60 protein-coding genes (2 of these 60 only partly in view) are annotated in these 57,028 nt (G+C 41.8%); 45 read left to right on the top strand and 15 right to left on the bottom strand.

Features of this window, described 5'->3' with window-relative positions; all coding sequences use genetic code 11:
- The 4 genes from gndA to ACFOSV_RS05240 all read left to right on the top strand — a co-directional run.
- Positions 1-935, top strand: partial view of an NADP-dependent phosphogluconate dehydrogenase gene (gene gndA, locus ACFOSV_RS05225; RefSeq protein WP_377904104.1) — the 3' portion only. The gene continues 481 nt to the left of window position 1, outside the view; 935 of the gene's 1,416 nt are visible here — the last part of the coding sequence; its start codon lies beyond the left edge, outside the window; it ends in the stop codon at positions 933-935.
- Positions 936-1,060: 125 nt separating this feature from the next.
- On the top strand, positions 1,061-1,327 hold the full coding sequence (locus tag ACFOSV_RS05230) for a tyrosine-type recombinase/integrase (RefSeq protein ID WP_377905298.1): 267 nt from the start codon (positions 1,061-1,063) through the stop codon (positions 1,325-1,327).
- 128 nt (positions 1,328-1,455) lie between these two features.
- Complete coding sequence (locus ACFOSV_RS05235) at positions 1,456-1,890, top strand: hypothetical protein (RefSeq protein WP_377904106.1); 435 nt, start codon at positions 1,456-1,458, stop codon at positions 1,888-1,890.
- Positions 1,891-2,058: 168 nt separating this feature from the next.
- Positions 2,059-2,562 carry a hypothetical protein gene (locus ACFOSV_RS05240; protein ID WP_377904108.1) on the top strand — a complete coding sequence of 168 codons (504 nt, stop codon included), beginning with the start codon at positions 2,059-2,061 and terminating at the stop codon, positions 2,560-2,562.
- 40 nt (positions 2,563-2,602) lie between these two features.
- Here ACFOSV_RS05240 and ACFOSV_RS05245 read toward each other — a convergent pair whose 3' ends face one another.
- On the bottom strand, positions 2,603-2,947 hold the full coding sequence (locus tag ACFOSV_RS05245) for a hypothetical protein (RefSeq protein ID WP_377904110.1): 345 nt from the start codon (positions 2,945-2,947) through the stop codon (positions 2,603-2,605).
- 210 nt (positions 2,948-3,157) lie between these two features.
- Here ACFOSV_RS05245 and ACFOSV_RS05250 point away from each other — a divergent pair, with 210 nt between their 5' ends.
- The gene (locus tag ACFOSV_RS05250) at positions 3,158-3,916 is read left to right on the top strand and encodes a hypothetical protein (protein ID WP_377904112.1); all 759 of its coding nucleotides are present in this window, start codon (positions 3,158-3,160) and stop codon (positions 3,914-3,916) included.
- Positions 3,917-3,956: 40 nt separating this feature from the next.
- Here the strand turns inward: ACFOSV_RS05250 and ACFOSV_RS05255 are convergent, their stop codons facing one another.
- Positions 3,957-4,085 (bottom strand): hypothetical protein, encoded by a 129-nt coding sequence (locus tag ACFOSV_RS05255; protein ID WP_377904114.1) that lies wholly within the window; start codon positions 4,083-4,085, stop codon positions 3,957-3,959.
- Positions 4,086-4,116: 31 nt separating this feature from the next.
- Between ACFOSV_RS05255 and ACFOSV_RS05260 the strand changes: the two genes are divergently transcribed.
- Positions 4,117-4,881, top strand: a complete 765-nt coding sequence (locus ACFOSV_RS05260; protein WP_377904115.1) for a DUF6090 family protein — start codon at positions 4,117-4,119, stop codon at positions 4,879-4,881.
- An 83-nt stretch (positions 4,882-4,964) separates the two neighbouring features.
- Here ACFOSV_RS05260 and ACFOSV_RS05265 read toward each other — a convergent pair whose 3' ends face one another.
- Positions 4,965-5,099 carry a hypothetical protein gene (locus ACFOSV_RS05265; protein ID WP_377904116.1) on the bottom strand — a complete coding sequence of 45 codons (135 nt, stop codon included), beginning with the start codon at positions 5,097-5,099 and terminating at the stop codon, positions 4,965-4,967.
- Positions 5,100-5,366: 267 nt separating this feature from the next.
- Between ACFOSV_RS05265 and ACFOSV_RS05270 the strand changes: the two genes are divergently transcribed.
- The 13 genes from ACFOSV_RS05270 (at position 5,367) to ACFOSV_RS05330 (ending at position 18,733) form a co-directional block, all read left to right on the top strand.
- Positions 5,367-6,620: an alpha/beta hydrolase-fold protein gene (locus ACFOSV_RS05270; RefSeq protein ID WP_377904118.1), complete on the top strand. Its 1,254-nt coding sequence runs from the start codon at positions 5,367-5,369 to the stop codon at positions 6,618-6,620.
- A 154-nt stretch (positions 6,621-6,774) separates the two neighbouring features.
- Positions 6,775-7,518 carry a DUF6090 family protein gene (locus tag ACFOSV_RS05275; RefSeq protein ID WP_377904120.1) on the top strand — a complete coding sequence of 248 codons (744 nt, stop codon included), beginning with the start codon at positions 6,775-6,777 and terminating at the stop codon, positions 7,516-7,518.
- A 325-nt stretch (positions 7,519-7,843) separates the two neighbouring features.
- Positions 7,844-9,700 (top strand): DUF3604 domain-containing protein, encoded by a 1,857-nt coding sequence (locus ACFOSV_RS05280; RefSeq protein ID WP_377904122.1) that lies wholly within the window; start codon positions 7,844-7,846, stop codon positions 9,698-9,700.
- Positions 9,701-9,705: 5 nt separating this feature from the next.
- A complete protein-coding gene (locus ACFOSV_RS05285; protein ID WP_377904124.1) occupies positions 9,706-10,566 on the top strand; it encodes a peptidyl-prolyl cis-trans isomerase in 861 nt (286 codons plus the stop codon).
- Positions 10,563-11,549: a HupE/UreJ family protein gene (locus ACFOSV_RS05290; RefSeq protein ID WP_377904126.1), complete on the top strand. Its 987-nt coding sequence runs from the start codon at positions 10,563-10,565 to the stop codon at positions 11,547-11,549. Before ACFOSV_RS05285 ends, ACFOSV_RS05290 begins: the two co-directional genes overlap by 4 nt.
- A gap of 151 nt (positions 11,550-11,700) precedes the next feature.
- On the top strand, positions 11,701-12,435 hold the full coding sequence (locus ACFOSV_RS05295; RefSeq protein WP_377904128.1) for a DUF6090 family protein: 735 nt from the start codon (positions 11,701-11,703) through the stop codon (positions 12,433-12,435).
- A gap of 32 nt (positions 12,436-12,467) precedes the next feature.
- Entirely contained in the window at positions 12,468-13,115 is a 648-nt protein-coding gene (locus tag ACFOSV_RS05300; RefSeq protein ID WP_377904130.1) for a DUF6090 family protein, read from the top strand.
- A 123-nt stretch (positions 13,116-13,238) separates the two neighbouring features.
- A complete protein-coding gene (locus ACFOSV_RS05305) occupies positions 13,239-13,901 on the top strand; it encodes a DUF6090 family protein (protein ID WP_377904132.1) in 663 nt (220 codons plus the stop codon).
- A gap of 114 nt (positions 13,902-14,015) precedes the next feature.
- A complete protein-coding gene (locus ACFOSV_RS05310) occupies positions 14,016-14,948 on the top strand; it encodes an aldo/keto reductase (RefSeq protein WP_377904134.1) in 933 nt (310 codons plus the stop codon).
- Positions 14,949-14,959: 11 nt separating this feature from the next.
- Positions 14,960-15,985 (top strand): zinc-binding alcohol dehydrogenase family protein, encoded by a 1,026-nt coding sequence (locus ACFOSV_RS05315; protein ID WP_377904136.1) that lies wholly within the window; start codon positions 14,960-14,962, stop codon positions 15,983-15,985.
- A 3-nt stretch (positions 15,986-15,988) separates the two neighbouring features.
- Positions 15,989-16,807: a TIM barrel protein gene (locus ACFOSV_RS05320; RefSeq protein WP_377904138.1), complete on the top strand. Its 819-nt coding sequence runs from the start codon at positions 15,989-15,991 to the stop codon at positions 16,805-16,807.
- 10 nt (positions 16,808-16,817) lie between these two features.
- Entirely contained in the window at positions 16,818-17,159 is a 342-nt protein-coding gene (locus ACFOSV_RS05325; protein WP_377904140.1) for an L-rhamnose mutarotase, read from the top strand.
- Between the two features lie 17 nt (positions 17,160-17,176).
- A complete protein-coding gene (locus tag ACFOSV_RS05330) occupies positions 17,177-18,733 on the top strand; it encodes a M81 family metallopeptidase (protein ID WP_377905300.1) in 1,557 nt (518 codons plus the stop codon).
- Positions 18,734-18,740: 7 nt separating this feature from the next.
- Here the strand turns inward: ACFOSV_RS05330 and ACFOSV_RS05335 are convergent, their stop codons facing one another.
- Both ACFOSV_RS05335 and ACFOSV_RS05340 read right to left on the bottom strand, forming a co-directional pair.
- On the bottom strand, positions 18,741-19,244 hold the full coding sequence (locus ACFOSV_RS05335; protein WP_377904142.1) for a hypothetical protein: 504 nt from the start codon (positions 19,242-19,244) through the stop codon (positions 18,741-18,743).
- Positions 19,245-19,381: 137 nt separating this feature from the next.
- On the bottom strand, positions 19,382-19,945 hold the full coding sequence (locus tag ACFOSV_RS05340; protein WP_377904144.1) for an LOG family protein: 564 nt from the start codon (positions 19,943-19,945) through the stop codon (positions 19,382-19,384).
- A gap of 84 nt (positions 19,946-20,029) precedes the next feature.
- Between ACFOSV_RS05340 and ACFOSV_RS05345 the strand changes: the two genes are divergently transcribed.
- From ACFOSV_RS05345 to crtD, 11 genes are all read left to right on the top strand, one after another.
- Entirely contained in the window at positions 20,030-20,605 is a 576-nt protein-coding gene (locus ACFOSV_RS05345) for a non-canonical purine NTP diphosphatase (RefSeq protein WP_377904146.1), read from the top strand.
- A 40-nt stretch (positions 20,606-20,645) separates the two neighbouring features.
- Positions 20,646-21,266, top strand: coding sequence for a uridine kinase family protein (locus tag ACFOSV_RS05350; RefSeq protein ID WP_377904148.1), 621 nt, complete (start codon positions 20,646-20,648; stop codon positions 21,264-21,266).
- A gap of 56 nt (positions 21,267-21,322) precedes the next feature.
- Complete coding sequence (locus ACFOSV_RS05355; RefSeq protein WP_377904150.1) at positions 21,323-21,676, top strand: hypothetical protein; 354 nt, start codon at positions 21,323-21,325, stop codon at positions 21,674-21,676.
- An 88-nt stretch (positions 21,677-21,764) separates the two neighbouring features.
- Positions 21,765-24,731: a protein translocase subunit SecDF gene (gene secDF, locus ACFOSV_RS05360; RefSeq protein ID WP_377904152.1), complete on the top strand. Its 2,967-nt coding sequence runs from the start codon at positions 21,765-21,767 to the stop codon at positions 24,729-24,731.
- Between the two features lie 133 nt (positions 24,732-24,864).
- The gene (locus ACFOSV_RS05365; RefSeq protein WP_377904154.1) at positions 24,865-25,257 is read left to right on the top strand and encodes a molecular chaperone DnaK; all 393 of its coding nucleotides are present in this window, start codon (positions 24,865-24,867) and stop codon (positions 25,255-25,257) included.
- 12 nt (positions 25,258-25,269) lie between these two features.
- Positions 25,270-26,022 carry a histidine kinase gene (locus tag ACFOSV_RS05370; RefSeq protein WP_377904156.1) on the top strand — a complete coding sequence of 251 codons (753 nt, stop codon included), beginning with the start codon at positions 25,270-25,272 and terminating at the stop codon, positions 26,020-26,022.
- Entirely contained in the window at positions 26,009-26,764 is a 756-nt protein-coding gene (locus ACFOSV_RS05375) for a sensor histidine kinase (protein ID WP_377904158.1), read from the top strand. Before ACFOSV_RS05370 ends, ACFOSV_RS05375 begins: the two co-directional genes overlap by 14 nt.
- A 35-nt stretch (positions 26,765-26,799) precedes the next feature.
- Positions 26,800-27,426 (top strand): response regulator transcription factor, encoded by a 627-nt coding sequence (locus ACFOSV_RS05380; protein WP_377904160.1) that lies wholly within the window; start codon positions 26,800-26,802, stop codon positions 27,424-27,426.
- Positions 27,423-28,472, top strand: a complete 1,050-nt coding sequence (locus tag ACFOSV_RS05385) for an oxidoreductase (protein WP_377904162.1) — start codon at positions 27,423-27,425, stop codon at positions 28,470-28,472. Before ACFOSV_RS05380 ends, ACFOSV_RS05385 begins: the two co-directional genes overlap by 4 nt.
- Positions 28,473-28,540: 68 nt before the next feature.
- Positions 28,541-30,007: a glycine--tRNA ligase gene (locus ACFOSV_RS05390; protein ID WP_377904164.1), complete on the top strand. Its 1,467-nt coding sequence runs from the start codon at positions 28,541-28,543 to the stop codon at positions 30,005-30,007.
- A 107-nt stretch (positions 30,008-30,114) separates the two neighbouring features.
- A complete protein-coding gene (gene crtD, locus ACFOSV_RS05395; protein WP_377904166.1) occupies positions 30,115-31,578 on the top strand; it encodes a 1-hydroxycarotenoid 3,4-desaturase CrtD in 1,464 nt (487 codons plus the stop codon).
- A 187-nt stretch (positions 31,579-31,765) separates the two neighbouring features.
- Here crtD and ACFOSV_RS05400 read toward each other — a convergent pair whose 3' ends face one another.
- A complete protein-coding gene (locus ACFOSV_RS05400; RefSeq protein ID WP_377904168.1) occupies positions 31,766-32,266 on the bottom strand; it encodes a regulatory protein RecX in 501 nt (166 codons plus the stop codon).
- A gap of 75 nt (positions 32,267-32,341) precedes the next feature.
- Here ACFOSV_RS05400 and tpiA point away from each other — a divergent pair, with 75 nt between their 5' ends.
- The 7 genes from tpiA (at position 32,342) to ACFOSV_RS05435 (ending at position 39,710) form a co-directional block, all read left to right on the top strand.
- Entirely contained in the window at positions 32,342-33,103 is a 762-nt protein-coding gene (gene tpiA, locus ACFOSV_RS05405; RefSeq protein ID WP_377904170.1) for a triose-phosphate isomerase, read from the top strand.
- A 5-nt stretch (positions 33,104-33,108) separates the two neighbouring features.
- Positions 33,109-33,936 (top strand): 50S ribosomal protein L11 methyltransferase, encoded by an 828-nt coding sequence (gene prmA / locus ACFOSV_RS05410; RefSeq protein WP_377904172.1) that lies wholly within the window; start codon positions 33,109-33,111, stop codon positions 33,934-33,936.
- Entirely contained in the window at positions 33,933-34,121 is a 189-nt protein-coding gene (locus tag ACFOSV_RS05415) for a hypothetical protein (protein ID WP_377904174.1), read from the top strand. The genes prmA and ACFOSV_RS05415 overlap by 4 nt, the downstream gene beginning before the upstream one ends.
- Positions 34,122-34,218: 97 nt before the next feature.
- Positions 34,219-35,943, top strand: coding sequence for a single-stranded-DNA-specific exonuclease RecJ (recJ, locus tag ACFOSV_RS05420; RefSeq protein WP_377904176.1), 1,725 nt, complete (start codon positions 34,219-34,221; stop codon positions 35,941-35,943).
- A 1-nt stretch (position 35,944) separates the two neighbouring features.
- The gene (gene lptB, locus ACFOSV_RS05425) at positions 35,945-36,682 is read left to right on the top strand and encodes an LPS export ABC transporter ATP-binding protein (RefSeq protein ID WP_377904178.1); all 738 of its coding nucleotides are present in this window, start codon (positions 35,945-35,947) and stop codon (positions 36,680-36,682) included.
- On the top strand, positions 36,682-38,205 hold the full coding sequence (locus ACFOSV_RS05430) for a GH3 auxin-responsive promoter family protein (RefSeq protein WP_377904180.1): 1,524 nt from the start codon (positions 36,682-36,684) through the stop codon (positions 38,203-38,205). The genes lptB and ACFOSV_RS05430 overlap by 1 nt, the downstream gene beginning before the upstream one ends.
- 176 nt (positions 38,206-38,381) lie before the next feature.
- Entirely contained in the window at positions 38,382-39,710 is a 1,329-nt protein-coding gene (locus ACFOSV_RS05435) for a GntP family permease (protein ID WP_377904182.1), read from the top strand.
- A 2-nt stretch (positions 39,711-39,712) separates the two neighbouring features.
- Here the strand turns inward: ACFOSV_RS05435 and ACFOSV_RS05440 are convergent, their stop codons facing one another.
- The 6 genes from ACFOSV_RS05440 to ACFOSV_RS05465 all read right to left on the bottom strand — a co-directional run bounded on the left by ACFOSV_RS05440 (position 39,713) and on the right by ACFOSV_RS05465 (position 47,569).
- Entirely contained in the window at positions 39,713-40,501 is a 789-nt protein-coding gene (locus ACFOSV_RS05440) for an SDR family NAD(P)-dependent oxidoreductase (RefSeq protein ID WP_377904184.1), read from the bottom strand.
- Positions 40,502-40,530: 29 nt separating this feature from the next.
- Positions 40,531-41,628, bottom strand: a complete 1,098-nt coding sequence (locus tag ACFOSV_RS05445) for a sugar phosphate isomerase/epimerase family protein (protein WP_377904186.1) — start codon at positions 41,626-41,628, stop codon at positions 40,531-40,533.
- Between the two features lie 3 nt (positions 41,629-41,631).
- Positions 41,632-44,187 (bottom strand): DUF7133 domain-containing protein, encoded by a 2,556-nt coding sequence (locus ACFOSV_RS05450; protein ID WP_377904188.1) that lies wholly within the window; start codon positions 44,185-44,187, stop codon positions 41,632-41,634.
- A gap of 169 nt (positions 44,188-44,356) precedes the next feature.
- Positions 44,357-45,709 carry an FAD-dependent oxidoreductase gene (locus ACFOSV_RS05455; RefSeq protein ID WP_377904190.1) on the bottom strand — a complete coding sequence of 451 codons (1,353 nt, stop codon included), beginning with the start codon at positions 45,707-45,709 and terminating at the stop codon, positions 44,357-44,359.
- A gap of 29 nt (positions 45,710-45,738) precedes the next feature.
- Positions 45,739-47,025, bottom strand: coding sequence for a kynureninase (gene kynU, locus ACFOSV_RS05460; RefSeq protein ID WP_377904192.1), 1,287 nt, complete (start codon positions 47,023-47,025; stop codon positions 45,739-45,741).
- 31 nt (positions 47,026-47,056) lie between these two features.
- Complete coding sequence (locus tag ACFOSV_RS05465; RefSeq protein WP_377904194.1) at positions 47,057-47,569, bottom strand: 3-hydroxyanthranilate 3,4-dioxygenase; 513 nt, start codon at positions 47,567-47,569, stop codon at positions 47,057-47,059.
- A gap of 108 nt (positions 47,570-47,677) precedes the next feature.
- Between ACFOSV_RS05465 and ACFOSV_RS05470 the strand changes: the two genes are divergently transcribed.
- Together ACFOSV_RS05470 and ACFOSV_RS05475 are read left to right on the top strand one after the other, a co-directional pair.
- The gene (locus tag ACFOSV_RS05470) at positions 47,678-48,667 is read left to right on the top strand and encodes a dipeptidase (protein ID WP_377904196.1); all 990 of its coding nucleotides are present in this window, start codon (positions 47,678-47,680) and stop codon (positions 48,665-48,667) included.
- The gene (locus ACFOSV_RS05475) at positions 48,667-49,284 is read left to right on the top strand and encodes a thiamine pyrophosphokinase (protein WP_377904198.1); all 618 of its coding nucleotides are present in this window, start codon (positions 48,667-48,669) and stop codon (positions 49,282-49,284) included. The genes ACFOSV_RS05470 and ACFOSV_RS05475 overlap by 1 nt, the downstream gene beginning before the upstream one ends.
- On the opposite strand, the gene prmC is transcribed toward ACFOSV_RS05475, so the two are convergent.
- Positions 49,285-50,121, bottom strand: a complete 837-nt coding sequence (gene prmC, locus ACFOSV_RS05480; protein WP_377904200.1) for a peptide chain release factor N(5)-glutamine methyltransferase — start codon at positions 50,119-50,121, stop codon at positions 49,285-49,287. It lies immediately after the preceding gene.
- Between the two features lie 59 nt (positions 50,122-50,180).
- Between prmC and ACFOSV_RS05485 the strand changes: the two genes are divergently transcribed.
- From ACFOSV_RS05485 to guaB, 5 genes are all read left to right on the top strand, one after another.
- Positions 50,181-50,984, top strand: coding sequence for a hypothetical protein (locus tag ACFOSV_RS05485; RefSeq protein WP_377904202.1), 804 nt, complete (start codon positions 50,181-50,183; stop codon positions 50,982-50,984).
- Between the two features lie 57 nt (positions 50,985-51,041).
- Positions 51,042-52,232 (top strand): RsmB/NOP family class I SAM-dependent RNA methyltransferase, encoded by a 1,191-nt coding sequence (locus tag ACFOSV_RS05490; protein ID WP_377904203.1) that lies wholly within the window; start codon positions 51,042-51,044, stop codon positions 52,230-52,232.
- A 57-nt stretch (positions 52,233-52,289) separates the two neighbouring features.
- A complete protein-coding gene (locus tag ACFOSV_RS05495; RefSeq protein WP_377904205.1) occupies positions 52,290-52,742 on the top strand; it encodes an ABA4-like family protein in 453 nt (150 codons plus the stop codon).
- Complete coding sequence (locus tag ACFOSV_RS05500; RefSeq protein WP_377904207.1) at positions 52,723-53,481, top strand: hypothetical protein; 759 nt, start codon at positions 52,723-52,725, stop codon at positions 53,479-53,481. The genes ACFOSV_RS05495 and ACFOSV_RS05500 overlap by 20 nt, the downstream gene beginning before the upstream one ends.
- Positions 53,482-53,577: 96 nt before the next feature.
- A complete protein-coding gene (gene guaB / locus ACFOSV_RS05505) occupies positions 53,578-55,056 on the top strand; it encodes an IMP dehydrogenase (protein ID WP_377904209.1) in 1,479 nt (492 codons plus the stop codon).
- A 31-nt stretch (positions 55,057-55,087) separates the two neighbouring features.
- Here guaB and ACFOSV_RS05510 read toward each other — a convergent pair whose 3' ends face one another.
- Positions 55,088-55,570: a GNAT family N-acetyltransferase gene (locus tag ACFOSV_RS05510; RefSeq protein ID WP_377904211.1), complete on the bottom strand. Its 483-nt coding sequence runs from the start codon at positions 55,568-55,570 to the stop codon at positions 55,088-55,090.
- Between the two features lie 70 nt (positions 55,571-55,640).
- On the opposite strand from ACFOSV_RS05510, the gene ACFOSV_RS05515 reads away from it, so the two are divergent.
- Positions 55,641-56,411: a type III pantothenate kinase gene (locus ACFOSV_RS05515; protein WP_377904213.1), complete on the top strand. Its 771-nt coding sequence runs from the start codon at positions 55,641-55,643 to the stop codon at positions 56,409-56,411.
- Here ACFOSV_RS05515 and ACFOSV_RS05520 read toward each other — a convergent pair.
- On the bottom strand, positions 56,408-57,028 hold the 3' portion of the coding sequence (locus ACFOSV_RS05520) for a peptidoglycan DD-metalloendopeptidase family protein (protein ID WP_377904215.1). 51 nt of this gene lie beyond the right edge of the window; 621 of the gene's 672 nt are visible here — the last part of the coding sequence; its start codon lies beyond the right edge, outside the window; it ends in the stop codon at positions 56,408-56,410. The two genes, ACFOSV_RS05515 and ACFOSV_RS05520, sit on opposite strands and share 4 nt — an antisense overlap.

Here is a 57,028-nt window from a genome sequence, read left to right on the forward strand (position 1 = left end):
CAGTCTCTGCCAAATACAAAGGCGAACCCTGCGTGGCCTATTTGGGACCAAAATCCGCTGGAAACTATGTAAAAATGGTGCACAATGGCATTGAATACGCCATGATGCAGCTGACTTCTGAGATTTATGATATTCTGAAAAAAGGAGCAAAATTGACGAATGAGGAGCTCCATGAGACTTTTTCCACTTGGAATTCGGGAAGGCTGCAATCCTTTTTGGTAGAAATCACTGCGGAGATTTTTGATCAAAAAGACGAACTCACGGACGCGCATCTGGTGGATATGATTTTGGATAAAGCCAAACAAAAAGGAACCGGAAAGTGGACTTCCCAAAATGCAATGGACCTCGGGATCCCGATCCCAACCATTGACATGGCGGTGAGTATGCGGGAGATATCCGCCCTAAAGTCCGAGCGACTAGCTGCAGAGAAGCTTTATCCCAAAAAGGATATTCCGGCTCTCGACAAGGCCAAGCTGATAGATCAAGCAGAGCAGGCGCTTTATTTTGCATTTATCATGGCTTATGCCCAAGGACTTCATCAGCTTGCAGATGCCTCCGAGGAGTATGGCTATGACTTGGACTTAGCCACCATTGCTAAAATCTGGCGAGCAGGATGCATTATCCGTGCTGGTCTTTTGGCTGATATTTCTGAAGCCTTTGCCACAGAGCCAAAGCTGCCAAACCTGATCTTATCATCAGCCTTTGTCCCCAAAATCCAAGAATCCATCTCCGCTGCCCGCGAACTCGCAATCACTGCGATCAACCATGGCATTCCTCTTCCTGGATTGAGTAATTCGCTGAGCTATTTTGATGCATATACTTCGGGTAGACTACCCCTAAACCTGATCCAGGCACAGCGGGATCATTTCGGTTCGCACACGTATGAGCGAATCGATCGGGAAGGCATCTTCCATACCGATTGGAAGGAGAAATAAAGTTTCAAACTATTCAGCTCCGGAGAGATTCCGGAGCTTTTTTTTGCCAAAAAACAGAATTTTATCTCGACCAGGAGTCATTTTCTAAATAAATACTTAAATTTCTTTTAGTTAATTTTTTAGAAATTGAAAAGAATAGTGGTCAAAAGCGGAATTTGGAAAATGTATTGAAACAAGCTGTAAAAATATTGGGGGTAAGCAAGAAGTCTACTCTACATTGGCTAAGGCATTCTTACGCGACCCATTTACTGGAAAGTGGTACTGATCTCCGATATATCCAGGAACTATTGGGGCACAAGTCAAGCAAAACGACAGTCCCGATAGCTATCGGGAACACGCATGTAAGTCAGAAAAGTCTTCAAAATATACGGAGTCCCTTTGACGACCTTTAAAAATAAATATTACCAAAGGTGCATATACACGACCAAATTTGGACGAATAAGTGTACCAAAGGTGCACAAATAAACAAGTTGTGTGGCATATAAGACAAGAACTAAGGATATAAAAGAAAGCATTGAATATGGCAAAATCAAATAATTTTTTCACTGATAAAAATTCTATAAAAACTGTTGATTTATTTCGAATAATATATCTTATAATAGCAGTTTTTGCATTCTTTATTACAGAGGCCGGCAGAAATATTTATAGACCTTTTATATATGAGAATGGCATTAATGATTTTGGAATTGCGGACAGCATTGGTAATTCAGGGGGAATTGTTGTTCAGATATTTTTTATGTTAGCAATTTTGAATTCACCGAAAAAAAAAGTGTTTCGTGTAATTGGATTTATTACAATAGGTTATATAATTTATGAAATATTACAGCCATATTTACCAAGAGGTGTTTTTGATTGGAAAGATATTTACGGAACTTTTATAGGTGGAGTTATTAGTATTATTATTTTTTTTATTATTAATAAAATAGTTAAAAATAAAGTGATATATAAATTATGAAATAGAAATACGCCAAACAACAAAAAATATAGTTCATTTGGCAAATAGCGCTAAAAATGAAGATGATAGCTATTAATAAATATAGTAGTAACTTGAAAATTTGGAGCGTTGAAATGCCAAACGCACCATATTCAAACCGTTACAAAAAATATAACTAAACTCTACACAATGAAAAAACTGAAGTTACTATTTTTTATTTTAATTGGACTTACTGTTTTATCTTGTTCAACTGATGATGAACCTAGTCAACAAACAAACTTTTTTAAAAATGCATATCTAGAGATTCACACTTTAGATGGAACAACCTGCTATGCGGATTTATTTTTAACAAGCGGAACAGCAACTATAGGTTCCGATAACTCAGTCAATATAAATTATGATGACAATGTCATAGTTTTCAATGATATTCGAATGAATGACTGTCAAATCAGAAATCCAGCGACTAGAACTTTTGATATACAAAATGGGTATAAATCAGAACTGAACACCATTTCTGTTCCTGGTGTTTACCTTGACATTGCGTTTAATAATGCTGCTCAATCTTCTGATATTATATTCGTTGAATTAAAATTTACATCAAGTACTGCTCTAAATTTTGAAATCTATTATGAAGATGGAACTGTTATTACTGAATCATATTCTGGAACAATCGAAATATATCGCTTGAATTAAAAACTGTTTGTACCAACGGCTTCCATGAATAATCAAAAGTTCATTTTTTAGCAATATTTCTTTGTTTTGCCTGCCCGACGTTCAGGCGGGGCGGTTTTTGATCCTCCTGAGGCGGACAGGCTTGATTGCTCACTTTTTGGCTTGCCGCAGGCAGGACTGATTGGAAGAAGTCAGGAATAGACAAGGTGATGCCATGTGGGTGGTTTGCCCACCTCCGGTCGGCAGGTCCAATCGCCTTGTTCTTTACTTCTGCTATATCAGTCCATATCTTGTGATATGTCTGAATTCTTTTTTGATGACAATGGGTAGTAAAGATCGAAAGTCTCCACTGATGCTTGTGCACATCGATCCCAATGAATAACTTAGGAGAAACTTCGGTGTCCATGATATCTTCTTTTTGGTTCTACTACTCTTACGAAGCAGATTAGATCATGGGAACTATTGCTAATACGGGCTAACGGCTTAAAAATGAAGATATTGTAACTAAACAACATTCGGTCTGGCGGAAAAAGATTCGGTTTCAAAAACCCGCACTTGCCATAGCTAGGGCCGTTTTGCTTCATCCCGATAGCTATCGGGACAAACCACTAACCAAATGATAAAATTCTTTAGAAAAATACGCTACGACCTTATGGAAAAAAATAACGCGGGGAAGTATCTTAAATATGCCTTCGGAGAAATAGTTTTGGTTGTAATAGGAATTCTTATTGCAATTTGGATTAACGGAACATATAATGATTACAAGGACATAAAAGTAGAAACAACAATTTTACAGAAACTAATAGCTGATATAGAAGCGGATTACGAACATATAGTGGAGATTGAAGATTATTATTCAAGACACTTAAAAAATCTACAAGGAGCCAAATATGCTTTTTTCAAAAATAATAACGATTCAATAATTAAATACATTAAGAGAGGTTATAGTGGTGCCCAACTTCAAGATATCAATCCACGAACATCTACCTATGACGAAATGATAAATTCCGGAAAATTATACAATCTTTCAAACGAAAATTTGACCGATTTATGTATAGATTATTACGAAATGCTTGAGGAAAATACTTATGAAATCAGACAAAGTAGAGTTGAATACAGAAATATCAACTTCAGTTCTGAAATGAACGAATATTGGCTGCTTTACCTGGATATAAGAGAAAGTGACCAAAATGTCGACGACTTATTAGAATCATTTGTAGCTGATAAAAATTCAACTGCTTATAAAACTATGAAACAATCGACCGGCTATGGAGAAATGCTAATCAACGATTTTTCGAAAAATTTGACGGAAATCAAAGAAGCTAATCTAAATCTGCAAGAAAAATTAAAAAAAGAAGTTGCCACTAAAAAATAACGACCGACAAAAATGGCTATAATTAATTTGTCGCTCTTGCCTACTTCTGAAAATCCTCGCGGATTTGCAGTTTGGTTTTTACTTGCAAAGTTAATTGCGCTGCCTTCCTCTCACTTCGCTCGTCGGAGGCACTAAGCAAATACGCATAGCCTAGACCGTTGTGCTTCATCCCGATAGCTATCGGGACTAACCACTAACCAATGATAAAATTCTTTAGAAAAATTCGACAAGACTTACTTTCAACAGGAAAAACGGGAAAGTATTTTAAATATGCAATTGGTGAAATTGTACTTGTGGTAATTGGAATATTGATCGCTTTGCAGATTAATAACTGGAATGAATCAAATCAAAAATCCAAAAAACAAATTGAATTGCTAACAAGTCTTAGAAATGAAATAAATGCAGATATTATTTATATGTCTCGTCAGGATTCAATTTACTCAATAGTTGAAAACAAATTTAAGATTGGGATAAATCTATTCTATAAAGCACGAAATATTAAGGATATAGATTCAGTAAATCAATTTACACCTCAATTATGGAATGATTTTTCGATAAACAAAAATACATATAACGAAATGCTAAATTCCGGTGATATGTACCAAATTAAAAATAAACCACTGCAAGAGAACATTGTAAAATATTACCTCAATGCTGAAGAATACAGGTATTATTTTAGAGAGATAACCAAAGAGCTGAGTCATTTATTTGTAAAAACTCCTGACATTTATCCATATAAGTTTCTTGTCTCTCAAATAAATAACCCTAAAATCAATATGGCATCAATTGATACAACTTGGATAAATAATCCATCATCACCAACTTATCAAGCTATTGTTGTATTTTTTGAAAGGAACCAAGAGTATAATATTGAATATCGAAAAAAAGTCTATAAAAGAATGATGTCTGATGCTGATAGCCTAGTTAATGAAATTTACAAAGAACTTGGCAATATGAATAAATAACGAAAGCACAATCGAGAGGGCGACCATGAGCCATCAACCCAGAGTGCGTCTCTCACACGCCAATCTCGAAAGAATACAGAGAGCTAATAGCCCCAATTAAGAGTTCCTATTTCCCACTGAGCGGGAAAAGCTATCAGTACAGACACTGCCGTCTGGTGTACTTCAGCTGGCCTGCTGTCTTCCCACTCACTAGAAATATCCACAGGATATTTTCTCAAGGCTGATTCCTCCAATGACAAACCAAGCCAATGACTTTCAGCAAGCCTTGCGTACCTTCTGGACCTTACCCCTCCGCTTAAAAGACTTTATTTTCAAAGTGCGTATTTTTATTTGTGATCATAAATGCTATGCATTTTACTCGTAGGAAGGACCATCTTTTTACTCTATATTCAACCTTCAAGGCACACACAAAACCTATAAAAAATAGCGCCCTGTAGGGTGCTACAACTCATCCCAATCCCTTAGTGCCCACTAACCACCGAAATATGAAAAAAACTTTTATACTTTTTGTTGTAGTCCTAACAGCCTTTGGATGTGATCAGGCAAACGAAACTGGCCCAATTTTAAGTAATGACAACCAAATCACAATTGGTCACATTGACTCACTCCAATCTGATATTCTTGGAGAAACCAGAAAAATATGGGTACATCTACCAAATAAATATCAGGAAGGCAAAAAGTATCCTGTCATATATTTACTGGATGGTGGCGGAAATTTTAATACAGTAACCGGTTTGATGAAACAATTGAGTATCAATTCAATGGTTCTTCCGGAAATGATTGTTATTGCTATTCTAAATACAAATAGAAGTCGCGATTTAATACCTACTAAAGTTGATATTGATTATCGCACCGGAAATAAACTTGAATATGACAGTGGTGGAGGTACTGCTTTTCTTGATTTTATAGAAGACGAGTTGATTCCCTATGTTGACAGCACCTATCCAACAAGCTCTTATCGAACGTATGTGGGACATTCATTTGGTGGACTTAGTGTGATACATGCCCTCACCACCAGAAGTCATCTTTTCAATAATTATTTGGCAATTGATCCTAGTTTTTGGTGGGATAATATGGCATATCTGGAAACTGTAGACTCCCTGTTATCAGTGAAAGATTATTCTAATAAGGGACTTTTTGTAGGTATTGCAAATACGATGATTGGAGGGCAAGACTATGCCACCGTTGAAGAGGATACCTTAGGAACATCAGCACACATTCGATCCGTATTGAAATTTTCAAAGTCATTAGAAAAGAAAGACAATGGATTAAATTTTGAATGGAAATACTACCCAGAAGAAAATCACTTTAGTGTTCCACTGATTACAGAATATGATGGCTTACGATTTCTGTTTGATTGGTATGATTTCAAGTTGAGGTATGAGATACTGTATACAGAATTATTCTCCACTGATGAGTCTTTGGAAATGGTGAAATCCCACTATGAAAACGTATCACAAAAAATGGGATACGAAAACAAGCCTGATGAGTCATTGATTAATAGACTTGGGGTCCGCTACCTGCAAGACAAAAAGTTTGATCAGGCAGCTACCTTATTCGATCTTAACATTGCCAACTTTCCAAATAGCAATAATGTCTACGACTCAAGAGGAGATTGTTACCTAGCTGCAGGAGACTCCCTGAAAGCAGTAGAGTTCTATAGAAAAGCCCTGGAAACCGGCGATAATGATTATTCTCAAGGAAAAATAGATAGGATTTCAAAGGCACTAGAAAAGTAAAAATGCAGTCACTTACAGGGAGTAAGATAAATGGCAAGTTCAATGCTTAACCTAACTGCAGATAGGATAAAGGTCATCTAAATACACATTGGGCTTCATAGTCTCAAAACCCAAATTTTACTAAATATCCTATCTTTAGAAAAACTAGCTTCCGATGATCAAATTTTTCCGGAAAATTCGCTTCGACCTTATGAATCAAAATAAGCCTAGTTCTTCGTCAGGAAGGACTCAAAAGTACCTCAAATACGCAATTGGCGAGATTTTTTTAGTGGTTATAGGAATTTTAATCGCTTTGCAGATTAACACATGGAATGAAGAGAGAAAGGCTTCTATTCAAGAATTAAACTTACTAGAAAATATATATGATGATATCAATTACAATCTTGACAGAATAACGATTGTGTTTATCGAAGATTCCATTCAAAACTATCGGAATAAAAAATTATTGGAAATACTATCAGATACTCAGTCAAAATACGATGACTCGCTGCAGATTTACTTTGGTACAATGACGAGATATGACGTTTTTTCGCCAAGAAGAACTGCATATGAAGCCATCAAATCGAGAGGCTTGGAATTGATTCGGAATAAAGGCCTTCGGTCTAGGATCACCGAACTGTATGATGAAATCTATATTTTAAATGAGCTAGTACTTGATTTACGAAAAGATATTCACCTCAATTCGATAGACCTCCTAAACGATAGATTTTTGACGCTCGACAATGTGCAATACAAAACTCCGATCAATTTTGAAGACCTAAAGTCCGATCAAAAGTTTTTCAACTCCCTTTCTTACATCACTGCAGAAAGTGAGAATTTTTTATCTCATCATAAAAATATGCAAACACAAACTGAAGCGCTTCGAGCACTCATTCTTGCCGAAATAAAAAAAGACTAAAGCCCATCCATGGCTATTTCCTTTCACTTCTTTTTTTCGACTTCTAAAAGCCGACCCCATGTGTGACGAGGATTTTTGCCTACAAAGAGGAACGCTTCCAAAGATAAGTCCCAACCCATGGGAAACTCTTAGCCAAGATTTGTATTTTAAGATCAGAAAAAACTTATGCATGATCGATTTTTTTGGGGTTATCCTTCATTTATGGAATTATGCTATTTTTAGGTTAGTGATAAGAACTGTAAATCAAACCTCCCCAATATTGAAATTCATTAATCTGGCTTCACTCCAAACCAATTTTCGACCTTGTACTGAAACCCTAATTTATATGAAATCATCTTTGAAACTTTGGTTCTTGGCAAGCATTCTTGCTTCATGCACTACGCAAAACAATGAATCTGAAATGTCAGATTCAAATAAAAATGAGGGATACGTTTATAATGGAATCAGCTACGATGTAGTAGAAAATGAATTAAAAGAGGCCTATTTTGGAGAGCAGCACTTACATACTGCCGCCTCTATGGATGCCTTCATTGCCGGCACTCGACTCACTCCTGATGATGCTTATCGTTTTGCTCAAGGAGAAGAAGTACTTGTCAATGGGAAGCCTCATACTATAAACAGACCATTGGACTGGGCAGCCGTTACTGATCACGGGGAATTTCTTGGAGAAACCTATACTTTGATGAATCCAGGAACACCAGGGTATGACAGTGATGCAGCTAAAGCGATGCGAGATGCCCCGGATCTGAAAACAGCTTTGACTGTTTATAAAAAATATGTGCTCGATGCACTGGCTGGGGGGAATGCACATCCAGACTTTTGGCAAGGGTATGAAGCCGTGAAATCTCAATGGCAGAATAATATTGAAGCCACAGAAAAAAATTACAAGCCAGGAAAGTTCACCACTATCCATGCCTATGAGTGGAGTTCGGCTCCCAACACTGCCAACCTACACCGAAATGTATTTTTTAGAGATACTAATTTGCCTGACATGCCATTTTCATCCAATGAAGGACCATCTCCTCAAGAACTTTGGGACTGGATGATCGCTCAGGAAAAAAATGGGGTGAAAGTTTTTGCCAATCCTCATAATCCCAATGAAAGTAAAGGCATGTTGTTTCCTGAAGTAGCCATGAACAACAAGCCTATTGATAAAACTTATGCAGAAACCCGCCAACATTTCGAAAGAAACTTGGAAATGATGCAAACGAAGGGGAATTCAGAGGTAGTCCCTAATTTCTGGCCCAATGATGAATTTGCCGATTTTGAAAATGCTGTTTCACTTCAGGAGTACAATGGAAGAGTCTTTGAGAAGCATAATTTTATCCGATATGGATTAACTAGAGGGGTGAAGTACAAGGAAGAATTAGGAGTGAATCCATTCAAATATGGCTTTGTCGGTGGAACGGACAGCCACAATGGTGTTATGTCCAATGTAGAAGAATTCAACTATGTAGGCCACCATGGTATGGCAGATGAAACTGCATTAGACCGATCCAGAAATGAGCAGGATGGAGAAATGTATAACCGGGATATGAACCCAGGGGGATTGACTGGTGTATGGGCAACTTCCAATACTCGTGAAGCTATCTGGGACGGAATGCATAATCGCGAATCATTTGCCACTTCCGGACCAAGAATAAAAGTTCGATTTTTTGCAGGAAATGGCTTTCAATCATCCTATAACTCCTATGAGGAAATGGTGAAAGATGGCTATGCCAAAGGAGTACCGATGGGGCAAAATTATGAAGGAAACGAGGCTCCTGAGTTTTTGGTATGGGCGATCAAAGACCCTATTGCTCCAAATCTAGACCGCATCCAAATCATTAAAGGCTGGGTTGAAAATGGTGAAATGAAGGATACCATTTTTAATGTTGCTGCCTCTGAAGATCGGTTAAAGTCTGATGGCACCGTAACCCCAATCGACGCCCCTGTGAACATGAAAACAGGTGAATTCAACAAAGAAAAAGGTGCACCTGAATTGATGGCAGTATGGAAAGATCCAGTATTCGATCCCAATCAAAATGCCTATTACTATGTCAGGGTTATTCAGCTACCTACAGCTAGATATAGTTTGTGGGATGAAATTAGAAATCCTGATGTCCACTATCCAGAAGATACCAAAAGGGTAATCCAAGAACGAGCTTGGGCTTCACCCATCTGGATTGAGCCAGGGAATTAAAATTTATGAAGAAATTCTTTAAAGAACCTTTAGTGCATTTCATGCTCTTAGGGGCCTTAATCTTTGGTTACTATTATCTTACAAATGATACAGAAGATCCGGAGGCTGCTATTGTAATTGATGATGCAGAATATGATTACCTATTGAGTTTATGGAAAAACCAATGGCAGCGAGAACCAAATGAGGATGAAATCAAGGCCTTTTTGGATCATTATCTGCGTCAAGAAGTTTATTACAAAGAAGCTTTGGCTTTAAACCTCGATCACAATGACGTCATAGTGAAAAGACGTTTGGCGCAGAAAATGGAAGCTGTTTCTAATGATTTGAATTTCATGATAAATCCCCCGACAGATGAGGAATTGAAATCATTTTTTGCCTCCAACCCTGATCTATTCCAATTACCTCCAAGTTTTACATTTCAGCAGGTTTTATTTTTATCCAGTGAACCAAATCTTTCGGAGCAATTGGAAAGCAGCAAAAAGGCATTGAACGCAGGTGATGAGATTCCTGATTCAAGAAAACTTAAGTTATCACTCCCAAATCAATGGAATAACAATACCCTTGGCGAAATTAGTAAAGCTTTTGGAGATGATTTTGCCCTCGCTCTAGATGGCCTGCCGACAAACCAATGGGCGGGGCCTGTTACTTCGGGATTTGGACAACATTTGGTATTTATTTCTAGGAAGGACAGCGGTGAAATGGCTGACTTTGAAGAGATCAAACCTTATGTCCTTAATGAATTTGAGTATCAGTCCGAGCTTGAGACACAGGAACAGATTTATCGTGAGCTACTTGAAAAATATGGTGTAAAGATTACTTCCGAAAAGGTACCTCAACGTGTCAAAGAAAGCTATAATAACCCATGAGGCTTTTTGTAAAGATTCTTTTGACCTATTTTTTAATCCTGAGTGGTCACTTCCTGTATGCACATGAAGTGCGCCCGGCCTTTTTACAAATTCAGGAACAATCACCCAATAGTTATGCTATACTGTGGAAAGTGCCTCGAACGGTCGATAAGGTCTTAAATATTCAACCTAAATTTGAGAATAGCTTCACGCTTTCGGAAACATCTCCTCCCCGGATATTAGAAGCTTTTGTATTGTACAGCTACCAACTGGAGGGAGAGCAAAGTATAGCAAATACCAAGCTTTCTATTGACCAGTTAAATTCCACAGGTACGGACGTACTGGTTGATATTCAATTACTGAATGGGGAGCATCATAGCTTTCTTTTGAGGCCAACACAAAATTCTATTCTAATCCCCGAAACCACAAATAAATGGAACGTTGCAAAAACCTATGTGATACTAGGAATAGAGCATATCCTAATGGGTTTTGATCATTTACTATTTGTATTAGCACTGGTAATAATCACCACAGGATTTAAAACCCTTTTGAAAACGATCACGGCATTCACTTTGGCACATAGCATTACCTTAAGCTTTTCAGCCTTGGGAATTGCAAATCTGCCCGGTCCTCCCGTCGAAGCTGTAATTGCCTTAAGTATAGTATTTCTTGCCTTAGAAATATTAAAAATTCAGAAAGGTCATTCCTCTTTGACAAGTCAAAAACCTTGGATTGTTGCCTTTGCTTTTGGCCTCCTGCATGGATTTGGATTTGCAGGAGCCTTAGAAGAAATTGGTTTGCCCCAAAATGAAATTACCTTGGCATTAGCTACATTCAATATTGGAGTGGAGTTGGGACAAATCTTATTCGTTTTGGTAGTTTTGGTTTTACTGAGATTAGTTCAAGCCATACCTCCATCAAAAGAATGGACAAAAAAACTAGTGCCTTATGCTATTGGCTCAATGGCTGTATTTTGGTTGATTGAGCGGATTTCCGGTTTTTAAATCAAAAAAATGTTTAAGATGGTCTTAGTGCAAAGCGCGCCCAAGTTTTGACCTATCGTAAATTGATAATAATAAGCAACCCAAAGTGATCCATCGAACTTGACATTTTGCTTTGACGAGATTGCCCCTTATCCCAAACCGCTGATTACCCATGTTAAAATTTTTTAGAAAAATCCGACAGAAACTACTCTCTGAGAGCAAATTCACTAAGTACCTCCTGTATGCAATTGGTGAAATAGTCCTTGTGGTTATTGGAATTTTGATTGCACTCTCTATTAATAACTCAAACGACCTTAAAAACCAACGCCAGAAGGAGCTCACCCTACTGACTGAAATGCGTCAGAATCTTAAAATAGATCTTGAAGATCTCGATTTTAACATCAAAGGAAGCTTTGAGCGAATCCAAGCCAACGAGATTATCTTGAAAGCTTTGCAAGAGAGGGTACCGATGAATGATTCCTTAAAGCCATACTACGGAAACATCATTGGCAATTTTCAATTAAGCAACAACACTGCAGCCTGGGAGAATCTTAAATCTGTGGGAGTAGATTTGGTTTCTGACGATTCACTCAGAAATGCAATCTCCAATCTTTATGAGGTCAAGTACACCTATCTCGAAAATACTACAAAGGGAGTGGACGATGGTCATCAGTGGAATACCTTGTATCCACAGTTCCTTGACCTGATCAACATGGACCAGGTTTGGGTTTCCGCCGAGCCAGTAAGTCATGAGGCTTTGATGGATAATCGAAAATTCCAGGAAACGCTTAAGATGAATCTCTTTATCCGAAACTTTATGCTGGACCAGTATGAAACGATCCATCAGGATGTCAATTCCCTTCTAGACCAAATTGAAAGACATCTGCTTACCTTGAAGGAACAATGATAAAATTCTTTAGAAAAATTCGATTCGACCTTATGGAGAAAAACAAGGCTGGAAAATATCTGAAATATGCTATTGGGGAAATTGCTTTGGTGATGATTGGTATTTTGCTAGCACTTCAAGTAAGCACCTGGAATGAGACTAGGAGAAATCAGGCTTTAGAGGATGAATTCAAAATTGGATTAAAAAATGACCTTCTCAGAGATAAGGAGAATATAGAGTTTTGTCTTGCCAATATTGAAGGTAAAATACTCGCACATGAAATATTAACCAACAACTTGTCCGAATCCTATGACACGGACAAAGAACAACTTGATTCACTTTTTCACTTCCTACTGCAACCGCTAGTGTCCTTTTTTCCTGTTTCCGGGACTTTTGACACGGCAATCTCAAGTGGCAACATCTCCAATTTCACAGATAAAGAATTGATTGAAAAAGCACATTATCTATACAATTCGAAATATCCAAGATTGGTCTATAATGGAGAACTGGTAGATCAGAGAAATTTAAGAATTCGTGAATTGTATGTACGTGAAATAAGACGGAATGAGATAGGGAACTTCGATTCAGACAGGCTAGAAGATCTTTTAGACGATATAGACCGAGTAAACTTTGGAAATGGATTCAGAAAAACAATTTTCGAAGAAACTCTACAACTTATTGATGAAATTCTAGCCAATTAAAGACAGTATCGCGACTGATAGCCAAAAGGCTTCTGGTCCAACAATGCCCGCTACGAAACGATGATAAAATTCTTCAGAAAAATTAGGGAAAATTTACTTTCAAAGGGTAAAACTGGTCAGTATATGAAGTATGCTATTGGGGAAATTCTATTGGTGACCATCGGTATTTTAATTGCTTTATCTGTAAACACTTGGAATACCAGTAGGCAAAACTTAGCAACTGAAATTGAAATTTTAGAAGAGTTAAAAAAAGGATTGATTCAAGATAAAACAGTTTTGGAGGGAGCCTTAAAAAACTATCGAAGGGACTCAATTCATCTGCATCGCCTTGATTCCTTACTCAAGTTTCCCAACCAAGAGTATTCAGAGGATTTGAACACTCTCTTTGGAAAAGTTTATGGGATTAGATTTAATCGACTCAATAGCGCCTTCTACGAAGACCTAAAATCCGCAGGACTACAAATCATACAGAACAAGGACCTTCGTCTCCGTATTGTAAATCTTTTCGAAACGAATTATAAAATCTTACAGGGGCATCTGGATAATGAACAGAACATTAATCAAGTCACTAGACCCTATTATTTGGCCAACTTCACTGAGATTAATTTTCAGGAGTCTGCCAATCCAATAGATTACAAGAAAATTTGGACCGACCCCTATTTTAAAAACATTGTTCATTACCGAATTATCACCTTGAATTTGAATCAGTTGCAAGAATACAATAAGGCCATAAATACTATGAATGATCTCATAGGCGAAATTGATTCATATCTCCTTAGCAAATAGTGAGGAAGGAGAATTGTCAGTATTCTGGGCTAGGAATTAACAACATACCGACTTCTGTTAAACCACTGCTGCTATTCCCTTACCATTTTGCCTGGAAAAATTCTATCTTAATGCATGGACTACAGAAAGCTCGGCAAAACTAACCTGGAGGTTTCCATTCTTGGATTCGGGGCATCACCCATGGGCAATGTTTTTGATCCAGTCTCCGAGTCTACTGCTGTAACCTCTGTGCATCTTGCATTAGATCATGGGATCAATTTTTTTGACGTCGCTCCTTTTTATGGACTGACCTTAGCCGAGGAGAGATTAGGGAAAGCACTCAAGGGGCATCGCAAAGACATTATTTTGGCCAGTAAGTGTGGGAGGTATGATTTACAGGATTTTGATTTTTCTCGAAAGCGAATTCATGACAGCATCGATGAGACTCTGAGTCGATTGCATACGGACTACCTCGACCTATATCAGCTTCACGATATTGAGTTTGTGGACAAAAATCAAATCATCAATGAAGCCTTACCTGCCATTCAGGAAGTAAAAAAATCTGGAAAGGCACGATTCGTTGGGATCACCGGCCTTCCTGTGCGCTATTTGGCACAAATCGCTCGGGAAGCAGAGGTCGATACTGTTCTATCTTGGGCCCATTACAATCTTTTGGAGGATGAAATCTTGGATGATTTAGTGCCTCTTTCAAAGGAAAAAGGCTTTGGCTTGATGAATGCCGCACCCCTGATGCAGCGCATTCTCTCTGATGCCCCATTGCCAGAATGGCATCGATCTCCCAAAGAAATGAAGGCTCTGCAGCCTCAATTGATCTCGCTTTGCAACTCATATGGCTTAGAGCTAAGTCAAGTAGCCATTAGTTTTGCGACAGCACACACCGACATTTCCACGACGATTACGGGCATGTGCAAACCCGAAATTGTGCAAAAGAACGTGGAGGCGCTTGACCTGAATATTCCGGTAGAGCTTTTTGAAAAAATAGAAAAACTAGTAGCCTCTGTGAAAAACCAAATGTGGTTTGAGGGAAAAGCAGAAAACAATATTTGATACCCAAAACTATGAAAGCACTGTTCCTAACCCGAGTCGGAGAAAGCGAAATCCGAGAAGTCGAAAAGCCAGAGGTAGGGGAAGGTGAGGTATTGCTTGAGGTAAGCAAAGTTGGTTTTTGTGGTGGAGATTTAAACTCATTCAAAGGGATGTTTCCACTTCAGGAATATCCAAATATCCTAGGACATGAAGTTGGAGGTACTATCGTCGCCAAGGGCAAAAATGTACCAGAGCAAGTCAAAATAGGGACCAAAGGCACGGTCTATCCCTATCTCGCCTGTGGCAAATGCAAAGCCTGCAAAAAGAATCGTCCGAACTCTTGTCGAGAGAATAAGACCATGGGCGTCCGAAGGCCTGGAGCAATGACGCGCTATATCAGCTTGCCATGGCAAGACGTGTTTACGAGCGAAAAACTCAATCATCGAGAGCTTGCCCTTGCCGAACCATTGACCGTAGGATTTCATGCCGTGGATCGTGGGCGAGTAACATCAGAAGACGTAGTGGCAGTGATTGGCTGCGGAATCGTGGGACTCGGAGCTGTGGCTTCCGCCGTGAATCGAGGGGCAAGGGTGATCGCAGTGGATTTGGACCCCAGCAAACTTGAAATCGCCAAACAGATCGGTGTTGCGAAAACCATAAATCCAAAGGAAGAAAATCTCCACGAAGCCTTGCAAAGCTTTACCTTCGGAGATGGTCCAGATGTAATCATTGAAGCGGTCGGAAGCCCTGAGACTTATCGCGCAGCCGTCGAAGGAGTTGCCTTTACAGGTCGGGTGGTTTGTATCGGCTACGCCAAAACAGATATTGCTTTCAATACTTCACTCTTTGTACAAAAAGAGATAGAAATTCTCGGTTCGCGCAACTGCGTGGGCAGAAAGGATTTCCCAGAGGTGATCGACTATTTGGAATCTAGGAAATTTCCTGTAGAAGCGGTGATCAGCAAAACCATCAGCTTGGAAGAGGGGCCTGAAACCTTGAAAAAATGGGCTCAGGATGCGAGTGGAATAATTAAAATTATGATTGACTTTGAAAAATAACCTATGATCAAATCAGCAGTGACCATCGCCCTCGTACCTCAAATCAAATCCGGACCTTGGATTTTTTGGGAAGACTTGGAGAAAAGTATGCAAGAGGCATCAAGCTTAGGCTTTGATGGCATAGAACTTTTCACCCCGGCTCCCGAAACCATGGAAATCGACTACTTGAAAAAACTGCTTGTCGAATATTCTCTTGAATTAGCCGCAGTGGGAACGGGTGCGGGAAAAGTGCTTCATGGATTGACTTTGACAGATCCTGATCCAAAAATCCGACAAAAAGCTAAGCAATTTATTTCAGGGATGATTCGCTTTGGGGCTGCATTAGGCGCACCGGCAATTATTGGTTCTATGCAAGGAAATGCTATGCCTGGCACGAGTCGAACTCAAAGTCTCGAATGGCTGGGAGAAGCTCTTTCTGAATTGGGTACTCAAGCTAAAAATCATGGAACATTTTTACTTTATGAACCACTGAACAGATACGAGACCAACCTGATCAACACTCTTTCCGCTGGATCCGAACTCCTCAAAACTCTTTCCAATACGAATGTAAAACTCCTCGCAGATCTTTTTCATATGAATATTGAAGAGGCCGATTTACCAGCAAGTCTTGCCCAAAATATGGAAACTGTGGGTCACATTCACTTCGCAGACAGTAATCGAAACCCAATCGGGTTGGGTCATACTACAATACAGCCGATCTCAGAAGTCATTCAAAAGTCTGGCTATTCTGGTTTTGTATCAGCGGAGGCTTTTCCTTACCCTAGCCCAACGGAGGCTGCTCAAAAAACCATTTCCTCCTTCAATCAATTCTTCCGATCCTAATTATAGAAAAATGAAAAAATTTCACTTTGCGCTCGACCTGATTGACGATCCCGAATCCATCAAAAAGTATGAGGAACATCATGCCCCGGGCAATGCCTGGCCTGAAGTGGTGGCTCATGACAAGGCCTGTGGAATTTTATCCATAGAAATTTTCCGAACTGGAAACAGAATGATCTTAATTATGGAAACCGAGGATGACTTTGATTTGGAAGAAAAAGCAAAAAAAGATGCCGCCAATCCAATGATCAAAAAGTGGGAAGACTTCATGTGGACTTTCCAAAAACCCTTGCCTTGGGCTAAACCCGGCGAAAAATGGGTCCTGATGGATCAAATATTTAAATCGGACTACTAAAAATGAAAACACTGAAAATGAAAAACCATTTCTTCATAGTTCTTTTTTTTGTGATTTTGGCTTGCCAAAGTCCTCAAAGTGAACCAGAGGATCTACCAAGAATTGCCATTGCCGGTCTTGCGATCGAGTCGAGCACTTTTTCACCAGCTCTCTCTCATACTGCAGCTTTCAAAGCCAGACGAGATGAGGAGGTATTTACTTTTTACCCTTTTCTGGATGAAGATTCTGTAAATCGAAAACGTGCAGAGTGGATTCCAACGCTACGTGCACACAGCATTCCAGGTGGAGCGGTTACTCGTGGGGCCTATGATTCCTTAGTGAATGAAACTCTAGAGCGACTCAAGGCTAACTTACCCTACGACGGTGTATTTTTCGATATTCATGGAGCCATGAGTGTGGTGGGACTCGATGATCCAGAGGGTGATTTTATAGAAAAGGTAAGAGAGGTGGTCGGATTTGAAACCCTCATTTCCACTTCCATGGATCTTCATGGTAATGTTTCTCCTCGCCTAGCAACAAACTCAGACTTGATCACTTGCTATAGAATGGCTCCTCATGAAGATGCTATTCAGTCTAAAAAACGAGCAGTATCCAATCTCTTGGATCGGTTGGAATCAGGGAAAGGCAAACCAAAATATAAGGCTTGGATACCAGTTCCTATTCTTTTACCCGGCGAAAAAACCAGTACTCGAATAGAACCAGGAAAAGGTCTTTATGCAAAAATTCCTTCTGTAGAAGCCAAAGCTGGTGTAATTGACGCTGCCATCTGGATGGGATATCCTTGGGCTGACGAACCAAGAAACCACGCTGTGGTGATGGTGACGGGAGACGATGAAGCAGAAGTACAAAGCGGTGCAGAAATGCTTGCACAGGCTTTTTGGGAAGTGAGAAATGAATTTGAATTTGTAGCACCTGTGGCGACTTTGGAGGAGAGCTTGGAAATGGCTCTGCAAAGTACCGAGAGCCCATTTATGATCAGTGATATGGGTGACAATCCCACTGCTGGAGGAGCGGGTGATGTCACTTGGACTTTGAGGGAAATTTTGGCGAGACCAGAATTTAAAACTTCAAATGGCCCTTCTTTGATCTATGCTTCTATTCCAGGTCCAGATTTGATATCCAAAGCACTCGAAGTCGGGGAAGGAAACGAAGTGAGTGGCTACGTAGGCGCTGCCGTAGATGATCGTTTTGCTCCTCCGATTTTATTAGAAGGAAAAGTAGAATCCATCCTAGAGGGAGATATCGACGCGGAGGTAGAAGCAGTCGTTTCTGCTGGGTCGATCAAAGTAATTGTTACAAAAAAACGTAAGCCATATCATCAAGAAGAAGACTTTACCAACTTGGGTTTAGACCCAAGAAACACGGATATCGTGATGGTGAAAATTGGCTATTTAGTCCCAGAGCTGTATGACATGCGCAAGGGCTGGATTATGGCTTTGACTCCAGGAGGAGTAGACCAGGATTTGGAGCGCTTGGGCTACCAAAGAATCAATAGACCCATGTTCCCAATTGATCGAGATATGGATACGCCAGATTTAAGTGTGAGATGGATCCCTGAGTCAGGGAAGAAGTAAGTCGGTGTTAGGATACTTTGAGCTTTAACTCTCCGTAAACCTTGACCACTTTGACTTCAAAATACTGATTGATAAATGCCTTGCAGTGATTTTCTGCCCACTCCGCACGAGTTTCGGAATCGTGAAGAATTGTCATTCTTAGCATGGTTTTCACATATTGCTCGTGCTGACCTAGCTCTTTGACATATCCGATCAAAGCTGCTTCCCAATTTTCTTTAAAGGCATCGAAGTGCGTTCTTCCGTCAAAAAGAATCTCGAGTTGGTTGTCCCCATGATAGTAACGATAGATACCACATAGCTGCCGGTAAATCATTTGTAGGCGATCCGTAGGAAATTCAAACGTATCCAAAATTTTGGCATACGTCTGATCCATGAGCTGTAGTGGATTATACAGGTAAGTGTACGATCGTTTTAATTCATAAATCATCTGCTCCATCAACTCCTCTTCCAGAGCAAATTGAGCCTGCCGGAGGATGTAGTTTTTGTCAAGAGGAAAAATTTTTTCGATCATGGGGTCTGGGTACTAGCTGCAAAAATAGAAAATCCTACTCTTTGAAACGAATATACTTTGGTGAAATGCATAAATACAGCAATTTCTCTTTATTCTTTTCTGAAAAATAGTGGCCTATTTCGAATAAATGGTAAAACTTACCAGTCTGGAGTTGTCTTTGGTTGGTAAGCCTCCATTTGATCCAAAATATAGACCGGATCATCCGAGACTATCAGGCTTTCCGAAAGATTTCCATACAAAAACCCCGATTGATTGGCGTGGCTCAAGAAATCCAGAAGCTTATCATAATATCCGGCGATATTATAAAGTGCCAAAGGTTTTTGGATATAGTGGAGTTGATTGAGGGTCATAATCTCAAAAAGCTCCTCCAAAGTCCCGATACCTCCAGGCATGGCTATGAATCCATCACCTTGTTCGGCCATAAGCCATTTTCTATCTCGCATAGTCTCTACTATTACGAGATCCGTACAGCCTTGATGCGCCACTTCTCGATCTACTAGTTTTTGAGGAATAATGCCAATCACTTCTTTTTTGGCTTGTAGCATTTGATCTGCGATCACTCCCATCAGGCCCACATGCCCTGCTCCGTAAACCAGAGCAAGGTCGCGGCGAATCATTTCCTGGGCCAACTGGATGACTCCTGTTTCAAATTCCGGGGAATTCCCCACACGAGATCCACAATAGACAGTTACTTTTTTCATAGGTTAATTGATCAAAACCCCAAGGTAATACAATGTGAACTTTCGGCTATGCCTGAAAAGTAAATTATCGATTACTTTAGTGCTATGAAAATTTGTTTTGCCACCAACAACCCCAAAAAGATCGAAGAAGTAAAAGCCGCTTTGGGAGATCATTTTGAAATTGTTTCTCTAAAATCCATTGGTTGTGAAGAGGAATTACCTGAAACAGGCGAGACTTTGGACCAAAACGCCTTTCAAAAGGCTCGCTATGTAAAAGAGCATTATGGGGTTGATTGCTTTGCTGATGACACTGGTCTCGAAGTAGAATCCCTGAATGGAGCCCCAGGCGTCTATTCAGGAAGATATGCAGGCGAACCCCGCTCCGATCAAAAAAATATGGATAAACTTCTCGAAAACCTAAGACCCCATACCGATAGATCGGCCCGATTTCGCACGGTAATCGCTCTGCTTATTGGTTCGGAAGAATATAGCTTTGAGGGCATTGTGGAAGGAGAAATCCTTGAAAAAAGACAGGGGGACGGTGGATTTGGCTATGATCCAATTTTTAGCCCTGATGGATTTAATGGGTCTTTTGCAGAAATGTCAATGGCTCAAAAAAATGAGATCAGCCATAGAGGTAGAGCGGTGAAAAAACTGTCAATTTTCTTAAAGGGAAATTAAATTCTGATTTTGCCTGAAAATTTTAAATAAATTTGCGCCCATGTCAAAGCCGTTTACTGTAGGAATCACGGGTGGATCTGCCTCAGGAAAGACTCTTTTCCTCGAAAAGCTTCTGAATAGTTTCAATGCAGATGAGATTTCACTGATTTCTCAAGACAACTATTACAAGCCATTGCATCTACAGCCCAAGGACGAAAATGGAGTGGAAAACTTCGACGTCCCAAACAGCATTGACTTTGATGCATATGCGTCTGACCTCCGGAAAATCCAAGCTGGAGAAACTGTACAACGTAAGGAGTATACTTTCAACAACCCGCACAAAACACCAAAAATTTTAACCTTTCCCTCCACTCCCATCGTCGTAGTAGAAGGGATTTTTGTTTTTTACTATCCTGAACTTGCTCAACTTTTGGATTTGAAAATCTTCATAGACGCTAAGGATCATATCAAGCTAAAACGGAGAATCATTCGGGACAAGGTGGAGCGAGGATATGATCTGGATGATGTGCTTTATCGATATGAAAACCATGTGATGCCCACATACGAGAAGTACATTGAGCCATTTAAAAACGATGCAGATCTGATTGTTCCAAACAATCACAATTTCAACAAAGCCTTGGAAGTGATCCGCACCTATTTGCGCTTAAAGTCAGGGAAATAGGCAAAAATTCGAATTCTAATCGCGATCGTTTCATTTATTACCTATATTTGCGACGCATGAATAAAGCCAACAGAAATAGTCATTTGATCCGACAGCGCCTCAGCGTGGCGTTGGCAATGCTATTTTGTTTGTTTTTCAGCAATCTGGAATACGTAAGCGAAACCGTCAATATCCCATCAATTGAACAACAAGAAGAAAATTCTGACGAAAGAGAGCAGAGTTTTATCTCTGTGGCCGTTGATGCGGTGGTACCTTTCGCCGTTCAAGTAGTCCAGGCAGTTTTTCAATTGATCTATCAAGCTCTTGACCTTGAAAATCAAGGTTTTGCTTTAGAATCACCATCCATAGGCTTCACCTCTTCCTTAGGAGAAGTATTTTTTGAACGGATTATTTCCCCCCAGGGGCCCTAGTATCTCATTCATTCTCGATTTACCCGACAGCAAGTATCCTTGCTTGTCCTTCATTGTATTTATCTAAACTCAATTAATAATTATCCTTATGCAAAATAAAGGTGTCATCGTGTTTCTGACCGTGATTATTACAGCGCTATGTCTGTATTATCTGTCATTCACATTTGTATCAAATGGCGTCAAAGAAAAAGCGCAAGCTTATGCTACTGACGCATCCGGCAATGTTGACTTTGCCAAAAGAAGAGCTTACCTAGATTCTATCTGGAGAGAGCCAGTTTACAATTTCCTAGGATCTGATTTTACATATCAGGAAGTAAAGGAAACTGAACTTGGACTTGGACTTGACCTCCAAGGTGGTATGCATGTCACTCTTGCCGTTTCTCCAGTGGAGATCGTAAAAGGCCTGGCAGGAAATCCAAAGGACGAAAATTTCAACGCGGCAGTAGAAGAGGCTAGAGAATTGGCAAAGACTTCCAATGAAAAGTACATTGATCTTTTCTATGCTTCTTTCCAAGAAAAAAATCCAGGGAAAAATCTTAGCTCCATTTTCGCCACTGCTGCGAATAGAGGCAGAATTTCTCTTGAATCCTCTGATGCAGAGATTTTGGAAATCATCGATGGTGAAATCGAAAGTGCAATCGACCGATCGTTTAATATCCTTAGAACTCGAATCGACAGATTCGGAACTTCTCAGCCAAATATCCAGCGAATTCAAGGTTCTGGAAGAATCCAGATCGAACTTCCAGGTGTAGACAATCAGGAAAGAGTTAGAAACCTCCTTCAGGGAGTAGCCAAGCTTCAGTTTTGGGAGGTTTCCGAATTGAATGAATTCGGAGGTGCCATTGAAGCCATCAATACAGCTTGGGTTGCAGATCAACAAACTGCTGAGCCAGAAGTAGAAGAGACTGCCGAGGAAGTGAACGAAAACCTCTCTGAGGAAGATTCTCTAATCAATGCCCTTGAAAAGCAATTGGAGGAAATTGATCCAATGCAAAACAATAGCGTTTCTCCATTGATCAGCCTAATCAAGGCAAACTACGGATTAGTATATGACATCAAGGATACCTTGGTCATCAACCGAATCTTGAAGCAGGAGCGATACAGCCGAATGATCCCAAAGGACCTAAAGCTTCTTTGGGGTGTAAAGCCTCAACTTGCTGAGGATGGAACAGAAATTCTTGAGCTTTACGGCATCAAAATGAGAAGAGGTTCTGACGAAGCTCCACTAGAAGGTGACGTGGTCACTGACGCGAGACAGACATTGGATCAAACTTCAAGACCTGCAGTTTCCATGCAAATGAATGCTGAAGGCGCTAGAAAGTGGAGAAAACTGACTTCTGAAAATATCGGAAGAAGAGTGGCAGTAGTACTTGATGACTATGTATACACCGCTCCAGTCGTAAATGGTGAGATACCAAACGGACAGTCGGAGATTTCAGGAAACTTTGACTTGCAGGAGGCTCAAGATTTAGCAAATATCTTGAAGTCAGGTTCGCTTCCAGCTCCTACTCAGATCGTAGAGGAAAGCATCATCGGCCCTACCTTGGGTAAGGAAGCCTTGAATCAAGGATTGCTATCTATGGTTGCTGGTCTTGTGATTGTTGTACTATTCATGGTAGCATATTATGCCAAGGGTGGATTAGTCGCTATTGCAGCACTAGTATTTAACATCTTCTTTATCCTTGGAATCCTTGCTCAGTTGAGTGCGGCACTGACCCTTCCAGGTATTGCAGGTATTGTATTGACCATTGGTATGTCGATCGATGCGAACGTACTGATTTTCGAGCGTATTCGTGAAGAGCTTCGCAACGGCGTAGGCTTACTTCAAGCGATCAGCGCTGGTTATGACAAGGCATTCTCTGCCATTCTTGACTCCAACGTGACCACATTCTTGGTGGGTGCGATTCTTTATGCCTTGGGTCAAGGACCTGTGAAAGGGTTTGCGATTGTATTGATGATCGGTATCGCATCTTCATTCTTCTCAGCGGTATTTATCACAAGAGTGATTGTATCCTGGATGAGTAAGAAAGGTGATAAGAGCTCTATTAGCTTCGAAACTCCTTTGGCCAAAAATGCTCTTAGCACTTTGAACATTGACTTCTTGAGCAAGCGAAAAGTTGCCTACCTAATTTCTACAGGAATCATTGTAGTCGGTCTAGGTATCGCTGCATTTAACGGATTGAAATTCGGTGTAGACTTCACAGGTGGTCGATCTTACATCGTTGCCTTTAATCAACCAGTATCAGCTTCAGAATTGAAAGTTGGTTTGGACAATGAGTTTGACGGTTCTGTAGAGGTAAAAACTTATGGTGCCAACAATGTACTCAAGGTCACGACTTCGTATCTGATCAATGAGGATGATGCAGAATCAAACTTGGAAGTAGAGAACAAGGTGAAAGAAGGTATTTCTGCAGTGACAGGATTGAATTTCACAGCAGATGCAGCAGATCTTGATGAGACAGAATTTGCAATTACTGGATCTTCTAAAGTGGGTGCAACTGTAGCAGACGACATTAAAACTTCCTCTGCTGAAGCAATGATTGTGGCATTGATTGCAATCTTCCTTTACATTTTGGTAAGATTTAGAAAGTGGCAATTCTCTTTGGGTTCTATCATTGCCTTGATTCACGATACACTTTTCGTGATCGCGGCCTTTGCCATTGCTAGTGCCTTTGGTGCGACCTTCGAGATTGATCAAGTATTTATCGCGGCGGTGCTGACCGTAATCGGTTACTCCATCAACGATACGGTGATTGTATTTGATAGAATCCGTGAAAATATTGAGGCTAGAGGGACACATCATTTGGTGAAAGTATTCAATGACGCCATCAATCAGACCTTAGGCCGTACTTTGATTACCTCATTCACAACTTTGATTGTGGTGATTGTTCTCTTCGTATTCGGCGGAGAAGTTCTTAGAGGGTTCTCCTTTGCTTTGCTTGTGGGTATCCTTGTCGGTACTTATTCTTCCATCTTCATTGCAACCCCAATCGTGGTTGATCTAATGAAAAAAGAAGGAACTGAAGCAAGTAAAGAAGAAAAGAAAATCGCTTAAAACTAATTAAGCTTGAATTTTGAAGGAACGAGAGAAATCTCGTTCCTTTTTTTTTACCCTGGAGGGAAATTTATATTAACTTATCTCTTCAATTTTTTTCACATTCAAAATCAAAAAACCTTAACTACTCACAATGAAAATTTCAAAAGCGGACTTTGAGTCCATGAAGGCTAAGTATGACGCGGAAGTAAAAAAAGGTAAACCCGCAAAAGGTAACAATGGTAGAGAAAAAGACGATCAGACAGATTGGATCTTTTTTGATCGTGAGACGCTCGAAAGCCTACTTGCAGAAGCAGACAAAGATCCAAAAGTTGGGGGGATCCAATTCTATTTTACCGAATACACAAAGGAAACCGCACAAAAATATTATCCAAAAAATCCAGATAAATACGAAGGGCAATTAAACTTAGTCCTAAAGGCGGGAAACCTCCGCGAAGGGGTGGTAGAAGCCACAGATACTGATGATGGTGGTGATTATCAAAATAGAGGGAAAGTATGCCCTCCAGACTGCAATCCAGAGCCTTGATCCGGCTAAAGAATGGATAATCTCCTAGAAGCTCTATTTGATTGGTATTTCGTCTCCATTGATCTTTTACTGATCGTGGGGACGATTTACTTTTTCAAGTTGCCAAAAGAAAAAAAGCAGAGTCGGTTTTACTGGCTCCCTTTTTTGATTTTAGCCTTTACCGTCTTATACGAAAATCTAGGTGCCGTCATTTTTTATAACCCTGACTTCAACGCATGGGTTAACAAGATATTAGGAAATACGGTATACCCCCAATTTAACATCTGGTTTTTCAACATCACCAATCGATACTGCTCCACGATCTTATACCTCTTTCTGATCAAAACTTGGCTAGAACCATCCAAACAGAGATATCTAAACTGGATGATCTTAGGGTACATTCTTTTGGGGATTATATTTTTGGTTACAGGATATGAGCCCATTTATTTAAATCAGCCCGTCACTTTTGCTGTGGGTGCTAACATGATTCTTGCCGGCTCAGGGCTCTATTTTATTGGCTTGATTACCTATGAAAAGTACTTGGCGGCGGATCCTATAAGGCTACTCTCTTTTTGGCAGATGACCACCATTCTTTTTACCTACTCCGTCACCTATATCAATTCAGTTTCCATCACCTACCTCTATGAGGTAAACCCTCAGCTGGGAGTGAGTTTAATCAATATTGACATGATCATGAGTATTTTAAACCTATTCATTTTGATGTTGATCGTAGTATCTCCTAATTTGAAGTGGATCAAAGAAGAACCCCTATATGGATCCCATTGAAGAACAGATTTACGTCATAATTTTTGCCACTATATTCTTGGCTGGCTTGATGTCCACCTTTGTCATCTCAATGATTTTTATCCACAGGCAACGTCAGAATCAAAACCGGCAAAAAATAGAACATATGCAGGCGGAGTATGAAAGAACCATGCTCAACATTGAGAACGAAATTCAAAATGAGACACTCTCTCACATTGGAAGGGAGCTCCACGATAATATTGGACAGCTACTCTCCTTAGCAAAGCTCAATTTCAACTCTTCCAAACCTGAGAAAAAGACTGAGGGCCAAACAATCCTGAATCAAGTAATTCAAGAAGTACGAGGGCTTTCCAAGACCCTTAATCTGGATTGGGTAGAAGAAACTAGTTTGGAAGATTTTATCCAGCAGCAATTAAGTAAGATCGAATCCACGGGTTTTTGTAACACTAAATTAGATTACCACGGAGAGCAACTTCAACTCAATAAAGATCATAAGCTGGTGCTGATCCGAGTAATCCAAGAAGTACTGAACAATGCAATCAAACATGCAAGCCCAAAAAATATTGAGATATCGCTTGAGTCAAATGGAAAGGGCAAGAATATTTATATCAAGGATGACGGAAAGGGATTTGATGTCTCCAAGGCATCTAATGGCTCTGGAATGAGCAACTTGAAAAAAAGAATGCAGACCATAGGTGGCGAATTTTACATTACCTCTAAAAAACAAAAGGGAACAGAAATCAAACTTTCATTGCCTAAGTAATTCTTTCATCTTATTTTCGGAATCATTCAATGTCTATGATCCGAATCGCCATTGCAGACGACCACACACTCTTTGCCAAAGGACTTGCCAGTCTTTTGGAAGAGCAAGATGATTTCAAGGTTCAACAGATTTTCCCAAATGGGCAGGAGTTAGTCGATTATTTGAAAACTGCCACGGTGGAGGTCGTTCTCACGGATTTGAATATGCCTGTTCTGGATGGCTTTGGAGTGATCGAAAAACTCAAAAAGAAAAAACTCGGACCCAAAGTCGTGGTGCTATCCATGTACGACGATGAAAAGATGTTCAAACAATGTGTAAAAAAGGGGGCCGATGCATTTTTACTCAAAGACTCCGATCCGGACGAAGTGGTCTTTACCATTCATGAAGTTTTGGAAGGAAGGCACGTGTTGAATTTTGACCGAGTACTTAGACAAGCAAATCCTAGTTCGTTTTTTGATGCCTTCCGAGAAAAGTACAAACTCTCGAAGCGTGAATCTGAAATCATTCACCTAATCAAAGAGGGGAATATGAACAAGGAAATCGCCGAGATGCTTTCGCTAAGCATCCAAACAGTAGAAACTCACCGAAAAAATATCCACCAAAAACTACAAGTCAATTCCAGGATAGAATTGATCAATAAGATTCACGAAATGAACCTATGATGGCTACACCACTCAAAACAGTATTGGTAGGATACGGCTCCGTGGCCGAAAAAATGCATGGACCCCTGATCGAGGTCTGCGAGGGCCTCTCCCTTCATGCCATTGTAGAGCGAAGCGGTGATCGATGCCTAGAAAAATTCCCAAACGTCAAGGTTTTAAAAAGTTTTGAAGCGGCATTATCCGATCCCTCCATCCAATTAGTTGTCATTACGACCCCAAATGAGTTTCATTTTCCCATGGCAAAAGCCGCACTAGAAGCAGGTAAACATGTGGTGGTGGATAAGCCGGTGACGGTTCAATCGGTAGAAGCCGAACAGCTTAAAAAACTAGCGGATGAAAAAGGACTGATTTGCTCAGTGTTCCAGAACCGTCGCTTTGACGGGGATTTTATGACTATCCAAGAAATCATCCAGAAGGATCTTTTGGGCGAATTAGTCTATTTAGAGTCACATTTTGATCGATTTCGGCCCGAACTCAGGGAAAACTGGCGAGATGAAGACGTGCCGGGCAATGGGGTTACTTTTGATCTGGGCACCCACCTGATCGATCAAGTGGTCTTGCAATTTGGAGCTCCGGAGTTCATCCAGGCAGACATTCGCAAGCAGCGAACTCATACCATTGCAGACGATTACTTTGACATCACGTTGGATTACGGCTACTTCAAAGCCAGAGTCACCGCGGGAGTTTTGGTCAATGCTCCCACTCCGAAGTTTTTACTTTTAGGAAAAAAAGGTTCTTATCAGAAGTTTGGGCTGGATGTACAAGAAGCTGCTTTCAAAGCAAATGAAAAGCCAGAAGGTGAAGACTGGGGGGTGGAATCCATGGATAGGTTTGGAACACTATATCTGGAAGATCATAGCCGTCCTTATCCTACTGTGCCTGGAGACTATCGAATTTTTTATAACAATATCGCCGACGCAATCCATTCGGGTGCGGAGCTGAAGGTCAAAATGAACCAAGGTATCCAGGTTCTAAAGATAATCGAGGCTTCCTTCGAGAGTTCTCAAGGTAAGCGCTCCATTTCCAGAGCCGAAGGTCAGTGGTAATCTAGGATTCATGCGCATTTCAGCGAATCTAACCCCAGATATCAATTTGTTTCTTTAATTTTGCCGCCATGGCAAAAAAAGAAACTCCGGCAGAAAACGCCCAATTAAAAGATATCATTTCCCATGCGAAAGAGTATGGGTTCGTCTATCCTAGTTCAGAAATCTATGATGGTCTTCAAGCTGTCTACGACTATGGAGCGTATGGGGTGGAATTGAAAAATAATCTCAAGCGACTTTGGTGGGAAACCATGACCCGCACCCAGGATAATATCGTGGGGATCGATGCAGCAATTTTTATGCATCCGACTACTTGGAAGGCTTCAGGTCACGTGGATTCGTTTAACGATCCCATGATAGACAACAAAGACAGCAAGAAGCGCTACCGTGCCGATGTCTTGGTGGAGGAATATGCTGCAAAGTTTGAACGGGAGGGAAATGTCGGCAAAGCAAATGAGCTCACCGCTACTCTTGCCAAGCTTCTCGACGCCGAAGATCTGGAAGGTGTGAAGCAACTGATCATTAATGAAGGCATTACCTGCCCCATCAGCGGTACTTCCAACTGGACTGACGTGAGGCAGTTTAATTTGATGTTTTCTACCCAGGTGGGATCAGTGGCAGAGGACTCCTCTACGATTTACTTGAGACCAGAGACGGCACAGGGTATTTTTGTGAATTTCTTGAATGTGCAGAAAACTGCACGGATGAAAGTTCCTTTTGGTATCGCCCAGATTGGTAAAGCTTTTAGAAATGAGATCGTAGCCAGACAATTTATTTTCAGAATGCGGGAATTTGAGCAGATGGAGATGCAATTCTTTGTTCGACCTGGCACTGAGCTAGACTGGTACCAGCAGTGGGCCGACATGCGGATGAAATGGCATTTGGCGCTAGGCACCCCTGAAGAAAAACTCAGAAAGCACAACCACGAAAAACTCGCCCACTATGCCAATGCGGCCATGGATATCGAGTATGATTTCCCATTTGGGTTCAAGGAAGTGGAAGGAATTCACTCACGTACCGATTTTGATTTGAAATCCCATCAGGAGTACTCAAAAAAGAAGCAGCAGTACTTTGATCCTGAGGTGAACAAAAACTACATCCCTTATGTGATCGAGACATCCATAGGTGCAGATAGACTGTTTTTATTGACGCTTTGCAATGCCTTTACGGAGGAGCAGACAGAAGAAAAGAGCAGGACCTACCTCAAATTCCACCCAGCGATCGCACCAGTGAAAGCAGCGATATTGCCAATTACCAAGAAAGATGGCTTGCCAGAAAAAGGAAAAGAAATCGTGGACTTACTCAAGTATGATTTCAATATCATTTATGAAGATGCGGCATCAATTGGAAAACGATATACTCGTCAAGATTTGATTGGGACTCCATTCTGCATCGCTGTGGATCATCAGACTTTGGAAGATAATACCGTGACTATTCGTCATCGAGATACGACTGAGCAAGAGCGAGTAGCTATTTCGGAGCTTCATGGGCGAATCGCCGAAGCCACTAGCTTCAGGCGAATTTTTGAGAAGCTTTGAGTAAAAAATTCTTGACGAACATTAAAATCCCCGCCGAATCGGGGATTTTTTTGTTTTTTTAACCAAGGTTTCACCATTTTCCTCCTTAGTTTTAAGCCATCGAAACTATGAGTACCAAAGCATTGATCATCGGTTCTGGAATAGCGGGGATTGCCGCTTCCATCCGCTTAGCGGTTAAAGGTTATAAGGTGGAAGTCTATGAAGCCAATGCTTACCCCGGTGGCAAACTTTCCGAAATCCAAAAGGACGGATATAGATTTGATGCAGGCCCCTCGCTATTTACTTTGCCTCAGCAGGTAGAAGAGCTTTTTGCGCTAGCAGGAAAGAATACGCCTGACTACTTCCAATACACCAAACTACCCGTTGCCTGCCACTATTTTTGGGAAGATGGATCTAAAATTAAGGCCTTCGCAGCCGTGGAGCAATTTGCCAATGAGGTGGAACGCGAGCTCGGGGAACCCAAAGAAAATATCCACCTCGCACTGGAAAACTCGAGATTTATCTATGATCATCTGGCGCCACTCTTCATGCATAAGTCCCTGCATAAGTTATCCACCTGGACCAATCCCGATGCGCTAAAGTCCTATCTGAAGATGGGTAAACTAGGGATTTTCCAAACCATGGATGAAGCGAATAAGAGACAGTTTGAAAACCCCAAGCTCGTACAGCTTTTCAATCGCTACGCGACCTACAACGGCAGTAATCCCTACGAGACTCCAGCAACGCTGAATATCATTCCACATTTGGAATTCAATATCGGTGCCTTCTTCCCCAAAAAGGGAATGCATGATATTACCCTCAGTCTCTACGAACTCGCCAAAGATCAGGGAGTGAATTTTCACTTTGATCAAAAAGTAGATGAAATACTCGTAGAAAATGGCCAAGCAATGGCCATTCGCATCAAAGAGGAAGTGATTCCTGCCGACTTGGTGGTAAATAATATGGATATGGTCAATGCGTATAAGACCATTTTGAGCAAGCAAAAGCAACCCAAAAAACTACTGAATCAACCCAAATCCAGTTCGGCCCTGATTTTCTATTGGGGTATTGAGCGTACTTTTCCGGAATTGGACCTTCACAATATTTTCTTTTCGGATAATTACCTGGAGGAGTTTGACCATATTTTTCATAAAAAAGAACCCTACAAAGATCCGACGGTCTACATCAATATCACCTCTACCCAAAAGCCAGACGATGCTCCAGAGGGTTGTATGAACTGGTTTACCATGATCAATGTGCCCAATAATCAAGGACAAGACTGGGATCGGGTGATCGCTGAGGCCAAGAAAAATATTATTCACAAAATCAATCGAATCCTCAAAACGGATATTGAACCGCTAATCGCTACGGAGGAGATTCTGGACCCACGAAGCATAGAGCTCAAAACTTCCTCGGCACAGGGAGCCCTGTATGGCAATAGTTCCAATAATAAATTTGCCGCTTTCCTTCGACATGCCAACTTTTCCTCGGATATCAAAAACCTATATTTCTGCGGAGGATCCGTGCACCCGGGAGGTGGAATTCCGCTTTGCTTACTTTCTGCAAAGATTATGACAGAGTTGATTTCGTAAGTAAAACCTAACTTTCGGAAGAAAAAGCCTAAAATATACCCTCAATTGAGATTTTTTTACCCGCTGTTTCCTGTACTTTCACATCGTCTCGTACTCGTACCCGAGATTCGCATCAACCACCTTCGGTATGGCGAAGTATACAGAGGTATCGCTGTTTCTTTGAAATACGACTCTTCAGCTTTCAAAGCTAAGTTTGGAAAGAATCGTCAATAGCCTCCCTAATCAAATCATACTCATAGCCCTTGGACATTAAGTATTGAGAGACTTTATACTTCTTTTTGTAGGGATCTTGCTCTTTCTCTTTTTGCCATCGGAGCTCTACCTGATTGCAAAGTGTGTCATAATACGCAAAGGGATCTATCTCCGCTAGCCCAATTTTAATCAGTGATTCCGGAATTTGGCGCATTTTTAATTCCATACGAATGCGGTTTTTTCCCCATTTTTTAAAATTGAATTTCCCTCGGGCAAAAGCTCTAACATAGCGCTCTTCGTCAATGAATTTCTCCTGAATCAAATACTCCAAAACCTGCTCCTGATCTTCCTCGGCAACTTCCCGCTCCTGCATTTTGCGCTTGGCATCCCAGACACACCTTTCTTGATAAGCACAAAATGCCATCATCTTTTCCTGTAATTCAGTAGAATTCCAAGATTTTTTTGTTCGATTGGAAGAAGATTCTTTTCGCCACATGGACAATTTCTGTAATTTGGGGCTTCAAAAGCTTTTCAACTCATTTTTATCAAATTTAAAATTTTAAAACTGATCATGCGTAAAAAAATCATAGCCGGAAACTGGAAAATGAACATGACTTTCGATGAAGGTCAAAAACTTACTTCAGAGATCGTCAACATGTACAAAGACGAATCAATCTCTGATGTGGAGGTAGTCCTAAACGTACCCTTCCCTCACATCATGCCAGTAAAAAAGCTGATCGGCAAGACTCCAAGAATATTTGTTGGCGCACAAAACTGCTCAGATCAGGACTCCGGTGCCTACACTGGAGAGGTTTCGGCAAAAATTTTAGCATCCTTCGATACTGACTTCGTTATTCTGGGCCATAGTGAGAGACGCCAATATTTTGGGGAAGACAATGAACTTCTTGCAAAAAAGGTAAAGAAAGCATTGGAACATGGTCTCACTCCAATTTTTTGCTGTGGAGAATCTTTGGAGATTCGAGAGGCGGGAACGCATCTGCCAAATGTAAAATTCCAACTCAAGCAATCTCTTTTCGACCTAAGCGCTGAAGAGTTTTCCAAAATTGTAATTGCTTATGAACCCATCTGGGCGATAGGAACAGGTAAAACTGCAAGTGCCGAAGAAGCACAGGAAATGCATGATTCACTTCGAAAATCCATTGCTTCCAAGTATGGGAGTGAGGTGGCCAATTCTACTCCAATTCTTTATGGCGGAAGTATGAACGCTGGAAATGCGAAAGAACTACTATCCAAGCCAGATGTGGACGGAGGATTGATCGGTGGAGCATCTTTGAAATCTCGAGACTTTCTAGAGATCATCAAGTCTTACTAAACCGAATGGACTATCTGGAGTTTAAAATCACCTGTTCGGAAGAGTTCAGGGATATCTTGGTGGCAGAGTTGTCTGCCATCGGGTTTGACTCCTTCCTCGAGTCAGAATCAGGCCTCGACGCCTATGCTGCCGAAGAAGGCTTTGATCGCTTAGGGTTTGAGGAAATTATTGCTAGGTACAAGGACTTGGCAGACATCCAATTGACAGAGGGCATTCTACCTAAAACCAATTGGAATGAAGAATGGGAAAAAAACTATGATCCCATCCCCGTGGATGACTTGGTCTATGTCCGTGCATCCTTCCATCCACCCGTAAAAGGCTTCAAGCATGAGATCCTCATCAATCCCAAAATGTCTTTTGGCACGGGCCATCATGCCACTACTTTTTTGATGCTTCGCCATCAAGGTGAGATCGACCATCAGGGAAAAAGAGTGCTAGATGTAGGCTCAGGAACAGGCATTTTGGCAATAATGGCCGCATTACTCGGAGCATCAGAAATCGAAGCTTTTGACATTGACGAATGGTGCGTAGAAAATGGAAATGAAAACTTTGCCTCAAACCACCTAGACATAAAAATGGGCCTAGGAACCATTCGAGAGGTAAAACCTCCAGGCATTTTCGATATCGTTTTGGCCAATATCAATAAAAACATTCTCTTGGACGAGATGGCACTTTATGCAGATTTGATTCCTTCTGGTGGATTTTTACTCTTGAGCGGCTTTTATGAATCCGATATTGAAGATATTTTGGCAGCAGCCAAAAAACATAATCTGGGCAAAGTAAAATCTCAAACGAAAAATGACTGGGCAGCATTGGTCCTAAAAAAATCATGAGTGAATTGATCCTTTACGCAGTTGTATTTTTATTACTCATAGGGCACTGCCTGATGGCTGGAAAAATGTACCGACAAGTGCATGAGGATCAAAATCTCAGTGTAACCGAAAAAAATGACTGGAAACTCAAAGCCTTGATCCTACCCATTTATTTCTTCCCCAAGTATAAATCCACAAAATCCTAGGTTCATTTGACTTGATTATCAAGACCTTCAGACTTTAGGACCTCTACCCATAAAAAGAGGTGTCGAGGGAGTCGGATGGATTAGCTAAATTAGCCCCATGGAGTATATCTGGAAGCAAATCCCAAGATCAAACGAAGCCAAAATTGACGACCTGAAAAAGGCGATCAATGTCAATGCGATCCTGGCCAATATACTTATTCAGCGAGGTATAGAGAGTTTTGATGAGGCCAAGTACTTTTTCCGACCCTCTCTCGATTCGCTTCACGATCCATTTCTGATGAAAGACATGGACGCGGCGGTAAATCGAATTCTCGCTGCGATTGAGGCCGAAGAAAAAATTCTCATTTATGGTGACTATGACGTGGATGGAACCACTGCGGTAGCACTGCTTTATAGTTTTCTAAGGGGATTCTATGAGAATATCGAGTTCTACATTCCCGATCGGTATCATGAAGGATATGGGGTCTCGGAAAAAGGCGTCCGATATGCCGCTGACAACGGCTTTGGATTAATTATCGCTTTGGATTGCGGAATCAAAGCTGTGGACAAAGTGGCTTTGGCCAATGAATTGGGAGTGGATTTTATCATTTGCGATCACCATACCCCCGGAGAGAAACTACCTGCAGCAGTGGCCGTTTTGGATGCAAAACGATCGGATTGTAATTACCCCTATAAAGAACTTAGCGGTTGTGGTGTAGGATTCAAACTTGCGCAGGCACTATCCAAAACACTTGGCCAAGATGAGCAGAAGCTATATCAATATCTGGATTTGTTGGTCGTGAGTATTGCTGCGGATATTGTCCCTATTACAGGAGAAAATCGGATTCTGGCTTATTTTGGATTGAAGCAAATCAATACTTCCCCACGCCCGGGTCTGGAGGCCCTCAAAAACGCAGGCCACCTTCAAGAATCTATCACCATCTCTGATATCGTTTTCAAGATAGGTCCAAGGATCAATGCATCTGGAAGGCTCGAGCATGCGAAATCCAGTGTAGAATTGCTCATTTCGGAAAGTTTGATGGAGGCATCTGAACTTGCCAAGGCTGTGGATGTGGTGAATAACAATCGCAGGAATTTTGACGAGAATATCACCCGGGAAGCCTTTGCCATGATAGCAGAGATGGAAAGCTCACGGGCTTGGAACGCGACTGTACTTTACAAAGAAGATTGGCACAAGGGAGTCATCGGGATCGTAGCAAGCAGATGCATTGAACAATATTATCGTCCCACCATCATTCTCACCGAGTCCAATGGTAAAGCCACCGGAAGTGCACGCTCTGTTGTTGACTTCAATATATATGATGCTATTGCCGAATGTGCTGACCTTTTGGAGCAATTTGGTGGTCACAAATATGCCGCGGGACTGACCCTACAAGTGGATAAAGTACCCCTATTTCAAGAACGTTTTGAGGAGGTGGTGAAAAGTAGAATCCGAGACAAGCACCTCATCCCAGTGATTGAGGTGGACGATGAAATCTCTGTCGATGAGATCAATCCTTCCTTTTACAATATTCTCAAGCAAATGGCACCCTTTGGTCCGGGAAATCCTGAACCTGTCTTTGTGCTAAATAATGTACGCGCAGAAAATGTCGTGGTACTTAAAGAAAAACACATCCGATTTGAGATATTGCAGGAAGGCCAAAAAACAAGCTTGGTCTGTTTAGCATTTGGAATGGCCGATAAGGCAAAGGATCCTCAACAGACGACCAAAGAACTTTTAGAGAGCAAGATGTCGTTCAGCTTAGTAGGAGAGATTCGCGAGAATGTTTTCAGAGGAAATAGTAGTTTGCAGATCTATGTGAAAGACATCAAATTCGATTGATATGAAATTAAGAGGAGATAATCTGGTAAAAATCTATAAAGGCCGAAGAGTGGTCAATGACATTTCTGTGGAAGTGGAGCAAGGCGAAATCGTCGGACTGCTCGGACCAAATGGAGCCGGAAAGACCACCTCTTTTTATATGATCGTAGGACTTATTCAGCCCAATAATGGTCAGATTTTTCTTGAAAATCAGAATATCACCTCCCTTCCCATGTACAAGCGCGCAAAGTTGGGAATAGGATATTTGGCTCAGGAGGCTTCGGTTTTCAGAAAGCTTTCCGTAGAAGAAAACATCATGGCCGTGCTGGAAATGACCAAAATGACTAAGGCCGAACGAAAAGAAAAAACTGAGAGCCTTCTAGAGGAATTTTCGCTCACCCACGTAAGAAAGAATTTGGGAATGGTCCTTTCCGGAGGAGAACGAAGACGTACCGAAATCGCTCGTGCACTGGCAGTAGATCCTAAATTTGTCCTTTTGGATGAACCATTTGCAGGTGTAGACCCCATCGCAGTGGAGGAAATCCAAACCATAGTTGCCAAACTGAAAAACAAAAATATCGGTATTCTGATCACAGATCATAACGTCAACGAAACACTCTCCATCACCGATCGAGCCTATTTGATGTTCGAAGGAAAACTTTTAAAAGCTGGAAGCGCAGAAGAACTAGCGGCTGACGAGCAAGTTCGGAAAGTTTATTTGGGTAGTCAATTTGAGCTCAAACGAAAGATTTTTAACTGATGGAAATCGTCAATTCCTTTATGGCTTGGCTCTTCAAGAGCCGACTCAAACAAATCGAACATTTCAAGAAAAACCCCTTTGCTGCTCAAAAACAGATTTTTGAAGAGCTCATTGAGGCAGGGCAAAAAACGAAATTTGGAAAGAAATTCGATTTTGGCTCGATAAAGTCTTATGCAGATTTCGCTGAGCGAGTACCGATACATGACTACGAAAGCATCAAACCATACATAGATCAAACTATGGCTGGAGAGCAAAATGTGCTTTGGGACAGCCCCATAGAGTGGTTTGCCAAATCATCAGGGACCACCTCCAGTCGAAGTAAATACATACCGGTAAGCACAGAGAGCCTTGAAGAATGCCATTACAAAGGGGGAAAGGACTTGGTGTCAGTCTATGTGAGGAATAATCCTGATACCAAAATGTTCATCGGGAAAAACCTGGCCATCGGGGGAAGTCTAGAAAAAAATCCACTCAATCCTCAAGGAACCGCAAGAGCAGGTGATATCTCCGCCGTGATCATGCAAAACCTTCCCATTTGGGCTCAGATCATTCGAACCCCAAGTTTGGAAGTCGCTCTTATGAACGAGTGGGAAGCGAAAATAGAAAAGCTAGCGCGGGACACCATGAATGAAAACGTGGTAACCATTACCGGAGTACCCACTTGGACCATCGTATTGCTCCAGAAAATTCTAGAACTGAAAAAAGCCAAAAACATACTTGAGGTTTGGCCCAATTTGGAGGTTTTTTTCCATGGCGCGGTAGCCTTTGGACCCTATCGAGCTGTTTTTGAAGAGCTTATTCCTTCTAAGAAAATGCGTTATATGGAGACCTATAATGCTTCTGAAGGATTCTTTGGCCTGCAGGATCAACCTGAGTCTGACGAGCTGTTACTGATGCTAGATTATGGGATTTTCTTTGAGTTCATCCCAATGGAAGAATGGGACAAGGAAAACCCGTCGGTGATCCGCCTCCAAGATGTGGAAGTTGGGAAGAATTATGCCCTAGTCATCACGACCAATGGAGGTCTGTGGAGATACAAAATCGGTGATACTATCCGCTTTACTTCCACAGCCCCCTATCGATTCAAAATATCCGGACGAACCAAGCATTTCATCAACGCATTTGGGGAGGAAGTAATCGTAGAAAATGCAGAAAAAGCCATCCAATTTGCGGCAGATGAGACCAATGCCACCATCGCAAATTTCACGGCAGCTCCAGTTTACTTCGAAAGCTCCGGAGCCAAAGGAGCCCATGAGTGGGTCATCGAGTTCAGATCGGAGCCAGATGATTTTCCAAAATTTGAGAAATTACTGGATGAGAAATTACGGGAAATAAACTCTGACTATGATGCCAAGCGCTACAAAAATCTTGCATTAAAAGAGCCTGTGATTCATCTCGCACCTAAGGGGATTTTTGATCAATGGCTCGCCAAAAAGGGAAAGTTGGGCGGACAGCACAAAGTCCCAAGACTTTCTAATGAGCGGACCCATCTGGAAGAGATTCTGGATTTGATCAACGCATAAAGCCCACTTCTAAATTTTGCCTATTTCTGGTTTATCTGGAAATAGGCTTTTTTTTGACCATTTTTCATTACTTTTTGTATTTAAAATTCTATCCAGAAAGGTTTTACCCATTTCAAGTGCTGAGATTTTTGGATAGAGCAAATTTCTATTAGCAAAAACCCAGAACTACCAAAGAAATGCTTACTCTTCTGATTATCCTTTTTACCCTTGGACTGATCCTTCTAGCCATTGTCAAGTATGATATCCATCCTTTCTTGGCACTTTTTTGCGGAGCTATTCTTTACGGATTATTATCTGGTATGCCTGGAGATCTCATTCTTAAATCCATTTCTGAGGGCTTTGGAGGAGTTTTGGGAAGTATTGGATTGCTCATTTTACTTGGAGTAATCATGGGCACTTTTCTGGAAAAAACAGGTGGTGCTATCGTGATTGCCCAAAAAATTCTATCCTGGATTGGAGAAAAAGCGGTAACCAAGGCCATGATGGCTTGCGGGTATATTCTATCTATTCCCGTATTTGGGGACAGCACATTCATCATGATGAATCCTATCAGCAAGTCCTTATCTATCAAAGGAAAAGTACCTTATGCTGCTACCACTGTGGCGCTGGCTTTGGGCGCTACAGCGAGTCACTCGCTGGTACCTCCCACCCCGGGACCTATTGCCACTGCCGGAATCCTCGAGGCCGACTTGGGCATGATCATTTTTTGGGGACTTATTGTCAGCTTGACCACCATGATTCCTGCATATATTTTTGTGAACAAAGTGGTGACTAAAATGCCTCTCGAAGCAAAATTTGTGGCTGATGAAGAGCAAATAGATAAAAGCACCTACCCCTCGGCTTTCTCAGCTTTCCTGCCTATCGTGCTTCCTTTGGTCTTGATTATTTTGGCTTCAATCGCCAAATATCCAACCGAGCCCTTTGGAACTGGAGGTTTTTATACTGTCATCGTATTCGTTGGTAGCCCAGTAATCGCTTTGCTGATTGGTGCTTTTCTTTCTTTTTCATTACCGAAAAAGTTTGATCGAAAAATCCTTTCCTCCACTGGTTGGATTGGTCAAGCCATTTTGATAGCGGCTCCGGTTATTTTGATCACTGGAGCTGGAGGAGTATTTGGGAAAATGCTTCAAAACTCGGGAATTGGAGATCTGGTAAGCCAAAGCATGACAGGCTCCAGCTGGGGTATTTTTCTACCCTTTATCATCGCTTTTTCTTTGAAAACAGCCCAAGGCTCATCCACAGTCGCCATGATCACTACGGCATCGATAATTGCCCCTTTGCTTGGAAGTTTGGGATTGGATTCGGAGTCTATGAGAGTCTTTGCTGTATTAGCCACAGGAGCCGGAGCTATGGCTATCTCACATGCCAATGATAGCTTCTTTTGGGCGGTGACTCAGCTGTCTGGTTTGAGTATCAAACAAGGAAATCAATCACATAGTATTGGTACGCTCATCATGTCTTTGACGGCCATCACGATGATCTTTATCATCAGCCAGTTTTTCTAGGCTTAGCGAGCAGTCCAGCCTCCATCTACCGTAAGCATTGAGCCTACCATGTATGTGCCTGCATCGCTAGCCAAGTAAATGGCCGCGCCTTGGATTTCCTCCAATTTCCCCCAGCGACCGAGTGCTGTTGCTCCAACCACGAACCTTTTCCCTTCCTCAGTATCTGCTATAGGAAGATTCATTTCAGTTAAAAATGGGCCTGGACAAATCGCATTTACGGTGATATTGAACGGAGCAAACTCTAGAGCCAAAGCTCGTGTCATTTGGACCACAGCTCCTTTGCTCGTGGCGTAGGGAGTTCGATTCGCCAATCCTACCAAACCAAGCGTGCTTGCTAGGTTGATAATACTTCCTTTTTGGGCTTTCTTCATGTACGGAGTGACTGCTCGGCAGGCATTCCAAGTTCCGGTGACATTGATATCCATAACCTTTTTAAACTCCTCAGGAGTCAGTTCATCTATAGCACCACGGATATTGATTCCTGCGCTATTAATCAAAACATCAATTCGTCCAAAGACTTCAAATGCCTCTTTTGCCATGGCTTCCATCGCAGAAAGGTCACTCACATCTCCAGAAAAAGAATGGGCTTTCACTCCATAGCTTTCAGCAATCTTAGCCGCAGATTCTGCGCCTTCTTTTGCATTCCTACTCACTAGCATCACATTTGCGCCAGCTGAAGCCAAACCCTCAGCCATAGCTAGTCCAAGGCCTTTAGATCCTCCGGTGATGATGGCAGCTCGCCCGCTTAAGTCAAAAAGTTTAATTCCTGGAAGTGATGAATTTGAAGTCATGAAAATAGATTTAATGGTTAGTGTTCGAATTACCCTAATCTTAGGGATTTTTTGCTGAATGCTAAAGAGGAGAGAATATTCATTTCCTCATTTTGAAATTTTTGGGCCTCACTCAGTCCTTCCAAACTAGGAAGGCTTCCGGAAAATGAATTTTCCCGAACTAATTTCAATGACTGAGCTAACTCGGAGGCAGGTCTGGCATCAAAGGTCCCCCAATATTTATCAGATAGACAGGGCACTTTTAAGGGGTCTCTTGTGATCATTTCCAGAGAAAAACGAATGTCTTTGTTGCTAGATTGACAAAGCTTCACTGCTTCCTCCAAATCAATAATTCCCGATCCTAAAGGCACCTCGGACAGTAAAAATCCATCTTCGTATTCCTTTACCCCCATATCTTTGACATGGGTAGAAAAAGAGTAGGGAGCCAAATTCCGGATCACCTCCATTGGATGCTCAAGCAGAGAGACATTATTGCCAAAATCCAAGGTGACCCCAACCCATTCACTTCCCAGATTTTCGATTATTTCCACCAATTCCATGGACAACCAGTCCTTATGATTTTCTACTGCGAGCTTTACCTTATGCTTCCGAACGATCGGTTCGGCGCGCTGAATCGAGGCTATTGAAGCTTCTTTGAAATCGAGATATTCTGCTGCCGATCCAAATGTTTCGTAGCGTCTACCGCTAAGACAAGCAGTTCGCAAAACGGTAGCTCCGGCTTCTTTGGCAGCTTTTACTTCAGTTTCAAAAGCAGAAATTTCATCTGATGATTTCGGTAGGGAAATACTTCCCTCAAGGTACAAACCTAATTTTTCCCGAGTATCTCGCACCGATTTGGAAAAGTCTTCAGTCCATCTACGCACGCCCACCTGAACACCTCCCGCACCGATGGCATGACAATGCTCCATCAGCTGAACTGCATCCTTGAATCCCGGATACATAGCATTGTCAGTTTTGGCTTGCCAACGAGTCCAATAGGAATGAACTACCACACCCATTCCTACCCCCTTGAGACTTTCGGGAAGCCCAGAAAAAGGTATGGTCATCGCCAAAGCTCCAAGGCTAGCCTTTTGCAAAAAACTCCGTCTCGAATCCGCAAATGCCAAATTATTTTGATCTGATTTCATGAATTATTCTTCTGGACTGCCAATACTTTGTTTTTCCATGTGTTCGTTCAGCTCAGGGGCACTCCATGGATAGACCCGCCCCTGTGATCGATGTCGGGTGAATGAAACCGTCCTACCCGTAATTGGCTCGGCCTGATTTCCCCATTCATTTCGAATATAAGTTAATATCGCTGCAATGCTTCCATCATCCATGGTAGAATGAGCAGGCATCACAGGCAAAATATCGGGAGCGTCATAAGTTTTGCCAGCGACCTCAAGAGGACCTTCCATCCCATGTAAAATGATCAATGCTAATCTTTTTTCATCCCCAAGGACCCACTCAGAACCAGCAAGGGGTGGACCCATACGAGTAGCTCCAGCTCCATCCGAACCGTGACAACCCGCACAAGTAGTCAGGTATTTCTGTCTTCCTTCGGTAAACTGAATTCTAGCTTTTTCATCCAATAGACTTCCAGTAGCTGCCAGAAGTGTCGGTTCGTGTCCTGGCCAGACGAAGAGACTTTTCAAAGCATCCAATTTAGACTCGTCCAGTGGCAAATCAGGGCTTTTCAGCAGATCAGGTTCTTTGGCCAAAGAAATTGAAGCGGTAGATTTTGGGTCACCCGCTTGAATAGCCATCCCAGTCAAAATTACTTTAGCTTTCCAATCATCCTGAATATCTTCTCCCTCAAGCATCGCAAGTGTGGCCGAAACCTGCTCAGAATCTCCATTTTTCACCACAGCGGTGGTGAGGGTTTCTAGGAAAATCTCCTTCCCCATTTCACCCTGCTTCAAATCTGGATCTGACCAAAGTGCTTGTAAAAAATTAAACTCTCTTCCTTCCAAACTACTCATCATTGCATCTCGGATAAGAGGCTCTTCACCGTACGTATTCAAAATCGGTTTCAATATGCTCAAGGCTTGATCAGTATTCAAAGTAGAGGAGCTCAAAGCTAGCTGCAAGGCTTCCTTTTGGCTGGCACTATTCACCATGGAAGACATCGCCTCTCCCAATTGGGTTGCAATTTGTGGAGAATCTGCAGCCCGCCTTTCTAAGAGTCTCATTGCGACTGATTTCAGAACTGGACTTTTCTCCTGAAGCAAGTCAAACAACAAAGTTTCATCTAATATGCCCATTCCCTCAAGAGCCCAAACTGCATGAAGCCTAGCTAAATCGGACTCTGAATTATTTACCAAGGCCTTGAGCGGAGCTATACTTTCGGGATCATTTTTCTCCACCAAAAGTCGCTGAGCCATATCTCTATGCCAGCCATTTTCATGACCAAGATTCTCGATCATTTCTGCCACAGACATTTTGGAATAGCTCGGCGGCGGGCTAGGCTGCCAATCTTCCGGAACTATCTTCCAGATTCTGCCTAGATGGACCGGCAAAACCAATCCTCGGTCTATAGTTTGCTCCTTCAAATAGGGAGTGACATAGGAACCGTGCTGGATCAAACCTCGATACATATCGGTAATATAAAGTCCTCCATCTGGCCCAATAGCAGTGTTAGTAGGTCTAAATCGCTCATCAGTTGATGCCAAAAACTCCTTTCCAGGATTAGGATCAAAAGCAGTCAAAATTGCCCCTTTTTCCTCGACCACATTTCTTTTGATTAAATTTCCTGAAGGCTCAGCCACAAAAATATTTCCGTAGTATTCCGTAGGAAAAACGGTGCTACGATACACCACTGGAGAGCAAGCTGCAGTAAATTCCAAAAGCCTGTTTCGCTCATCCAAAGTGCCGGGGATGTATCCACGGTTCACCGCTGGATTGGATCGAATGGGAAATACTTTTCGATCTATGGTAAGGCCATGGTCAATTCCTGTTGAAGGCTTATGATTTGCGTTTCTGGATAAATAATTGGCAGGTACCAGATCGCCATGAAGCTGCGACCAGTTATAGTTGTAAATAAGTCTCCCTTCATCATCTTGGCTCATGCCCCACTGTCCACGCGCTTCTGTACTATCACGAATCCATTCTCCATTTTGGTAACGATATCTAAGTCTAGACTTGGCTGAATAGTACCAATTATCCATCGCTCTCAGTAGTCCATTATCAGAGTGCTCTGGAATTCCGTTTTGGGAATAAGTAGAGTCAAAAAGTACCTTGGTATCCGCCACCAAATCTCCATCCAAATCCTGGGTCATCCAAAGAGAGTTATTTTCAGCTACTAAGGCTCCACCCTTAATTAAACCGAGAGCTCTTGGCATAACCAAACTATCCAAGTAAACGGTGCTTTTGTCCATTTCTCCGTCTCCATCCAGATCTTCCAGAACCGATATTCGCCCGATGGGCAAATCTTCTTCTGAACCCTCGATATCTGTCATGAATCCCCGCATCTCCACCACCCATAGCCTACCATCCTCATCAAAGGACAATGCCACAGGATCCTGAACCATGGGCTCGGAGGCTACCAATTGGATTTTGAATCCTTCTTCCACTACAAAGGTTTCCAACTCTTCTTGTGGGCTCCTCGCTGGAGAATTTTCTGTTTCTACCGGAGTTTTGACTTGGGGTTCACAAGCGGTCAACAACACTAAGCCCACAGCAGTGCCTATGAATGAATTTCGGAGCATTGGAGGTAATTATTTTGGGTTTAAGATCTAATTTCAAAAATCCTTTGATCTATAAATCAGATTATTACCCTATAAATTGCCACTATTTTACCAAAATGACAAACCTCATTTGTAGGAAAGGTAGCTGTGTGCTTCTCTTTAAAAAATCCCGAACAAAAAAGCAGTCTGTCTAGACTGCTTTTGCTGAATCCATTTGGTTGATGATATCTTCGTAATCCAATTTATCCCAATTCTCTGTAATCAAGGGATTGGCCATCACTTTATCCATAATGGCCTCCTGGAGTTTTCCGAGAGCATATGCTTCTGCATAACCCATATCAGAAAAGGTCACCATGGTATAGAGTGGAACCCAATCATTTGGGTAAAGCTGGTGCAATTTCGCTTCGATTTTTTTGCGAAGGATAAAACGGGGATCGGAAACCGAATCTCTCATTTCCACAAAATTCTCCATTGCTAGCTGGCAAATGGCATCGGTATCGTCCTTCCGGATTTTTTGGAATTTTTCAAAAACCATATCCCAAGAGCTTTTTCCATATTTTTCGATGAGACCATTTAGAATAAAGCAATCCTCAAATCCACAATTCATTCCTTGGCCATAAAATGGGACCATTGCATGAGACGCATCACCGATCAAAATACTTTGCCCTTGCACCCAAGGATAACACTCTACGTTGATCAGTGAGGACGTAGGGTTACGAAAATACTCTTCTGTCAAATTCGGCATCAATTGATATGCGTCCTCAAAATAGCTTTTGAAAACACTCACCAAATCTCGCTCCTCAGTAATCTTGGCAAAGCAAACCTTTGTCCCTTCAAAGGGAAGGAAAAGTGTACAGGTGAAAGACTTATCTGGATTTGGAAGCGCGATCAGCATAAACTTCCCTCTTGGCCAGATATGAAGAGCATTCGGATCCATCGCAAAATCCCCAGATGCCGTAGCGGGAATGGTCAATTCTTTATACCCATGCGAAATGTATTCTTGCTTGTAATTAAAGCGAATCTGCTTCTGCATGGACATCCGCAGGGATGAATAGGCTCCGTCTGCTCCGATAATGACAGGAGCCTCCATTTTCTTTTCTCCTTCTGGAGTTTCAAAGGTGATTTCTTGGGTCCTGAAATCAGTATTTAAACACTTGTGATCAAAGAAAAACTTAACCCCAAGGCTCTCCGCTTCTTCAGCAAGAAGCTGATTAAATCGCCCTCTTGAAATGGAATAAATCGCTTGCTCTTTAGTTCCATAAGGAGAAAATGTAGTGCCTCCATGTTCATCATGAATTTTACGACCATACATGGGAATCGCGAGTGGAAGCACTTTCTCCTTAAGCCCTACTTTATCCAAGCTTTTCCATCCACGATGGCTCAAAGCCATGTTGATCGATCGACCACCTTCCGTGTAGGGTGTTTTTCTCTTGTCGGGCCTTTTGTCGTAAACCGACACATCTAATCCTTGACGTCTCAAATAAATTGACATCAGCGAACCGATAAGTCCTGCTCCAAGAATTGAAATTTCTTCAGTTTTCATAGGGTTAATGGGTTATCCCTCAGATCTCTTTAAGCGAAATCATGGAGAGATTGTTCCAATATCTTTCCAAATCGATATACATCCAGAAAGCTATTGTACATAGGGGTGGGAGCCAATCGAATCACATTTGGGTTTCTCCAGTCGCCAACGACGCCATGGGCATACCAAGAATCAAATACAGCTTTTCCTCCTTTATGAATCAGCAAAGATAACTGACAGCCTCTTTCTGAGGCAGTTCTCGGAGTGATTATTTCCAGAATCCCGGAATTTCCTGAAATCTCATCGATCAAAAACTCAAGATATCCAGTCAATTTCTCGCTTTTGGCCCGAAGTTGTTCCATTCCTGCTTGCGCAAAAAGATCCAAAGAAGCTTGATGGGCTGCCAAAGCTAGAATGTTAGAATTTGCCAGCTGCCATCCATCCGCACCATGCATGGGAATAAATCCCTTCTCCATCAAAAAGCGCTGCCCTTCATCATGACCCCACCACCCTGCAAATCGCGGTAAACTCTGATCATCAGCAAATCGCTCATGAACAAAGATCCCTGAGATATTACCTGGACCAGAGTTCAAATATTTGTAGCTACACCAAGTCGCAAAATCCACACCCCAATTGTGTAGCTTCAGCGGTGCATTGCCAGCGGCATGGGCCAAATCAAAACCACAATAAGCGCCAACTCCGTGTGCTGCTGCAGTGATGTCTTTCATGTCAAACAACTGACCTGAATAATATTGAATTCCACCCATCATCACCAAGGCCAGACTTGAGCCTATCTCCTTCACTTTGGCCAAGATATCTTCGGTTCGAAGGATATGTTCCCCCGCACGCGGGGCCAATTCTACAATAGTTTCTTCAGGATCGAGCCCATGAAACTTCACTTGACTTTCTAGCGCGTATTGATCAGATGGAAATGCTCCAGCTTCACAAAGTATTTTGGTTCTTTCACCCTTCGGCTGATAAAAAGACACCAGAAGAAAATGAAGATTACTTGTCAAATTATTCATGGCCACCACCTCGTGGGGATGAGCACCTAGAATTTGAGCGAGAGCTGGTTTAGACTTTTGACGAACGTACATCCAAGCATCTTCCCCCTCAAAATGCCCATCCACAGCTAGATTAGCCCAATTTTCGAGTTCCTTCTCTAGATATGTTTTCACTGATTTGGGCTGCAAGCCCAAAGAATTACCACAGAAGTAGAGTGCATCTCGCCCATTGACTTTAGGGAAATAAAACTGATCCCGATATGACCTAAGCGGATCATTCTGGTCCATTTTTAAGGCAAACTCCTCAGTGAATTCAAAATTAAGATTTGGCATGGCCTAATAAGTCAGATGTGGATAGAGATGTTTATTTTTCTAGATAAGTGCCGCATTCTATGCAGGTTCGCTTTTCGTCATCCGACCAAAATCCATTCATGATTGGAGGCAATTGACTGACAATATCCTTGAGCTCCACATACTCTTCGTGTAGCTTATTGCCGCAGTTTTCACAAAACCATAAAAAGCCATCTTTTTCACCTTCTCTTCGATAGCGTTCCATGACTAGGCCTACGGTATTGGCAGGACGCTGTGGAGAGTGAGGGATTCGTGGTGGAAGAAGAAATATCTCTCCTTCTTTGATTTCAATAACTTTTGGCTCTCCGTCCTCAATGATTTTCAAAACGATATCCCCTTCCAATTGATAAAAAAACTCTTCGCCCTCCTCATAGTGGTAATCTTTTCTGGCATTAGGCCCACCAACCACCATCACGATAAAATCCTCATTGCCCTTGTAGACCTGCTGATTGCCCACCGGTGGTTTGAGCAAATGACGATTCTCGTCGATCCATTTTTTGAAATTGAAAGGTTTTGCGATTGCCATAGAAATGCATTTTTCTTTTGAGACCCTGATGTTACTAACTCAGAACAGCCTTAAAAGTATTAAAAAACGTGCGTTTTTTTGGTTACTTTGTATAAAACCCAAAGAACTATGAACACACCCATCTTCGACATGCATTGCGATTTGCTCTCCTATCTGAGTAATGTGGCCGGAGCAAATGCTTTCAACAAGGACGATATAGGCTGCGCTATTCCCTGGCTTTTGGATGGTGGGGTTCGGACCCAAGTGACCGCCATATACACCGATGTAAATGAAGGCAGTATGAAGCTTGCAAGTAAGCAAGCAGATATTTTTGTGGAGCTGCTAAAGCAAGACTCCAGAGAATTAGCCCTTTGTGATTCGATTTTCTTAAATAATTGGGAGAAAGAACCAACGCTAGCCTTATTGGCCTCCATAGAAAATGCAGCAGGACTTGGAAATGAAAATGCTGAATGGAAGTCGGTTACGGAGCAACTGGAAAGTATCCTCGAAAAAGTAAATCGCTTAGCCTACATCAGTCTCACTCACCATACCGAAAACAGGTTTGGAGGAGGAAACTACACCAAAGGCATAGGCTTGAAAAAGGATGGGCAAAAACTTTTGGACTACCTCTCCGGAAGAAAAATCCCGATTGATCTCTCGCACACCTCCGATCTGCTCGCCGAGGGAATACTCACCCATCTCGAAAAGGAAAGACTCAATGTGCCGGTAATCGCAAGCCATTCAAATTTTAGAGTCATTTGGGATCACCCTCGCAATCTAACCGATGAGTTTACCCAAGAAATCATCCATCGAAAAGGTATCCTGGGAGTAAATTTCCTAAGAGCTTTTTTGGATACAGAAAACCCTGAACGACTTTTTGATCACATCCTCCACGGATTTGAAATAGGTGCTGGTGAGCAAATTTGCTTTGGCGCGGACTTTTTCTACACCAAAAATTTTGGCGACCCAAGCAGGATTCCTTTTTACTTTCCTTTGGCTGAAAACGCAAGCAAGTACCAGAGCATTCTGACCACTCTCAGCCAAAACCTGAATCAGGACCAATTGGAAAGGTTGGCTTACAAAAACGCCTTGCACTTTTACCAAAATCTCTGGAACTAATGTCCTCACACCATTTTGTAAAAGAACAACAAGAACCGGCAGTTTTCATTCTTTCGACTGGAGGCATAAGTTTGGAAGATATCGGACCCATGCTCGAATGGGTACCAACCGTCCTCGTAGCTGAAGAAGCTGCCGAAAAAGTCCTGATTTGGGGAATAAAAGTGGACGTTTTGATCGCATCTCCAGAATTTCAAGCCAGTCACATACACCTTTTGGAGGAGCAATATCCTTTGAAATTTCTGACAACGACTGAAGGAAAGGAGCTGGAAGAAGGACTTCATTACCTTCGAGCTTCGGACCACAAGGCAGCGCATTTAGTAGGATTTCAACACACAAATTTTGAAAGTCTTCGACCCTGTCTTGAAACCATCAATCTCACCTTGGTGGATGATGGCTGGAAATACTATCCGGTTCAAAAGGGAGGCTTTTCTAAATGGTTTGGTGAAACATCCATCCGGATTTTAGGCCAAGAAAATAGTCCAATTCAGCTCAAAAACAGTCTTGGAGAGATGATCTTTCCCATTCAATATCTAACCCAAATCGATCTTCCAGAAGGAGTCTCCGAATTACAATCAAGTAGTATTTTCTGGATTGGCGAGGCCCTAAACCAGCACTAGCTAGCTACGAATTGCTTTTACTATCCTGCCTTTGCCATTCAAATCCTTTATGATTTCAGGGTTTCGATAGCCGAGTTCTGTCAGAAGATTCAGGACTGCATCTCCGTAATTTTCATTGATTTCAAAGTAAAGCTTGCCATCGATTTTAAGCATATCAAGTCCCTTTTCAGCAATAGCTTGATAAAAAATTAAGGGGTCTTCATTACTGACGAAAAGTGCTAGTCCTGGCTCAAAATCTAGGACATTGCGATGCATTTCGGCTTTTTCGACCTCTGGAATGTAAGGCGGATTGCTGACCAAGATATCTAAATCCTTGACGCTTGGCATTTCCTTGAGGATGTCGCCTTGCAGAAATGTGACATTCGCTCGTAAAAATTTAGCATTCTTTCGAGCAATCTCAAGTGCTTCTGGAGAAACGTCAAGCCCATAAACTTCGGGGCCGCTCATTTCCAAAGCCAGAGAAATCGGAATGCAACCCGTACCAGTACCAATGTCAAGAACCTTTAATCCAGATCTCTTATTTTCCTTCAGAATCAAATGGACCAATTCTTCGGTTTCATTTCTGGGAATCAGAGTCGCTGGGCTGACATAAAACTCATGCCCATAAAAGGGAGCTTTGCCCAAAATGTACTGAATGGGCTCACCTATTTTGAGTCGCTCTAAATCGGAATAAAAATTTTGAGGCAAATGCTTTTCATCCAAAAAACCCAACATATCCACTCTCCGGAGCCCAAGATGATGCTCAAATAACCAGTGAATCAAGCTTTGCGCCTCTTGCTTCTCGTAGATTTCTAAGTCCTTCGAAAACTTATCGACTAAATCTGAAAATTTGCCCATTTGAGATAAACCCCTTTCCTAAATCTTTTCGTAAAAGTACACAATTCAAACCCTTACTAATGAAAAAAATCTATCTCTTCCTATTCGGCTTTGGTCTTTGCACAGTAGCCTTCGGACAATCCGGCAAAGAATTCTGGTTTGGATTGGATGCCAGTTATTGGCAAAAATCTATCAAATCAAGCACGTTTTTTCAGCAAGAACCGAATCAGGAAAGATTTGGAAGTGTCAGACCTATGATCGGACTCAAACTAAATCAAAAATGGGATGTGGGGATCATGGTCAGTGTGAATTCATATATCGAAGAGCTTTCACCCCTTAACTTTACCCAAGAATTTGGGGTATTTGATGAAGAGGGGATGCTCCTTTATAATGACTCTAGGACCACAGTTTACCAGACCACGATTGACAATCAACTTTTCGGGGTCGGGATTTTTGCACGTCGCAATTTCCAACTGAATGAAAAATTTTCATTCAATCTCAGCCCCTATATCCTGAGAGAGTCCGGGGATTCTGGCGTGATGAATTTCTACTTTCCGGCAAGCTCTTTCTACCCTTGTATCAATTGCCTATCTATTTTTCCTGGCCCGATTGAAGTACCTACAAGTGAAGAAAACTGGAGATTTGGAGTAGATGCTGCCTTTGCCTATCAGGCCACCAACTGGATGAAACTGGAGATCAGAGCGAATCTGCTTGAATTTAGGCGACAGACCCTCACGGATGAGCGAAATCTTTTAACAAACGATTTGGCCATTTTTGACCCATTTCTTTCTGCAACGCAGGGATATTTTGATAGCTACACAGACTTTGGCTCAGCGGTAACCCGGGAAGGAATTAGATTTGGCCTAGTGTTCAGCCCCTTTTAAAAGCAAAAACCTTTTTGTGATAAAGAAATCCTAACTTTGTGGATTATTCAGCAATTCATGAGGTTACACAACAATACCATCCGCGGCGTACATACTGCATTAGAATCTATTTTTCAAGAGGGACAATATGCCGATAAGGTGATTGCCCGCACGCTTAAATCCAATCCCAAATGGGGAGCTAGAGATCGGGCATTTATTGCGGAGACTACCTACGAAATGGTTAGATGGTGGCGTTTGATCAATTTTCTGAGCAAATCCAAGGAGCCTTGGGACCTATTTGCAACCTACTGGCTCATGAAAGGAAATGAGTTACCTCTATGGGAAGAATTTAAAGGAATCAACAAGGACAGACTTAAGGAAAAATATGCGGAGCTGGATAAGCCTGCCATTATTGAATCTGTCCCAGACTGGCTTTATGAATTAGGTCAAAAGGAACTGGGCGAAGACTGGGAGGATGAAATTCATAGCCTTAATCAGCAAGCCGATGTGGTGCTGCGTGTAAATACGCTTAAAATCACCCGAGAGCAACTCAGAAACAGATTGGCAGAAGATGGGATCAAAACCCATATCGTAAAGGGTTATCCTGATGCCTTGATTCTTGATGAACGATCCAATGTTTTCCTCAATTCGGCATTCAAAGAAGGACTTTTTGAAGTACAGGATGGTTCTTCCCAGCTTGTGGCGGCAGCACTTGCTGTAGAGCCTGGAATGCGAGTGATTGATGCCTGTGCCGGTGCAGGAGGCAAGTCCCTCCACTTAGCAGCTTTGATGCAAAACAAGGGTAAAATTCTATCCATGGATTTGGAAGAATGGAAGCTTCAGCAAACGAAACTTCGCGCTCGACGATCTGGAATTCAAATCATTGAACGAAAAGTAATCGATGGATCGAAAACAATTAAGCGACTCAAAGATTCCGCAGATCGACTTCTGCTCGATGTCCCTTGCTCAGGTCTAGGTGTATTACGAAGAAACCCTGACACCAAATGGAAGCTTTCCGAGAGTAGCATCAAGGATGTACAAGAAAAACAGCAGGAAATCCTCCAGAGCTATCCATCTATGCTCAAAGTAGGCGGTCAGATGGTCTATGCGACATGCAGTATCCTGCCATCTGAGAATCAGCTTCAGGTCCAAAAATTTCTTGAAAGTGATGCCGGTAAAAACTTTGAGCTGATCGAAGATCAAAAGGTTTTGTCCAAGGATAGTGGCTTTGATGGGTTTTATATCGCCAGATTACTGAAAAAGGCATAAATCCCACCCTCTCCTATTTTCAAAAGTATTCCGTATTTTGAAGCAAAAGTCAAAAATATGGAACTAGAGCAGGTATTTTCTATCGTCAATTCTACAGCTTTCTTTAGCTGGATATTCTTATTCGTTTTTTACAAAAAGAAGTGGGTCTTCCAAGCCATATTTTCAGGAGTGTTTGTCTTGATGGCCTTGACCTATCTGTTTTTTATAATTAAAGGATTAGGAGGAGAGTCCCAAGGTGGGTTTGACAGCTTGGCTAATGTAAAAGCGCTTTTTTCAAGTGATGAAGCCGTCCTTGCCGGTTGGATTCATTATCTGGTATTTGATCTTTTTGTAGGGATGTGGATCGTCCAAGACGGAAAGAAAAGAGGAATTAACCGTTGGGTTTTGCTGCCTTGTTTACTTGGAACCTTCATGCTCGGACCGGTAGGCCTTCTGCTTTACATTATTATCCGAAGCGTTCATCTGAAGCGCTTCCCTCATAGCCCATACGATGAAGAACTGGTATCTTGAACTCGTACGTAGAAATCAATTCTTAGCCTATTCAGGATTAGTCTTTCTGATAATGGCCCTGACTATGTGTCTCGCTCCTTTATTTGACTCAAGAGAACTTTTTGGGGTGAGCGTCTGGAATAAGCCCATCAAGTTTTACATCTCCACCACTGTTTTACTTTGGACCATTGGGTGGATCATGCATGATCTTCCTAACAAAAAACAAGTGCGATTCATCAGCAAAGGAGTGTTCATCTGCCTGACTTTAGAGTTGGTACTCATTACCTACCAAGCCATACAAGGCAAGGCTTCTCACTTTAATGTGACTAACCCATTAGACGGAGTAATATTTGGAATGATGGGAATGATAATTTTTATCAACTCTCTTTTCTTCATCTACCTTCTCATTCTATTTCTAAGGGTTAAAACTCTTCCACGTGGATACCAAGTGGGCATCATTTCCGGTCTTTTTATTTTTTTACTGGGTGGCTATGAGGGATACCTAATGGCTGCACGACTGAGCCATACTGTAGGTGCAGCAGATGGTCAAAAAGGTGTGTTTTTTCTTTCTTGGGCAAAGTCCTATGGTGACCTCCGCATCTATCATTTCCTGGGATTGCATGCATTACAGGTGCTTTCTTTGATCGGTTGGTACTTTTTTAAAGACCAACCAAAGGCCATGTGGGTCACGGCATTAATCTATTTTATCCTATCCTCAGGAACACTCTGGCTAGCCTTACAGGGTAAAAGCTTTTTCTAAACCTCCTAAAATTATTTTTGCGAAGCATATCAAGCCTCAAAAAATTTGTCTGTATCTTTGACGGGCAAATAGGGTTACCTACAACCGATATTTGCTATGAACAGAAACTCAGATAAGTTCCTCTACGAAGCACTCACCTACGATGACGTGCTTTTAGTCCCAGGTTACTCCGAAGTACTCCCACGGGACACCGACACTTCCACACAACTTACCAAAAAAATCAGGCTCAATATTCCGCTTGTATCTGCTGCTATGGATACTGTGACGGAGGCCGAATTGGCCATTGCGATTGCTTTGGAGGGTGGGCTCGGCTTTATCCATAAAAACATGACCATTGAGCAGCAAGCCGCTCAAGTGAGAAAGGTAAAGCGATCTCAAGCAGGAATGATCTTGGATCCCATTACTTTGCACGTGAGTGCCAAAGTCAAAGATGCCGAAGCGATCATGCGAGAGTATCATATCGGTGGTATCCCAGTGGTGGATGAAAACAGAATCCTAAAAGGGATCATCACCAATCGCGATCTGCGATTTATCAAGGATCAGAATCGTCCGATTAAGGAGATCATGACCACAGAAAACCTGATCACCGCTAAGGCAGGTGTATCCCTAGAAGAGGCCGAGGAGATCCTTCAAGAATACAAAATAGAGAAGCTTCCAATAGTTGACGAAGATCATAAGCTATCAGGACTAATTACCTATAAGGACATTCTGAAAAGAAAAGACAAACCTCATGCGTGTAAGGATGAGTATGGTCGACTTCGTGTAGGTGCTGCAGTTGGGGTTACCGCAGATATTGTGGCTCGGGTGGAAGCACTAGTCAATGCAGGTGTAGATGTGGTATCTATTGATACTGCACATGGACACTCCAAGGGGGTAATCGAAACCTGCAGAAAAATCAAGGATGCCTTCCCTGATCTTGAAGTGATCGTAGGAAATATTGCTACCCCTGAGGCGGCTATTGCACTGGCCGATGCCGGAGCGGATGCGGTGAAAGTGGGTGTGGGTCCTGGGTCGATCTGTACCACACGAATCATTGCAGGGGTCGGAGTACCACAACTCTCAGCCGTATTCGAATGCGCTGAGGCTTTGAAAGATAGAAACGTACCGGTAATTGCTGATGGTGGAATTAGATATTCTGGCGACTTGGTAAAAGCCATCGCAGCAGGTGGAAGCTCTATCATGATCGGATCTTTACTTGCCGGAACTGAAGAAGCTCCAGGCGAGATGATCATCTTCCAAGGAAGAAAATTCAAATCCTATCGAGGAATGGGTTCTTTGGAGGCTATGGAATCAGGATCTAAGGATCGCTATTTCCAGGATGCTGAAGATAACATCAAAAAGCTTGTGCCAGAAGGAATCGTAGGACGAGTGCCTTACAAAGGCCTTGTTGCTGAAGTATTATACCAATTGGTGGGTGGACTTCAAGCAGGAATGGGGTATTGCGGCACTAAAACTATTGAAGATCTGAAGAGAGATGGGAAATTTGTGAAAATCACAGCTGCCGGGGTGAAAGAATCTCATCCACATGATGTGAGCGTGACCCGTGAAGCACCCAATTACAGCTTGAAATCATAAAAAAAAAGGCTGGTCTTAAGACCAGCCTTTTTTATTTCTCCAAAATCTTACGGATCTCAAAGTCCTGTAGGTGGCAATTGAGCCAGCCTCCTTCTAAAGTTGCGTTGTAATACTTTTTGTAAAAATTAATCGCTGGCTCATTCCAATCCAGCACCTGCCACATCATACCGGAACACTCTTCCTCCAGGCCCTTCTTCATCACGGCATTGAAAAGCAATTTGCCCGCTCCATGGCCTCGCTCAGACTCCGTGACAATCAAATCTTCCAAGTAGATTCGCTTCCCTTTCCAAGTTGAGTATCGATAATAGTAGATGGAAGTGCCGATGATCTCCCCTGTATCCTCTTTTTCGCATACAAAAAAACCAAAAACAGGATGAGGCCCAAAGCCATCCTTCTCCATCAGTTCCACGGTATTGATTACCTCCTCAGGAGCTTTTTCGTAGATGGCTAGTTCGTGGATCAATTCCAGAATGCGGGGTAAATCTTCCTTTTTTCCTTCTCTGATAGTATGCATGGTATGAGATTCTGGGGTTAAATTAGAATTTGAATTTAGGATGGGCTAAATTTAATCAAAACCCCGAGATATGTTTTTAGCCATTGATGCCGGCAACTCTAATGTAGTTTTTGCGATTTATGATGAGGAAAAGTCCAGCTGGACAAACCAATTTCGTCTCAATACGGAGCCGGAAAGCCTTAAAAGTCAACTGACCAAAAAAGTACCTCTTTACTTTTTGGAGCACCAACTTGGCCCACAGGATATTCATCAAATCGGCATGAGCTCCGTTGTTCCTGAGATCAACTCCATCCTTCTAGAATTTTGCAATAGCTTTTTGGGAACCAAACCTTATTTGATCGAAGCAGCCAGCTACAAAAATATACCCGTAAAAACGATCCGACCCAGAGAAATCGGAACCGATCTCATGTGTAATGTGCGAGGAGCTTGGGAAAAATACCGCCAAGCTACAATTATTGTAGACTTTGGAACTGCATTAACTTTCACTGTGGTCAACGATCTCGGTGAGGTGGTGGGAGTTAATATCGTGCCTGGGTTACGTACTGCGATCAATTCACTAGTATCAAACACTTCCAAATTACCAGAAGTAGAACTCAAACTTCCCAAATCTGCCATAGGAAAAAACACCGTCCATGCGATTCAGGCAGGCATCTTATATGGCTACACGGGATTGGTCAAAGAAATGATCCGAACGATCAAGGCAGAAACCAACAGCGATTATAAAATCATTGCAACAGGGGGGCTAGCTTCAATACTTAAAACTCTAGAATCTGAGTTTGACGAAATTGACAAGAACCTAACCTTGGAGGGCCTACGTTTGATTACTTTAGAAAACCGCTAGTCCAATACTTCAGATCGAATAATCAAATTTGGATTTGGGCAGTTTAGCGCATAAGCCTTTCGCTCACGACTCGAGCAAACCCCAGGATAGTCTCCTTCCAAGCCTTGCATATCCCACATCAGCTGAAAATGTAAATGCGGTGGCCAATCTCCATTTTCCGGGAATGGACCCACGTGACAAAGTAATTCGCCGGAAATAACATGCTGCCCTTTTCGGAGAAACTTCAAATCTTCTCGCGACAAATGCCCATAGAGGGAATACAATTTTTCCCCATCCAACTCATGTTCTAAAATGATCGTCGGTCCATAATTGGCAAAGCCCTCATTGTCTCTAATGCTGTGAACCTTCCCATCCAAGGGAACAAACACCTCAGCCCCGGCTTTGGTCCAGATATCCACTCCAAGATGAATATTTCGAAAATCTTCAGCCGCAGTCGCAAACATCTCCGCACGCTGATAAATCGCCCGGTGCTCTAGATACCCACCTATTCCAAATGCTTTGCCTTGACTTTCCAATTGGCCAAAAACATAAGAATCAAACGATTCAGTATTAGACAAATCCACCGATTTCAACCCCTCATTGCTTGGGCTGAAATCAAGTTTTGTAGTATTCTTTGT

Source organism: Algoriphagus namhaensis (genome assembly GCF_042649705.1).
In the GTDB taxonomy this organism is placed as follows: domain Bacteria; phylum Bacteroidota; class Bacteroidia; order Cytophagales; family Cyclobacteriaceae; genus Algoriphagus; species Algoriphagus namhaensis.

Excerpts from the sequence above, each read along its gene's own strand:
- ACFOSV_RS05415 (WP_377904174.1), top strand. The coding sequence starts at position 33,933 with ATGAGTGAATTGATCCTTTACGCAGTTGTATTTTTATTACTCATAGGG.
- ACFOSV_RS05450 (WP_377904188.1), bottom strand. The coding sequence starts at position 44,187 with ATGCTCCGAAATTCATTCATAGGCACTGCTGTGGGCTTAGTGTTGTTG.
- ACFOSV_RS05430 (WP_377904180.1), top strand. The coding sequence starts at position 36,682 with ATGGAAATCGTCAATTCCTTTATGGCTTGGCTCTTCAAGAGCCGACTC.
- ACFOSV_RS05320 (WP_377904138.1), top strand. The coding sequence starts at position 15,989 with ATGATCAAATCAGCAGTGACCATCGCCCTCGTACCTCAAATCAAATCC.
- ACFOSV_RS05380 (WP_377904160.1), top strand. The coding sequence starts at position 26,800 with ATGATCCGAATCGCCATTGCAGACGACCACACACTCTTTGCCAAAGGA.
- ACFOSV_RS05330 (WP_377905300.1), top strand. The coding sequence starts at position 17,177 with ATGAAAAACCATTTCTTCATAGTTCTTTTTTTTGTGATTTTGGCTTGC.
- ACFOSV_RS05375 (WP_377904158.1), top strand. The coding sequence starts at position 26,009 with ATGGATCCCATTGAAGAACAGATTTACGTCATAATTTTTGCCACTATA.
- ACFOSV_RS05335 (WP_377904142.1), bottom strand. The coding sequence starts at position 19,244 with ATGATCGAAAAAATTTTTCCTCTTGACAAAAACTACATCCTCCGGCAG.
- lptB (WP_377904178.1), top strand. The coding sequence starts at position 35,945 with ATGAAATTAAGAGGAGATAATCTGGTAAAAATCTATAAAGGCCGAAGA.
- kynU (WP_377904192.1), bottom strand. The coding sequence starts at position 47,025 with ATGCCAAATCTTAATTTTGAATTCACTGAGGAGTTTGCCTTAAAAATG.
- tpiA (WP_377904170.1), top strand. The coding sequence starts at position 32,342 with ATGCGTAAAAAAATCATAGCCGGAAACTGGAAAATGAACATGACTTTC.
- ACFOSV_RS05445 (WP_377904186.1), bottom strand. The coding sequence starts at position 41,628 with ATGAAATCAGATCAAAATAATTTGGCATTTGCGGATTCGAGACGGAGT.
- ACFOSV_RS05385 (WP_377904162.1), top strand. The coding sequence starts at position 27,423 with ATGATGGCTACACCACTCAAAACAGTATTGGTAGGATACGGCTCCGTG.
- ACFOSV_RS05275 (WP_377904120.1), top strand. The coding sequence starts at position 6,775 with ATGATCAAATTTTTCCGGAAAATTCGCTTCGACCTTATGAATCAAAAT.
- ACFOSV_RS05250 (WP_377904112.1), top strand. The coding sequence starts at position 3,158 with ATGATAAAATTCTTTAGAAAAATACGCTACGACCTTATGGAAAAAAAT.
- ACFOSV_RS05350 (WP_377904148.1), top strand. The coding sequence starts at position 20,646 with ATGTCAAAGCCGTTTACTGTAGGAATCACGGGTGGATCTGCCTCAGGA.
- ACFOSV_RS05300 (WP_377904130.1), top strand. The coding sequence starts at position 12,468 with ATGGAGAAAAACAAGGCTGGAAAATATCTGAAATATGCTATTGGGGAA.
- ACFOSV_RS05435 (WP_377904182.1), top strand. The coding sequence starts at position 38,382 with ATGCTTACTCTTCTGATTATCCTTTTTACCCTTGGACTGATCCTTCTA.
- ACFOSV_RS05240 (WP_377904108.1), top strand. The coding sequence starts at position 2,059 with ATGAAAAAACTGAAGTTACTATTTTTTATTTTAATTGGACTTACTGTT.
- ACFOSV_RS05370 (WP_377904156.1), top strand. The coding sequence starts at position 25,270 with ATGGATAATCTCCTAGAAGCTCTATTTGATTGGTATTTCGTCTCCATT.
- ACFOSV_RS05390 (WP_377904164.1), top strand. The coding sequence starts at position 28,541 with ATGGCAAAAAAAGAAACTCCGGCAGAAAACGCCCAATTAAAAGATATC.
- ACFOSV_RS05280 (WP_377904122.1), top strand. The coding sequence starts at position 7,844 with ATGAAATCATCTTTGAAACTTTGGTTCTTGGCAAGCATTCTTGCTTCA.
- ACFOSV_RS05365 (WP_377904154.1), top strand. The coding sequence starts at position 24,865 with ATGAAAATTTCAAAAGCGGACTTTGAGTCCATGAAGGCTAAGTATGAC.
- guaB (WP_377904209.1), top strand. The coding sequence starts at position 53,578 with ATGAACAGAAACTCAGATAAGTTCCTCTACGAAGCACTCACCTACGAT.
- ACFOSV_RS05495 (WP_377904205.1), top strand. The coding sequence starts at position 52,290 with ATGGAACTAGAGCAGGTATTTTCTATCGTCAATTCTACAGCTTTCTTT.
- ACFOSV_RS05305 (WP_377904132.1), top strand. The coding sequence starts at position 13,239 with ATGAAGTATGCTATTGGGGAAATTCTATTGGTGACCATCGGTATTTTA.
- ACFOSV_RS05245 (WP_377904110.1), bottom strand. The coding sequence starts at position 2,947 with ATGGACACCGAAGTTTCTCCTAAGTTATTCATTGGGATCGATGTGCAC.
- ACFOSV_RS05325 (WP_377904140.1), top strand. The coding sequence starts at position 16,818 with ATGAAAAAATTTCACTTTGCGCTCGACCTGATTGACGATCCCGAATCC.
- ACFOSV_RS05235 (WP_377904106.1), top strand. The coding sequence starts at position 1,456 with ATGGCAAAATCAAATAATTTTTTCACTGATAAAAATTCTATAAAAACT.
- ACFOSV_RS05490 (WP_377904203.1), top strand. The coding sequence starts at position 51,042 with ATGAGGTTACACAACAATACCATCCGCGGCGTACATACTGCATTAGAA.
- ACFOSV_RS05510 (WP_377904211.1), bottom strand. The coding sequence starts at position 55,570 with ATGCATACTATCAGAGAAGGAAAAAAGGAAGATTTACCCCGCATTCTG.
- ACFOSV_RS05290 (WP_377904126.1), top strand. The coding sequence starts at position 10,563 with ATGAGGCTTTTTGTAAAGATTCTTTTGACCTATTTTTTAATCCTGAGT.
- ACFOSV_RS05260 (WP_377904115.1), top strand. The coding sequence starts at position 4,117 with ATGATAAAATTCTTTAGAAAAATTCGACAAGACTTACTTTCAACAGGA.
- ACFOSV_RS05485 (WP_377904202.1), top strand. The coding sequence starts at position 50,181 with ATGAAAAAAATCTATCTCTTCCTATTCGGCTTTGGTCTTTGCACAGTA.
- ACFOSV_RS05310 (WP_377904134.1), top strand. The coding sequence starts at position 14,016 with ATGGACTACAGAAAGCTCGGCAAAACTAACCTGGAGGTTTCCATTCTT.
- secDF (WP_377904152.1), top strand. The coding sequence starts at position 21,765 with ATGCAAAATAAAGGTGTCATCGTGTTTCTGACCGTGATTATTACAGCG.
- ACFOSV_RS05340 (WP_377904144.1), bottom strand. The coding sequence starts at position 19,945 with ATGAAAAAAGTAACTGTCTATTGTGGATCTCGTGTGGGGAATTCCCCG.
- ACFOSV_RS05500 (WP_377904207.1), top strand. The coding sequence starts at position 52,723 with ATGAAGAACTGGTATCTTGAACTCGTACGTAGAAATCAATTCTTAGCC.
- recJ (WP_377904176.1), top strand. The coding sequence starts at position 34,219 with ATGGAGTATATCTGGAAGCAAATCCCAAGATCAAACGAAGCCAAAATT.
- ACFOSV_RS05400 (WP_377904168.1), bottom strand. The coding sequence starts at position 32,266 with ATGTGGCGAAAAGAATCTTCTTCCAATCGAACAAAAAAATCTTGGAAT.
- ACFOSV_RS05465 (WP_377904194.1), bottom strand. The coding sequence starts at position 47,569 with ATGGCAATCGCAAAACCTTTCAATTTCAAAAAATGGATCGACGAGAAT.
- ACFOSV_RS05440 (WP_377904184.1), bottom strand. The coding sequence starts at position 40,501 with ATGACTTCAAATTCATCACTTCCAGGAATTAAACTTTTTGACTTAAGC.
- ACFOSV_RS05515 (WP_377904213.1), top strand. The coding sequence starts at position 55,641 with ATGTTTTTAGCCATTGATGCCGGCAACTCTAATGTAGTTTTTGCGATT.
- ACFOSV_RS05285 (WP_377904124.1), top strand. The coding sequence starts at position 9,706 with ATGAAGAAATTCTTTAAAGAACCTTTAGTGCATTTCATGCTCTTAGGG.
- prmA (WP_377904172.1), top strand. The coding sequence starts at position 33,109 with ATGGACTATCTGGAGTTTAAAATCACCTGTTCGGAAGAGTTCAGGGAT.
- crtD (WP_377904166.1), top strand. The coding sequence starts at position 30,115 with ATGAGTACCAAAGCATTGATCATCGGTTCTGGAATAGCGGGGATTGCC.
- prmC (WP_377904200.1), bottom strand. The coding sequence starts at position 50,121 with ATGGGCAAATTTTCAGATTTAGTCGATAAGTTTTCGAAGGACTTAGAA.
- ACFOSV_RS05270 (WP_377904118.1), top strand. The coding sequence starts at position 5,367 with ATGAAAAAAACTTTTATACTTTTTGTTGTAGTCCTAACAGCCTTTGGA.
- ACFOSV_RS05470 (WP_377904196.1), top strand. The coding sequence starts at position 47,678 with ATGAACACACCCATCTTCGACATGCATTGCGATTTGCTCTCCTATCTG.
- ACFOSV_RS05475 (WP_377904198.1), top strand. The coding sequence starts at position 48,667 with ATGTCCTCACACCATTTTGTAAAAGAACAACAAGAACCGGCAGTTTTC.
- ACFOSV_RS05295 (WP_377904128.1), top strand. The coding sequence starts at position 11,701 with ATGTTAAAATTTTTTAGAAAAATCCGACAGAAACTACTCTCTGAGAGC.
- ACFOSV_RS05455 (WP_377904190.1), bottom strand. The coding sequence starts at position 45,709 with ATGAAAACTGAAGAAATTTCAATTCTTGGAGCAGGACTTATCGGTTCG.
- ACFOSV_RS05315 (WP_377904136.1), top strand. The coding sequence starts at position 14,960 with ATGAAAGCACTGTTCCTAACCCGAGTCGGAGAAAGCGAAATCCGAGAA.
- ACFOSV_RS05355 (WP_377904150.1), top strand. The coding sequence starts at position 21,323 with ATGAATAAAGCCAACAGAAATAGTCATTTGATCCGACAGCGCCTCAGC.
- ACFOSV_RS05255 (WP_377904114.1), bottom strand. The coding sequence starts at position 4,085 with ATGAAGCACAACGGTCTAGGCTATGCGTATTTGCTTAGTGCCTCCGAC.
- ACFOSV_RS05345 (WP_377904146.1), top strand. The coding sequence starts at position 20,030 with ATGAAAATTTGTTTTGCCACCAACAACCCCAAAAAGATCGAAGAAGTA.